The sequence below is a fragment of the Actinokineospora sp. NBRC 105648 genome (genome assembly GCF_030269645.1).
Taxonomy (GTDB): Bacteria; Actinomycetota; Actinomycetes; order Mycobacteriales; family Pseudonocardiaceae; genus Actinokineospora.
This window is the reverse complement of the sequence record NZ_BSTR01000007.1, coordinates 193,188-241,413: the sequence shown is the minus strand read 5'-3', so window position 1 is coordinate 241,413 and position 48,226 is coordinate 193,188. Positions and strand designations below refer to the sequence as shown.

General features: G+C 69.2%; 49 protein-coding genes and 1 pseudogene (1 of these 50 running past the window's edge). 24 read left to right on the top strand and 26 right to left on the bottom strand.

Translation table 11 applies throughout. The features are described 5' to 3' along the window. Nucleotides 1-263 precede the first annotated feature (263 nt). From QSK30_RS09950 to QSK30_RS09910, 9 genes are all read right to left on the bottom strand, one after another. The gene (locus tag QSK30_RS09950) at nt 264-1,454 is read right to left on the bottom strand and encodes a homogentisate 1,2-dioxygenase (RefSeq protein WP_285501592.1); all 1,191 of its coding nucleotides are present in this window, start codon (nt 1,452-1,454) and stop codon (nt 264-266) included. 12 nt (nt 1,455-1,466) lie between these two features. After that, the gene (locus QSK30_RS09945) at nt 1,467-2,423 is read right to left on the bottom strand and encodes an MBL fold metallo-hydrolase (RefSeq protein WP_285501590.1); all 957 of its coding nucleotides are present in this window, start codon (nt 2,421-2,423) and stop codon (nt 1,467-1,469) included. Between the two features lie 2 nt (nt 2,424-2,425). Beyond that, nucleotides 2,426-3,517 carry a mandelate racemase/muconate lactonizing enzyme family protein gene (locus tag QSK30_RS09940; RefSeq protein ID WP_285501588.1) on the bottom strand — a complete coding sequence of 364 codons (1,092 nt, stop codon included), beginning with the start codon at nt 3,515-3,517 and terminating at the stop codon, nt 2,426-2,428. Beyond that, the gene (locus QSK30_RS09935) at nt 3,514-4,179 is read right to left on the bottom strand and encodes a peroxiredoxin-like family protein (RefSeq protein WP_285501587.1); all 666 of its coding nucleotides are present in this window, start codon (nt 4,177-4,179) and stop codon (nt 3,514-3,516) included. The genes QSK30_RS09940 and QSK30_RS09935 overlap by 4 nt, the downstream gene beginning before the upstream one ends. A gap of 135 nt (nt 4,180-4,314) precedes the next feature. Continuing rightward, nucleotides 4,315-4,620, bottom strand: coding sequence for a DUF1416 domain-containing protein (locus tag QSK30_RS09930; RefSeq protein WP_285501585.1), 306 nt, complete (start codon nt 4,618-4,620; stop codon nt 4,315-4,317). 60 nt (nt 4,621-4,680) lie between these two features. Further along, the gene (locus tag QSK30_RS09925; RefSeq protein WP_285501583.1) at nt 4,681-5,520 is read right to left on the bottom strand and encodes a sulfurtransferase; all 840 of its coding nucleotides are present in this window, start codon (nt 5,518-5,520) and stop codon (nt 4,681-4,683) included. Further along, on the bottom strand, nt 5,517-5,999 hold the full coding sequence (locus QSK30_RS09920) for a DUF4395 domain-containing protein (protein ID WP_285501582.1): 483 nt from the start codon (nt 5,997-5,999) through the stop codon (nt 5,517-5,519). Before QSK30_RS09920 ends, QSK30_RS09925 begins: the two co-directional genes overlap by 4 nt. A 256-nt stretch (nt 6,000-6,255) precedes the next feature. Further along, nucleotides 6,256-6,687, bottom strand: coding sequence for a TlpA family protein disulfide reductase (locus tag QSK30_RS09915; RefSeq protein ID WP_285501581.1), 432 nt, complete (start codon nt 6,685-6,687; stop codon nt 6,256-6,258). Further along, complete coding sequence (locus QSK30_RS09910; RefSeq protein WP_285501579.1) at nt 6,687-7,559, bottom strand: LmeA family phospholipid-binding protein; 873 nt, start codon at nt 7,557-7,559, stop codon at nt 6,687-6,689. The genes QSK30_RS09915 and QSK30_RS09910 overlap by 1 nt, the downstream gene beginning before the upstream one ends. Nucleotides 7,560-8,006: 447 nt before the next feature. Here QSK30_RS09910 and QSK30_RS09905 point away from each other — a divergent pair, with 447 nt between their 5' ends. The 10 genes from QSK30_RS09905 to QSK30_RS09860 all read left to right on the top strand — a co-directional run bounded on the left by QSK30_RS09905 (nt 8,007) and on the right by QSK30_RS09860 (nt 17,511). Further along, entirely contained in the window at nt 8,007-8,744 is a 738-nt protein-coding gene (locus QSK30_RS09905; protein WP_285501578.1) for a winged helix-turn-helix transcriptional regulator, read from the top strand. Between the two features lie 14 nt (nt 8,745-8,758). Beyond that, nucleotides 8,759-9,649, top strand: coding sequence for a mycothiol synthase (mshD, locus tag QSK30_RS09900; protein ID WP_285501577.1), 891 nt, complete (start codon nt 8,759-8,761; stop codon nt 9,647-9,649). A gap of 206 nt (nt 9,650-9,855) precedes the next feature. Further along, nucleotides 9,856-10,980, top strand: coding sequence for a phosphate ABC transporter substrate-binding protein PstS (pstS, locus tag QSK30_RS09895; RefSeq protein WP_285501574.1), 1,125 nt, complete (start codon nt 9,856-9,858; stop codon nt 10,978-10,980). 37 nt (nt 10,981-11,017) lie between these two features. Then, nucleotides 11,018-12,097: a phosphate ABC transporter permease subunit PstC gene (gene pstC / locus QSK30_RS09890; RefSeq protein WP_285501573.1), complete on the top strand. Its 1,080-nt coding sequence runs from the start codon at nt 11,018-11,020 to the stop codon at nt 12,095-12,097. After that, nucleotides 12,094-13,005 (top strand): phosphate ABC transporter permease PstA, encoded by a 912-nt coding sequence (gene pstA, locus QSK30_RS09885; RefSeq protein ID WP_285501572.1) that lies wholly within the window; start codon nt 12,094-12,096, stop codon nt 13,003-13,005. Before pstC ends, pstA begins: the two co-directional genes overlap by 4 nt. Nucleotides 13,006-13,015: 10 nt before the next feature. Beyond that, a complete protein-coding gene (gene pstB, locus QSK30_RS09880; protein WP_285501571.1) occupies nt 13,016-13,792 on the top strand; it encodes a phosphate ABC transporter ATP-binding protein PstB in 777 nt (258 codons plus the stop codon). Nucleotides 13,793-14,050: 258 nt separating this feature from the next. After that, a complete protein-coding gene (locus QSK30_RS09875; RefSeq protein WP_285501570.1) occupies nt 14,051-14,434 on the top strand; it encodes a hypothetical protein in 384 nt (127 codons plus the stop codon). Nucleotides 14,435-14,441: 7 nt separating this feature from the next. Further along, complete coding sequence (locus QSK30_RS09870) at nt 14,442-15,014, top strand: DUF3558 domain-containing protein (protein ID WP_285501568.1); 573 nt, start codon at nt 14,442-14,444, stop codon at nt 15,012-15,014. Between the two features lie 25 nt (nt 15,015-15,039). Next, a complete protein-coding gene (locus QSK30_RS09865; protein WP_285501566.1) occupies nt 15,040-16,734 on the top strand; it encodes a hypothetical protein in 1,695 nt (564 codons plus the stop codon). Nucleotides 16,735-16,740: 6 nt separating this feature from the next. Beyond that, entirely contained in the window at nt 16,741-17,511 is a 771-nt protein-coding gene (locus tag QSK30_RS09860) for an ESX secretion-associated protein EspG (protein ID WP_285501564.1), read from the top strand. Between the two features lie 6 nt (nt 17,512-17,517). On the opposite strand, the gene phoU is transcribed toward QSK30_RS09860, so the two are convergent. The 5 genes from phoU to dusB all read right to left on the bottom strand — a co-directional run bounded on the left by phoU (nt 17,518) and on the right by dusB (nt 26,014). Beyond that, nucleotides 17,518-18,183 carry a phosphate signaling complex protein PhoU gene (gene phoU, locus QSK30_RS09855; RefSeq protein WP_285501562.1) on the bottom strand — a complete coding sequence of 222 codons (666 nt, stop codon included), beginning with the start codon at nt 18,181-18,183 and terminating at the stop codon, nt 17,518-17,520. Nucleotides 18,184-18,255: 72 nt separating this feature from the next. Then, the gene (locus tag QSK30_RS09850) at nt 18,256-23,100 is read right to left on the bottom strand and encodes an LCP family glycopolymer transferase (protein WP_285501561.1); all 4,845 of its coding nucleotides are present in this window, start codon (nt 23,098-23,100) and stop codon (nt 18,256-18,258) included. A 219-nt stretch (nt 23,101-23,319) separates the two neighbouring features. Then, complete coding sequence (locus tag QSK30_RS09845) at nt 23,320-24,252, bottom strand: GGDEF domain-containing protein (protein WP_502871812.1); 933 nt, start codon at nt 24,250-24,252, stop codon at nt 23,320-23,322. Between the two features lie 164 nt (nt 24,253-24,416). Next, the gene (locus QSK30_RS09840) at nt 24,417-24,875 is read right to left on the bottom strand and encodes a hypothetical protein (protein ID WP_285501559.1); all 459 of its coding nucleotides are present in this window, start codon (nt 24,873-24,875) and stop codon (nt 24,417-24,419) included. Further along, nucleotides 24,875-26,014, bottom strand: a complete 1,140-nt coding sequence (gene dusB / locus QSK30_RS09835; protein ID WP_502871811.1) for a tRNA dihydrouridine synthase DusB — start codon at nt 26,012-26,014, stop codon at nt 24,875-24,877. The genes QSK30_RS09840 and dusB overlap by 1 nt, the downstream gene beginning before the upstream one ends. Nucleotides 26,015-26,126: 112 nt before the next feature. Here dusB and QSK30_RS09830 point away from each other — a divergent pair, with 112 nt between their 5' ends. Continuing rightward, complete coding sequence (locus tag QSK30_RS09830; RefSeq protein WP_285501557.1) at nt 26,127-26,423, top strand: hypothetical protein; 297 nt, start codon at nt 26,127-26,129, stop codon at nt 26,421-26,423. Nucleotides 26,424-26,745: 322 nt separating this feature from the next. Here QSK30_RS09830 and QSK30_RS09825 read toward each other — a convergent pair whose 3' ends face one another. The 8 genes from QSK30_RS09825 to QSK30_RS09790 all read right to left on the bottom strand — a co-directional run bounded on the left by QSK30_RS09825 (nt 26,746) and on the right by QSK30_RS09790 (nt 34,027). Next, a complete protein-coding gene (locus tag QSK30_RS09825; protein WP_285501555.1) occupies nt 26,746-26,985 on the bottom strand; it encodes a tRNA-dihydrouridine synthase in 240 nt (79 codons plus the stop codon). Between the two features lie 17 nt (nt 26,986-27,002). Further along, the gene (locus tag QSK30_RS09820) at nt 27,003-27,965 is read right to left on the bottom strand and encodes a prolipoprotein diacylglyceryl transferase (protein WP_285501553.1); all 963 of its coding nucleotides are present in this window, start codon (nt 27,963-27,965) and stop codon (nt 27,003-27,005) included. Between the two features lie 88 nt (nt 27,966-28,053). Then, nucleotides 28,054-28,950, bottom strand: a complete 897-nt coding sequence (locus QSK30_RS09815; protein ID WP_285501552.1) for a phosphotransferase — start codon at nt 28,948-28,950, stop codon at nt 28,054-28,056. Between the two features lie 40 nt (nt 28,951-28,990). Continuing rightward, on the bottom strand, nt 28,991-30,115 hold the full coding sequence (locus QSK30_RS09810; protein WP_285501551.1) for a saccharopine dehydrogenase family protein: 1,125 nt from the start codon (nt 30,113-30,115) through the stop codon (nt 28,991-28,993). Next, complete coding sequence (locus tag QSK30_RS09805; protein ID WP_285501549.1) at nt 30,108-31,151, bottom strand: saccharopine dehydrogenase; 1,044 nt, start codon at nt 31,149-31,151, stop codon at nt 30,108-30,110. Before QSK30_RS09805 ends, QSK30_RS09810 begins: the two co-directional genes overlap by 8 nt. A gap of 14 nt (nt 31,152-31,165) precedes the next feature. Continuing rightward, nucleotides 31,166-32,233, bottom strand: a complete 1,068-nt coding sequence (locus tag QSK30_RS09800; protein WP_285501547.1) for a cytochrome P450 — start codon at nt 32,231-32,233, stop codon at nt 31,166-31,168. A gap of 5 nt (nt 32,234-32,238) precedes the next feature. Beyond that, nucleotides 32,239-33,078 (bottom strand): isocitrate lyase/PEP mutase family protein, encoded by an 840-nt coding sequence (locus QSK30_RS09795; RefSeq protein ID WP_285501545.1) that lies wholly within the window; start codon nt 33,076-33,078, stop codon nt 32,239-32,241. Nucleotides 33,079-33,127: 49 nt separating this feature from the next. Beyond that, nucleotides 33,128-34,027 carry a DMT family transporter gene (locus QSK30_RS09790; protein ID WP_285501543.1) on the bottom strand — a complete coding sequence of 300 codons (900 nt, stop codon included), beginning with the start codon at nt 34,025-34,027 and terminating at the stop codon, nt 33,128-33,130. Between the two features lie 187 nt (nt 34,028-34,214). Between QSK30_RS09790 and QSK30_RS09785 the strand changes: the two genes are divergently transcribed. The 3 genes from QSK30_RS09785 to QSK30_RS09775 all read left to right on the top strand — a co-directional run bounded on the left by QSK30_RS09785 (nt 34,215) and on the right by QSK30_RS09775 (nt 37,503). Then, a complete protein-coding gene (locus tag QSK30_RS09785; RefSeq protein WP_285501541.1) occupies nt 34,215-34,820 on the top strand; it encodes a nitroreductase family protein in 606 nt (201 codons plus the stop codon). An 825-nt stretch (nt 34,821-35,645) separates the two neighbouring features. Continuing rightward, nucleotides 35,646-36,905: a DUF262 domain-containing protein gene (locus QSK30_RS09780; protein WP_285501539.1), complete on the top strand. Its 1,260-nt coding sequence runs from the start codon at nt 35,646-35,648 to the stop codon at nt 36,903-36,905. Next, on the top strand, nt 36,895-37,503 hold the full coding sequence (locus QSK30_RS09775; RefSeq protein WP_285501537.1) for a HEPN domain-containing protein: 609 nt from the start codon (nt 36,895-36,897) through the stop codon (nt 37,501-37,503). The genes QSK30_RS09780 and QSK30_RS09775 overlap by 11 nt, the downstream gene beginning before the upstream one ends. Before the next feature lie 168 nt (nt 37,504-37,671). Here the strand turns inward: QSK30_RS09775 and QSK30_RS09770 are convergent, their stop codons facing one another. Then, a complete protein-coding gene (locus QSK30_RS09770) occupies nt 37,672-39,030 on the bottom strand; it encodes a helix-turn-helix domain-containing protein (RefSeq protein WP_285501535.1) in 1,359 nt (452 codons plus the stop codon). Nucleotides 39,031-39,736: 706 nt separating this feature from the next. Between QSK30_RS09770 and QSK30_RS09765 the strand changes: the two genes are divergently transcribed. Beyond that, nucleotides 39,737-40,090: a hypothetical protein gene (locus QSK30_RS09765; RefSeq protein WP_285501533.1), complete on the top strand. Its 354-nt coding sequence runs from the start codon at nt 39,737-39,739 to the stop codon at nt 40,088-40,090. Between the two features lie 11 nt (nt 40,091-40,101). On the opposite strand, the gene QSK30_RS09760 is transcribed toward QSK30_RS09765, so the two are convergent. Next, a complete protein-coding gene (locus QSK30_RS09760; RefSeq protein WP_285501530.1) occupies nt 40,102-40,578 on the bottom strand; it encodes an NUDIX hydrolase in 477 nt (158 codons plus the stop codon). Between the two features lie 11 nt (nt 40,579-40,589). Then, nucleotides 40,590-41,333: a DUF5919 domain-containing protein gene (locus tag QSK30_RS09755; RefSeq protein ID WP_285501528.1), complete on the bottom strand. Its 744-nt coding sequence runs from the start codon at nt 41,331-41,333 to the stop codon at nt 40,590-40,592. Nucleotides 41,334-41,481: 148 nt separating this feature from the next. Here QSK30_RS09755 and QSK30_RS09750 point away from each other — a divergent pair, with 148 nt between their 5' ends. The 9 genes and pseudogenes from QSK30_RS09750 (at nt 41,482) to QSK30_RS09715 (ending at nt 47,450) form a co-directional block, all read left to right on the top strand. Then, nucleotides 41,482-41,901: a plasmid replication, integration and excision activator gene (locus tag QSK30_RS09750; RefSeq protein ID WP_285501526.1), complete on the top strand. Its 420-nt coding sequence runs from the start codon at nt 41,482-41,484 to the stop codon at nt 41,899-41,901. Next, the gene (locus tag QSK30_RS09745) at nt 41,898-42,125 is read left to right on the top strand and encodes a hypothetical protein (RefSeq protein ID WP_285501525.1); all 228 of its coding nucleotides are present in this window, start codon (nt 41,898-41,900) and stop codon (nt 42,123-42,125) included. Before QSK30_RS09750 ends, QSK30_RS09745 begins: the two co-directional genes overlap by 4 nt. 9 nt (nt 42,126-42,134) lie before the next feature. Next, complete coding sequence (locus QSK30_RS09740) at nt 42,135-42,407, top strand: AMED_5909 family protein (RefSeq protein ID WP_285501618.1); 273 nt, start codon at nt 42,135-42,137, stop codon at nt 42,405-42,407. Nucleotides 42,408-42,628: 221 nt separating this feature from the next. Next, nucleotides 42,629-43,225: pseudogene (locus tag QSK30_RS37130) on the top strand (FtsK/SpoIIIE domain-containing protein); the annotation flags it as partial. A gap of 66 nt (nt 43,226-43,291) precedes the next feature. Next, a complete protein-coding gene (locus tag QSK30_RS09735; protein ID WP_285501523.1) occupies nt 43,292-44,080 on the top strand; it encodes an FtsK/SpoIIIE domain-containing protein in 789 nt (262 codons plus the stop codon). A 5-nt stretch (nt 44,081-44,085) separates the two neighbouring features. Next, the gene (locus QSK30_RS09730; protein WP_285501521.1) at nt 44,086-44,469 is read left to right on the top strand and encodes a hypothetical protein; all 384 of its coding nucleotides are present in this window, start codon (nt 44,086-44,088) and stop codon (nt 44,467-44,469) included. Continuing rightward, nucleotides 44,466-46,046, top strand: coding sequence for a replication initiator (locus QSK30_RS09725; protein WP_285501519.1), 1,581 nt, complete (start codon nt 44,466-44,468; stop codon nt 46,044-46,046). The genes QSK30_RS09730 and QSK30_RS09725 overlap by 4 nt, the downstream gene beginning before the upstream one ends. Before the next feature lie 13 nt (nt 46,047-46,059). Next, nucleotides 46,060-46,254, top strand: a complete 195-nt coding sequence (locus QSK30_RS09720; protein WP_285501518.1) for a helix-turn-helix transcriptional regulator — start codon at nt 46,060-46,062, stop codon at nt 46,252-46,254. A 104-nt stretch (nt 46,255-46,358) separates the two neighbouring features. Beyond that, on the top strand, nt 46,359-47,450 hold the full coding sequence (locus tag QSK30_RS09715; protein ID WP_285501515.1) for a site-specific integrase: 1,092 nt from the start codon (nt 46,359-46,361) through the stop codon (nt 47,448-47,450). Between the two features lies 1 nt (nt 47,451). On the opposite strand, the gene QSK30_RS09710 is transcribed toward QSK30_RS09715, so the two are convergent. Further along, nucleotides 47,452-48,226: the 3' portion of a hypothetical protein gene (locus tag QSK30_RS09710; protein ID WP_285501513.1), read on the bottom strand. It continues 56 nt past the right edge of the window; 775 of the gene's 831 nt are visible here — the last part of the coding sequence; its start codon lies off the right edge, out of view; it ends in the stop codon at nt 47,452-47,454.

Here is a 48,226-nt window from a genome sequence, read left to right as displayed (position 1 = left end):
GGGGAAAAAGCGTGGGGTGAAGGGCATCCCCACCACCAGGTCAAGGTTAGCGGCACTCCTCCCCCACACAAAGGGAGTCCGCCAGATCGAGCACATCCGTAACGGGTGTTGCGTTCCGTAGGGCTTGGGAATTAGTGATTGAGGGCAAGGGCAAGGGCAAGGGCAAGGGCAAGGGCAAGGGCAAGGGCAAGGGTGAGGAGGGCAAGGGTAAGAACATGGAGGCGAGGGACGGGATGGGGCTGGGGACGGGGGCTGGGGCTGGACTAGGGCTGCGTGGTTACTTCGATGCCTTCGCCGCGTGCCCAGCTCCAGGGGTAACTCTCGTCCTCAATGGACGATGCCGCCGCCCCCAAGCGCAGAGGCCGGAAGGTGTCCAGCATGACCGCGTACTCCTCGGTCCTCGTTGCCGTCAGGCTCTTCTCGGCGCTGCCGGGCTGTGGGCCGTGTACGTATCCCGCCGGGTGCAATGACAGCGATCCCTGTTCGATACCGCTACCTGCCCTGCTCATGAAATCTCCGCCGCAGTAGAACAGGACTTCATCCGAGTCGACGTTGGCGTGGTTGTAGGGGACCTTGACCGCGTCAGGGTGGTAGTCGAACATCCGTGGTACGAACGAGCACACCACGAACCCGGGGCCCTCGAAGGTGATGTAGGTCGGGGGCGGTAGGTGCAACGCCCCCGTCGACGGCATGTAGTCCTTAATGGACAGTGCGTAGGGGTAGTTGCAGCCATCCCAGCCCACCACGTCGAAAGGGTGGTGCGCATAGGTGTATCGCGTCATCCCGCCTCGGTGGCGGACGTAGACCTCGGCGGTTCCCGATAGGTCCGGTAGGGGCTCTGCCGGGGCCCGCAGGTCGCGCTCGTTGTACGGCGAGCCGTCCAGGAACTGGCCCACCGGGGACATGAAGCGGGACGGTGGACGGATGTGCCCGCCATCGGCGGCCGCCATCACCAGCAGTCGCAGTTCCGGCGACTCCAGCACCCAACGGTGTGTGGTCGAGGTCGGTACCAGCACGTAGTCGCCGTCGGTGACCGGCAGGCTGCCGTAGGCCGACTCGAGCACCGCGGAGCCGGACTCGATGAACACCAGCTCGTCGCCGACCGCGTTCCGGTACAGCTCGCTGTCGCGGTCGGCGCACACCGAGGACACGACCACCTGTCCGTTGCCCAGCAGCACTTGCCGGTCCAGGACCGGGTCGCCGCCTGCCTTCAGCTCGTGCGTGCGCAGGTGTCGAGGCAGCAGTGGTGTGTTGTCGACCAGGCTGTCGTCCGGCAGTTCCACCGTTACCGCGGCGGTGATCGCGGTGGGGGCCTCGCGGTGATAGAGGAACGACTGGGTCCAGCTGAAGCCCTCTTCGCCCTGCATCTCCTCGTGCAGCAGGGCGCCGTTGGGACCGCGGAACTTCGTGTGGCGTCTGCGCGGGATCTCACCCGCGCTGCGGTAGAAGACCATGTCCTGACTCCCTCAGCCCGTCAGCTCGTCCCAGACCAGGTGGTCCCGGTCGGTGGTCCAGATCGCGGGCGGCTCGCCTGCCAGTTCCTCCCACACCCGCTGGGTGTCGAAGACCATCGCGTGCTCGAACACCGGCATCCCGCCGTAGGTCGGCAGCAGTGCCTCGCGGGCCGCGCGGTAGGCGTCTCGGGGTGCGCCGCCCTGGTCGCGGACCTCGCCGACCGCGCGCAGCAGCGTGGTCAGGAAGTCGCGGGTGGTCTCGATGGCCTGGTCGCTCTCCGCCGCCGTGCGGGCGATCTCGCCGCGGCCGCCGACTAGGATCTCGGGGCGCAGGGCCTTGACCGCGTCGAGGGTGCCGGTGCTCCAGTCCTGGTGGTAGGCGTCGCCGGTGTACACCGCCGAGCCGTTCTCCACGAGGTCGCCGGTGAACAGGATCCGCTTCTCCGGCAGCCACGCGTAGATGTCACCGGAGGTGTGGCCGCGCCCGGCGAAGCCCAGCTCCAGGGTTCCCCGGTCGCCGCCGAGCTCGATCGAGAGGCTGTCGGCGAAGGTGAGCGTCGGCCAGGTGAGCCCGGGGATCTCCTCGTGGCCGTCGAACAGCCGGGGCATCCGGCCGAACTCGACCGCCCAGTCCTCGGCGCCGCGTTCGGCGATCAGCCGCTTGGTCTCGGCGCTGGTGACGATCACCTCGGCGTCGAAGCCGGCGGCGCCGAGCACCCGGACGGCGTGGTAGTGCGACAGCACCAGGTAGCGCACCGGTTTGTCGGTGTGCTCGCGAAGTCGGTCGAGCCAGCGCCGCGCCATCAGCGGGGTGGCGCGGGCTTCGAAGCAGACGAGGAAGTCCTCGCCCTCGACGGCGCCCACGTTCGGGTCACCGCCGGTGGTCAGGGCGTAGACGCCCTCGGCGAGCACCTCCAGGGTCTCGGTCTTCTCCGCCGTGTCGGCGGTCGAGGCGAAAGGCTTGGCCACGGTCACTCCTGGGGAAGGTCGGTGCGGAAGCGGTCGAGGGCATCGCGGTCCCAGCGGATGCCGTGCCCCGGGCGCTCGGGTGGGGTGGCGAAGCCGCCCGCGATCTCGACGGTCTCGGACAGCACGTCGTCGATCAGCGGGAAGTGCTCCACGGTGGGGCAGTTCGGCACGGCCGCGGCCAGGTGCACGTGCAGCTCGGGCAGGAAGTGCGGCGCCAGCACGGCGCCGAACGGCTCGGCGATCGCGCTGATCCGCAGCCACTCGGTGACCCCGCCGACCAGCGGGACGTCGGGCTGCAGCACCGAGGCCGCGCCCGCCCGCAGGTAGTTGGCGAACTCGAACCGGCCGTGCAGGTGCTCGCCGACCGCGATCGGCAGCCCGGCGCGCTCGGCGAGCTGGGCGTGCCCGGCGATGTCGTCGGAGCCCAACGGCTCCTCCATCCAGTACACGCCCAGGTCGGCCAGCTTGCGGCCGAGCCACAGCGCGGTCGGCAGGTCCAGCCGCTCGTTGCAGTCGACCATGATCCGCACGCCGTCGCCGAGGGCGGTGCGGACCGCGGCCACCCGCTCCAGGTCCTCCTCGGCCCGCCGGGCGCCGACCCGCAGCTTCACCGCGTCGTAGCCCTCGGCCAGGTACGACCGCGAGCCCTCGACCAGCTCGTCAACGCTCATCGCGTGCGTGGCCCGGCCGCTGCCGTAGATCGGCACCCGGTCGTGGTGCGCGCCGAGGAACCGGTACAGCGGTTCCCCCGCCCGGTTCGCCCGCAGGTCCCACACCGCGATGTCCACAGCGGACAGTGCGGGCAACGCGATTCCCTTGCCCAGCCGGTGAGTCCGCGCCCAGACGTCCTGCCAGGTCCGCGGCCAGTGGTCCAGCCGGGTGCCGGTGACGCGCTCCCGCACGATCCCGGCCGTGAGCGCGTGCACGCCCTCGATGCCGCCGGTGAGCGCGTAGGTGAAGCCGGTCCCGACCGCGCCCTCGTCGTCGGTCACGGTCGCCAGCAGCAGCGCCACCTCGGTCGCGCCGGACCCGCCGCGGCCCGCGCCCAGCGGGATCCGGGCCACCTGGGTCTGCAGCGACGCGATGGTGCTCATGCCGTGCCCCCGTTGATCTCGCGGACGACCCGCAGCGCCTCGGCGGGCTCCATCCGGGTGCGGTAGGCCATGCTCACGTGCCGGGCCCGCACGACGCCCTCGCGGTCGAGCACGAAGGTCGCCGGGACGGGCAGGCTCCAGTCGCCATCGGGCTGCTGCTTGGCCAGCGCCTTCGCGGTGGCGTCGAGCAGGTGCGGCACCGCCGCGGCTGGGAAGACGAACCGCACCCGGTACGCGGTCAGCACCTCCTGGCCGAGGTCGGAGAGCACGTCGAACTCCAGGTCGTGCTTGTCGCGCATCTCCAGCGAGTCGTCCGGCGCCTGCGGGCTGACCGCGATGACGTGCGCCCCCTCGGCCCGCAGCGCGGGCAGCGCCTCCTGGTAGGCGTTCAGCTCGATGTTGCAGTAGGGGCACCAGGTCCCCCGGTAGAAGGTCAGCACCACCGGGCCGGTGGCCAGCCGGTCGGCGAGCCGCACGGGGTCGCCCACCGCGTTGGGCAGGGTGAAGTCCGGCGCCGTCGCGCCCAGCGCCAGCCCCGGCGCGACGCCCTCCCGGGCCAGCTCGTCCAGCGCGTCGTTGATCGCGTTCTTGGCCTCCTCGGGCCGGTTCACTGACGCGGCCACCGCCAGCAGTCGCTCGTTCAGGGAAGGGAGATCCGCCATGTCCACCACCGATAATCGGTTAACGTGTTCGTCTAACGGTTACAGACTTCCCCGCCCGACCCCGGCTGTCAACCAGGTCCACCAACGACGAGAGGCCCGGGAGCAGATGCTCCCGGGCCTCTCGCTAGTACAGGTCTAGCCGACCGCGACCGCCACCTCGTGCAGCCCGGGGCCGTCCGCGCTGACCTTGGCCTCACCGTTGCCGGTGCGGTGCAGGGCGCGCACGGTCCACTCGCCGGGCGCGGCGAAGAAGCGGAAGTCGCCCGCCTCGGACGAGACGACCTCGGCGGTGAACTCGCCGGTCGAGTCGAGCAGGCGGACGAAAGCGCCGCCGACGGGCTCGCCGCCACTGGTGACCTTGCCGTTGAGCACGATCTCCTTGCCCGCGTCCACGTTCGCCGGGAGGGCGTTGCCCTGCTCCGGTGCTCCGCAGGAGCTCATGTCAGTCCACCTCTCAGTATCGATTCCAGCTGGTTCAGTGCCGTTGCCCGCGCGGTGGGCTCAGTGCTGGGCGCCGATCTCCACCGGCACGCCGACCAGGGAGCCGTACTCGGTCCACGAGCCGTCGTAGTTCTTGACGTCCTGGTAGCCGAGCAGCTCGCGCAGCGCGAACCAGGTGTGCGAGGACCGCTCGCCGATGCGGCAGTAGGCGATGGTGGCCTTGGACTCGTCGAGCCCGGCCTCCTTGTACAGCTCGCGCAGCTCGTCGTTGGACTTGAACGTGCCGTCCTCGTTGGCCGCCTTGCTCCACGGCACGTTCAGCGCGGTCGGGATGTGGCCCTTGACCTGCGCCTGCTCCTGCGGCAGGTGCGCCGGGGCTGCGAGCTTGCCGGAGAACTCGTCGGGCGAGCGCACGTCGACCAGGTTCTTGGTGTTGATCGCCGCGACCGCCTCGTCGCGGAACGCGCGCACCGAGAGGTCCTGCTCCTGGGCGGTGTAGGTCGTCTCGTCGCGGGTGACGGCCTCGGCGTCGAGCGGGCGGCCGTCGAGTTCCCACTTCTTGCGACCGCCGTCGAGCAGCTTCACCGACGAGTGGCCGTAGAGCTTGAAGTACCAGTACGCGTACGCGGCGAACCAGTTGTTGTTGCCGCCGTAGAGGATCACGGTGTCGTCGTTGCCGATGCCGCGCGCGGAGAGCAGCTTCTCGAAGCCCGCGCGGTCGACGAAGTCGCGGCGCACCGGGTCCTGCAGGTCCTGCTTCCAGTCGACCTTCACCGCACCCGGGATGTGGCCGGTGTCGTAGGCGCTGGCGTCCTCGTCGACCTCGACGAACACGACCCCGGGGGCGGTCAGGTTCTCCTCGGCCCAGGCTGCCGAAACAAGCACGTCTTCGCGGCTCATCGGGCGGTTCCCACTTTCCTTTGCTTGATGGACAGGCGGTTGATCAGCAGATAGGCCTCGCAGCCGAGGCAGAACCCGAACGCGGCGTTCAGGAAGGCGGCGGCCAGCGCGAACGCGGTGGCGACGACGCCCAGACCGGTGACACCGAGGGCGTAGCCCAGTGACCCGAGGACGGCGAAGCCGAAACCGACGCCCTGCGCGAACCGCACGGGGGCAGCGTCCTCGCGCTCGTCGGTGGGCGCGAGCCGAGGCGCGACGAGCGCCCGGAACAGGGCGGCGTACGGCGAGAACCGCAGGCCGGCGAACGCGCCGAGGGCGAACACCACCGCCTGCGCGGCCAGCAGCGGCCACCAGCCGGTGAACAGCACGACCAGCAGGACCGCGGTGGTCAGCCAGGCGGCGAACCGCGGTCCGCGCGGGTCGACCGACGGCCGGGCGGGTGTGGGCACGGCTTCTTCGGGGGTGGGTTGTTCGGACACGGCCTCTCCTGACCTGGACGCGATGGGGGTCCGGTGCGGGCGGGCTCGGGCGCGTGGCGCCGCTGGCTCAGCCCGGTCAGGAGGCCCGACACAGGCTGCTGTCCACGCGGCAGAAGTCCACCGCGCGTCGCCTGGTCAGGAAGCTGGACACGGCCGCGAGCGTACCCGCAGGCCCCTTCTTTGAGAGCCGCCGCCCATCTGGTGAGACAGGCGGCCGCGCACTTGCGCGACGGTGAAAGCGCAGGTCGGGAGCCGCTCAGCCGGGCAGGTGCGGCCGCAGCGCCGTGAGGAGATCTTCACGTTTCGGTACGCCGCCGACGCGGAGCAGTTCCACCCCGTGGGCGTCTACCGCGAGCGTCGTCGGGGTGCGCAGGACCGACAGCGCCTTGGCCAACTCCGGGCGGTCGGTGAGGTCGATGTCGGTGTGCGCCAGCCCGGCGGTGCGCCCGGCGAGGTCGGACAGCAGGACCCGGGTGTGCCTGCACGGCGTGCAGAACGTCGTGGACAGCTGCACCAGCGTGACCGCGGCCGCCGGGTCGAGGACCGCGCGCACGTCCTCCGGCACCAGTTCCACAGTGGTTCCCCGGCTTCCCCGGCCTTCCCGGACCCGCCCGTTGCGCGCCCGCAGCACCAGCCCCACCACCGCGCAGAGCAGCAGCGTGCCGACGGCCACGAGCGCGCCGGTCACTAGCGGCCCAGGACCAGGTTGCTGGCCTTGCCCTTGACCGAGAGCAGGCCGGGCTCGACGGTGACCGCGGTGGGCGTGACCTTGAACGGCAGCGCGCCCGGGTCGACCCGGTAGGCGAACAGGCCGAGCACCCGCTTCTGCAGCGCGGCGGGCAGCGCGACCTCGGAGCCCGAGTTGTGCACCTCCAGCCGGGCGGGGGCGATCTTGATGGCGCCGTTGTCCAGCGAGACGATCGAGAACACGCACAGCTCGGTGGGCGCGCCCGCGATGGCGACCGTGCCGCACAGCTTCACGCCCGCGGTGGTGCCCTCCTGGTCGGCGACCTCCTTGCCGTCGACCTCGGTCTCGGTGCCGTCGGTGGGGGCGGTCCGGACCGTCTTCTCGCTGACCGGGTCGATCGTCAGGTTGGTGACCGCCGAGACGGCCTCGTTGCTGTTGGTCTGCAGCGCGCGGTTGAGGTCGGAGGCCTTGACCTTCACCTGGCCCTCGACCTCGCGGATCGGGACCTCCTTGAGCGAGCCGCCGATCAGGTCGGACAGCGGGGCCTGCACCCCGCGCAGCTCGGCGTGCACGTCGACGTCGCGCAGGGTGTCCTTCACCGGCACGCCCTTGGCGTCGATGGTCACCCGGTCGTACTCGCCGGAGACCGCCTGGAGCAGGAAGGAGAAGCCGCCGACCTTCACCGACGGGTGGTCGCGGAGCCCGAACTGCTGCTGGGCCCGCTTGGACACCTCGTGCTCGAAGACCGCCGCCGCGCCGAAGTCGGCCGCGACCAGCAGCCCGACCAGCACGACCAGGGTGATGACGAGCCGCCGCACCGCCTTGGACCGGCCCCGCCTGGGGGCCGCCGTCGGCCTGTCCGAGTTCGCCATCGTCGTCATCCCGCCACCCGTTCGTGTCGACCTGTCGTTGCCCAACTACCCGCACCGGCGGGAGGTCACGCCCACCAATGATCCCGCAGCCGCCGCACGCCGTCCGCGCGCCCACCGACAGGGACGTCGCGGACCGCCGCCGCGTTGCCCCCGCCGACCGAATGCTGGGACGCCGGAGCGCGAAACACTCGATTCACACATCATTTCAACCGCCGCCGGATAAACCGATCGGGTGACGCGATCGGCAGGTGGACGCAGGATTTACCCGGTCGTAACACGACCCGTCTGAGCTGCGGATCATCGTCGGCGCCCGTGTGACCCCGACGTCACGTCCACGACATTCGCCCGACCGCCCGGCTATTGTTCTCGCAGCCGAAATAGCCACCCCAGCTGGGGCCGCACCCCAACGCCGCGGCGCGGATTCACGCACGAGAGAGGCGGACTCCGATGAGCCTCGACCTGCTGCTGCTGACCGCCGACCCGGAGCCCGCCGCGGTGCTGCCGTCGCTGATGCTCCTGCCGCACACCGTGCGCGCCCAGGCCCCCGAGGTCACCGCCCTGCTCGAGGCGGGGTCGCGGGACGCGGTGATCGTCGACGCGCGCACCGACCTGGCCGCGGCCAAGAGCCTGTGCAGGCTGCTGACCAGCGGTGGCGACAGCGCCCCGGTGCTCGCCGTGGTCAACGAGGGCGGCCTGATCGCCATCACCAGCGACTGGCGCATCGACGAGATCCTGCTGCCCACCGCGGGCCCGGCCGAGGTCGACGCCCGGCTCCGGCTGCTCACCTCGCGCGGCCCGGCCGGTGCCCCCGCCGACGGCGCGCTGCGCCTGGGCGAGCTGGTGATCGACGAGGCCACCTACACCGCGCGGCTGCGCGGGCGCCCGCTCGACCTCACCTACAAGGAGTTCGAGCTGCTCAAGTACCTCGCCCAGCACGCGGGCCGGGTGTTCACCCGGGCGCAGCTGCTGCAGGAGGTCTGGGGCTACGACTTCTTCGGCGGCACCCGCACCGTCGACGTGCACGTGCGGCGGCTGCGCGCCAAGCTCGGCCCCGAGCACGAGCAGATGATCGGCACCGTGCGCAACGTGGGCTACAAGTTCGTCCAGCCGCCCAAGCCGGGGGCCCGCCGCGAGGTCGAGCCGTCCCAGGGGGCGGACCGCGGCCACCGCGTCGAAGCCTGGTAGGTACGTTCGACCTCGTGACCGACCTGACGTGGCGCGCCGACTCCCCGGCCACCGCCGCCGAGATCCACCCGCTGCTGCTCGCCGTCGCGACCCGGGACGGTCGTCCCGAGGTCTCCGCCGACGGACCGCTGCCGCGCGAGTTCCGCGGTGGTGAGCACCTCGTGGCCACCGACGGCGCCGAGCTGGTCGGCTACGCCCACCTGGACACCGACGGCGACTCCTTCGGCAGGCAGGTCGCCGAGGTACTGGTGCACCCGGACGCGCGCCGCCGCGGGATCGGCACCGCCCTGGTCGACGCCGTCCTCGGGCACGCCGCCGCGGGCGTCCGGTTCTGGGCGCACGGCGACCACCCCGGTGCCGGGCGGATCGCCGCCCGGCACGGCCTCGAGCCGGTGCGGCAGCTGCTGACCATGCGCCTGGCGTTCGCCGACGACCTCGCCGCCCCGGTGTGGCGGCCGGGGGTGCTGGTGCGGACCTTCGAACCGGGCCGCGACGAGGCCGCGCTGGTCGAGGTGAACAAGCGGGCCTTCGACTGGCACCCCGAGCAGGGCGCGCTGACGGTGGCCGACGTCGAGGCCGCCGAGGCCGAGCCGTGGTTCGACCCGGCGGGCCTGTTCCTGGCCGTCGAGGGCGATCGGGTGGTCGGCTTCCACTGGACCAAGGTTCACCCGGACGGGGTGGGCGAGGTGTACGTCGTCGGGGTGGACCCGACCGCGCAGGGCGGTGGCCTCGGCAAGGCGCTGACCCTGGCCGGGCTGGCGCACCTGCGGTCGCTGGGGCTGGCCGAGGTCATCCTGTACGTCGAATCGGACAACGCACCCGCGGTGGCGGTGTACACCCGGTTGGGGTTCACCCGTTCGGCCGTCGACGTGCAATATGCACGTGCAGACGCAGACGGCAGATAGTCGGTTACGCAGCGCGAACGTACAGGTCACGGACAGGCCACGACCAGGCGTCGGGCATATCGCAACGGTCACAAAGATGGGCTTGTTCACCCTTCGTTAACCCCGTCAAGGGCAGCCGTCCACTACCGCTGCCTAGCGTCGCCGGCTAGGCGACGGACGCAGGGTCACGTCGCTACCTGAGAAGACTCCTGCCTGGAGGAATCACTGTGATCAGCAAGCGGCCGGCGTCCGTGCTCGGCATCATCGCGGCCGGCGCCCTCGCGCTCTCGGCGTGTGGCAGCGACAACAACACACCCGCGTCGTCGAACACGGCCGCGCCCGCGCCCACCGGCACGGCGGCGGTGGAGTGCGTCGGCAAGAAGAGCCTGACCGCCGAGGGCTCCAGCGCCCAGAAGGGCGCCATGGAGGCCTTCGCGGCCGCCTACGGCCAGAAGTGCGCGGGCCAGCAGATCTCCTACAACCCCACCGGTTCGGGCGCGGGTGTGAAGCAGTTCAACGCGGGCCAGGTCGACATCGGCGCCTCGGACTCGGCGCTGAACAAGGACAAGGGCGAGGTCGAGGCGGCCAACAAGCGCTGCCAGGGCAACGACGCCTGGAACCTCCCGCTGGTGTTCGGCCCGGTCGGCCTGGCCTACAAGGTCGACGGCGTGACCGACCTGACGCTGACCCCCGAGGTCACCGCCAAGATCTTCAGCGGTGCCGTGACCAAGTGGAACGCCCCCGAGATCGCCGCCGTCGCCAAGGGCGCGACCCTCCCGGACAAGGCCATCACCGTCGTCTACCGCGGTGAGGAGTCGGGTACCACCGACAACTTCCAGAAGTACCTCAAGGCCGCGGGCAAGGGCGCCTGGACCAAGGACACGGGCAAGAAGTTCAACGGTGGCGTCGGCCAGGGCGCACAGGGCTCCGCGGGCGTGGCCGAGGCCATCGCCGCCGGTGACGGCACCATCGGCTACATCGAGTGGTCCTACATCCAGGACAAGAACCTGACCGCCGCCAAGATCGACAGCGGCTCGGGCGCGGTCGCGCTCGGCGCCGAGGGCGCGGCGACCGCGATCAAGTCCGCCAAGGTCAAGGGCACCGGCAACGACCTGGTCCTCGACCTCGACGCGCTCTACGCCAGCAACACCCCCGGTGCCTACCCGCTGGTGCTCGCGACCTACGAGATCGTCTGCTCGAAGGGCTACGACGCGGACACCGCCAAGGCTGTCAAGGCGTTCCTGACGGTGGCCGCCACCGACGGCCAGGGCGCGCTGGCGGACGCGGGCTACGTCCCGCTGCCCAACGAGTTCCAGGAGAAGCTGCTGACCGCCGTCAAGGCGATCGCCTAGTTTTCCCACTGGCGAACAAGCGAGCCGAGACGACGAGATGAGCGAATCCGACACGGTCGGACGTCCCGCGGCCCCCGGTGCGAGCACCGGCGGGCCGCGGGACGGCGCGGCGTCCAACACCGCACCGGAGGCCCCGATTACTTCCACTGCACAGGGCGGCAGCGGTGGTGACCCCACCACTCCCCCCAAGGTGGTCACCCGACCGGGTGACAAGATCTTCAAGGCGTTGACTGTCGGTTCCGGCGTCTTCGTCGTCGTCATGATCGCCCTGATCGGCATCTTCCTGCTGATCCAGGCGATCCCCTCGCTGGCCGAGAACAACGTCAACTTCCTGTTCAGCCGGGAGTGGAAGCCGGAGCCGGGCAACCTGGCCTTCGGCGTGCTCGACCTGCTGCTGGTCACCATCTTCAGCGCGGTCTTCGCGCTGATCATCGCGATGCCGGTCTCGCTGGGCATCGCGCTGTTCCTCACCCAGTACGCCCCGCGCAGGCTGGCCAAGCCGTTCGCCTACCTCGTCGACCTGCTGGCCGCGGTCCCCTCGATCATCTACGGCCTGTGGGGCGCCTACGTGCTGGCGCCCGCGCTCTCGCCGATCAGCGTCTGGCTCAACGAGAACCTGGGCTGGCTGCCGATCTTCGCCACCGGCAGCTCCAACCTGGTGATCGGCCAGACCATCTTCACCGCGGGCATCGTGCTCGCGGTGATGCTGCTGCCGATCATCACCGCGATCAGCCGCGAGGTCTTCGACCGCACCCCGCCGATGCAGATCGAGGGCGCGCTCGCGCTGGGCGCCACCAAGTGGGAGGTCGTGCGCACGACCGTGCTGCCCTTCGGCCGCGCGGGCTACGTCAGCGCCTCCATGCTCGGCCTGGGCCGCGCGCTCGGCGAGACCATCGCCGTGCTGATCATCCTCAGCTCGACCAACCAGCCCTTCAGCTTCACGCTGTTCGACGGCGGCGACACCATCGCCTCCAAGATTGCCCGGGCGGCGCAGGAGTTCAACGACCCGCGCGGCGCGGGGGCCTACATCGCGGCCGGTCTCGTGCTGTTCGTGCTCACCTTCGTGGTCAACGCGTTCGCCCGATCGATCATCTCCGGTCACAAGGAGTACGAATGAGCACCGCGACCGACCTCGACCGGCCCGCGACCCCACCCGCCTTCCAGGAGATCAACTCCTCCCGGCGGTTCAAGAACAAGCTGGCCACCGTCCTGGTGGGGGGCGCCTTCGTCGTCGCCCTGGCCCCGCTGGTGTGGCTGCTGATCACGGTCCTGGCCAAGGGCTTCCAGTACGTCCTCTCCGCCGACTGGTGGCAGAAGTCGCTCGCGGGCCTGACCTCCCGCCAGTTCGGCGGCGGTGTCTTCCACGCGATCATCGGCACCCTGCTGCAGGGCCTGATCTGCGCGGTCATCGCGGTGCCGATCGCGGTCATGGTGGCGGTCTACCTGGTCGAGTACGGCAAGCGCTCGCGGCTGGCCAAGGCCGTGACGTTCACCGTCGACATCCTCTCCGGTGTCCCCTCGATCGTGGCCGCCCTGTTCATCTACGCGCTCTGGGTCACCACCCTGGGCCTGCCCCGCAGCGCCTTCGCCGTCTCGCTGGCCCTGGTGCTGCTGATGATCCCGGTGGTGGTGCGCACCACCGAGGAGCTGCTCAAGATCGTCCCGGACGAGCTGCGCGAGGCCGCCTACGCGCTCGGCGTGCCGAAGTGGAAGACGATCGTCAAGATCGTCGTGCCGACCGCGCTCTCGGGCATCATCACCGGCATCTCGCTGGCCATCGCCCGCGTGATGGGCGAGACCGCGCCGGTGCTGGTCCTGGTCGGCTACACCACCTTCATCAACTACGACCCGTTCCAGGGCAACATGGCGTCGCTGCCGCTGCTGATGACCTCCGAGCGGCTCACCACCAACGCGGTCGGCGAGTCCCGGGTCTGGGGCGCGGCGGTCACGCTGATCATCATCATCACCGTGTTCAACCTGCTGGGATCGTTGATCTCGCGGTTTACCTCCCTGAAGACGAAGTAAGCGAGCGATCATGGCCAAGCGAATTGATGTGAAGGACCTCAACCTGTACTACGGCAAGTTCCACGCCGTCGACCAGGTCTCGCTGGCGGTGCCGCCGCGCAACGTCACCGCGTTCATCGGCCCCTCGGGCTGCGGCAAGTCGACCGTCCTGCGGTCGCTCAACCGCATGCACGAGGTCATCCCGGGCGCCCGCGCCGAGGGCAACGTCCTGCTCGACGGCGAGAACATCTACGCCTCCACCGTCGACCCGGTGTCGGTCCGGCGCACCATCGGCATGGTGTTCCAGCGCCCCAACCCGTTCCCGACCATGTCGATCCGCGACAACGTCGTCGCGGGCCTCAAGCTCGCGGGCGAGCGCGACCGCAAGAAGCTCGACCAGATCGCCGAGCAGGCCCTGCGCGGCGCCAACCTGTGGGCCGAGGTCAAGGACCGCCTCAACCGCCCCGGCGGCGGCCTCTCCGGCGGCCAGCAGCAGCGGCTCTGCATCGCCCGGGCCATCGCCGTGCAGCCCGACGTCCTGCTCATGGACGAGCCGTGCTCGGCGCTGGACCCCATCTCCACCCTGGCGATCGAGGACCTGATCCAAGAGCTGAAGAAGGACTACACGATCGTCATCGTCACCCACAACATGCAGCAGGCGGCCCGGGTGAGCGACCAGACGGCGTTCTTCAACCTCGCGGGCGTCGGCCAGCCCGGCAGGCTGGTGGAGATCGACGACACCGAGCGCATCTTCTCCAACCCCACCCAGAAGGCCACCGAGGACTACATCTCCGGCCGCTTCGGCTGATCCGCGGCTCCACCGCTCCACCGCTCGTCGTCGCTCGGCCAGCCGGTTGACGAAGCTGCTGATGTTCCCGCTCCACCGCTCGTCGGTCGCCCGCGTCGGATCGACTGCTTCGCTCTTCCGAGGTCCCCCGCACCCCGTGCGGGGGACCTCGGGCGTTCCGCGGAACCCCGCCCGCCCCACTTGCGTCACACCCGGGACGAGGGCACACCCCTGTTGGTACCGTGCCCGTGGAGTCTTTGACCGGGATCGGGGGCGACCATGTACATCGACGAGGGCGCGAACGCCCCGCTGAGCGCCATCGGCAAGGCCATGGACGACTTCGCGGGCAGCGCCGCCGCAGGCCGCTTCGCCGTGAACGAGGAAGGCGGCGCCGCCCTCCTCACCGCCATCCGGAACATGGCCGCCTGGGTCGACGACGAGCGGTCGACGCTGTCGGTGCTGTCGCAGAGCCCCATGCTCGGAAGTTCCAACAACGCCGAGGTCATGAAGCCGTACATGGCGCAGGTGGCGTCGGACGCCCAGGGATTCCTGACCCAGCTCCTGCACTTCCGCGAATCGCTGGTCAAGGCCGAAGAGGGCATCAAGAAGGCGATGGCGAACTACCAGGAGACCGATCAGCAGATCGCTGGCACCCTTGTCTGAGCTGATCATGGGATACGGGGGATTCGTGCGCAGGTCGGCCTGGGTCGGTGCGGTTTCGGTCTTGCTCCTGGGACTCGCCGCGTGTTCCGACTCGACAGCGGGTAGCCCCGTGGCCAGCGGTGGTACAACGACGGGCACCACCACGAAGCCCAACACGCCGTCGACGACCGGGTCGTCCGGGCCGTCGCTCAAGTCGCTGGACCCGTGTGAGCTGATCTCCAGCAGTGCGGCCAAGTCGATCGGGATCACCGGTGCCCCGAGACCCAAGACCACTGGCAAATCGCGCACGTGCACCTGGCGGGTCGACAAGGGCAGCATCGCGGACAGCTACACGATCACCCTGGTCCTGTTCGAGGATGCCGGGATCAAGGACGTAGTCGCCGACGGTGAGATCAAGGAGGTCTCGGTCGGGTCGCACAGCGGTGTCCAGGCACTTCGCCCGAACGACGGCGGGTGTGCGGTGGCCATCGGTGTCACCGACAAGTCGCGCGTCGACCTCCAGCTCGTTGGTGGGGACTCGGCGAAGTTGTGCGCGCCCGCGTTGGATGCTGCGAAGCTTGTGGAACCTGAGTTGCCGTGATGCGCCTGTCGTGGGAGGTCGAGTCATGCCTGGGCCGATGAGGACCGCCTACACCCCGCCCAAGGGGGATCCGCGGGCGACGGACGTCTCCGACCCGTCGAGTCCGAACTACGACCCGCGGGATCCCGGGTATGACCCGACCTACGACCCGCGCAGTCCGTACTACATCGACCGCAAGGGCACCTCCGACACCAGTGCCGATGTCCAGGGGCAGGCTGAGCAGCAGGTCGACCAGGACATCGACAACTCGCACTGGTGGGAGATCTGGAAGCGGTTCAGCCGCAACAGCGACGTGCGGGAGCAGTACAACCAGGAGATGTCGGCGCAGGCCCAGCAGCTCGCGCACGGGGTCGAGCTGCGGCAGGCACCGGGGATGCGGAGTACGAACTACCAGAGCTACGAGCACTCGGCGCTCAAGCCGATGGTGACCCAGGACGTCGATCCGGACCAGGTCGGCGAGATGGGTGACCTGTACCTGGGCGCGGGCAACGCGATGACCCGGTTCCAGACCGAGGTGGCGAGCGCGATCAACGACAGCCGGGCCGACTGGCAGGGCGAGGCCGGGGACTCGGCGCGCACGTTCATGGCCGACGTCGGCAACTGGGTGGGCAAGGCCGGGCAGAGCGCGCAGTTGGCGGGCACCCAGGCCGGGATCCAGTCGAGCGCGCTGGCCGAGGCGAAGAACTCGATGCCCGACGAGGTGCCCTTCGACGCCGCGGCGGCGAACCGGGACCTGATGACCACGACGAACCCGCTCGACCTGGTGCGCAAGGGCGCGCAGTACATGGCCGAGTACCGGGAGAGCCAGTCCGCGCACGCCGAGGCCGCGCGGGTCGTGGGGACCTACGACGGCAGCCTGGGCAGCTCGTCGACCATGCCCGCCTTCGCCACGCCGCCGACCATGAGCGGCGGGGGCGACGAAGGCAAGGGCGAGAAGGAAGGCGTCGACAAGGTCGAGAAGCCCAAGACGGGCACCGTCGACGTCGGTGGGGACGACGGCGGGGGGCGACCGAGCACGTTCAGCGGCGGTGACGGCTCCGACGGTGGTACGCACCAGGTGAAGCCGCCCGGCGGTGGGGGCGACACCGGCGGCGGGAACGGGACCGGCGGCGGGACCGGCAGGCCACCTGGCACGCCCGGGATCCCGACCTTCCCCGGTGACAACGGCACCAACCCCGGCAACTGGCCGGGTCCCGGCACCCAGCCGGGCACCCCCGGCTACCCCGGCAACATCCCCGCGGGCAACAACGCGGGCCCCGGCAACAACCAGGGCGGGCTGCCGGGTGGGTTCGCGCCCATCGGCGGCGGTGGGCCCTTCACCGGTGGCGAGGACTCGCTGCGTGGCGGACGGGGCGGCGGCGGTGCGGGCGGAGGTCGCGGCTTCGGCGGCGGCGCGGGTGGCGGTGCTGGCGGGGGCGGCATGGCTGGTGGTGCTGAGGGCGTGCGCGGCGGCGTCGGCAAGCCCGGCGGTATCGGTGCGGGTGGCGCGTCCGGGGTCGGCGCGTTGGCGGCCGAGCACGCGGCGGCGGGCGGTCGCGGTGGTGCCGCGGCGGCCGGTGGTCGGGGTGCTCCGGGCGCGGGCGGTATGGGTGCCGGGGGCGGACGCGGCCAGGGTGGTGAGGACGAGGAGCACCAGCGGCCCTCGTACCTGGTCGAGGCCGACCCGGACGAGGTGTTCGGCACCGACGAGATGACCGCGCCACCCGTGATCGGCGGCTAGGCCTCGATGCCACCACGCTCGTTCTCGCTGTCGCTCGCCGCGGTCGACACGCTCGCCCAGGTGTTGCGGGTCAACGTCCGGCTGTTCCCGTTCGAGGTCCCGAGTTTCGGTCAGTTCGAAGAGGACCGTGACCGCATCGCGCGGGCGGTTTTCACCGACCTGACCAACCGCGGGCTGATCCACCGCAACCAGATCGCCCCGGATGTCGAGGCGGCGCTTGGTGTCTGCGCCGACCACGACGTCGCGGTCGCCGCGATGGGGACTGTCGACAAAGACCGTCCGATCCGGGCACGGGCTGCGGCGGCTGGGAACACCGGGGTGCTGGCTGTCCAAGAAGGACAGTCGATCCGGTTCGAGCTGATCAGCCCGTCGGGGTTGGCCCGCGCGCTGGTCGACCTGCTGCCCAGGGCCGGTGCGGGCCCGGGGCAGTCGGTGTTGGTCACCGAGCCCGCGCCGCGACCGGAGCAGAGTGGCGGGTTCGTCCAGCAGGTCCGCGCGCCGAGGTCCACTTCGGACACCCAACTGCGGCTCGCGGCCACCATGCTGGAGCGCCCGCGCACCGGCTACGGGTTCTTCGCCGTCACCGGGCGCGGCAGGCACGGCCGGGAGGTCGAGGTCGGCAGCGTCGGCTGGATCGACACCGACGCGGGCCGCTACCTGTCGGTGAGCAGGCCGCAGCCCGACGGCGCGCTGCGCGCGACGTACTCACCCGCGGACAGCGGACGGCTCACCCAGCAGCTGGGTGAGCTCGTCACGTCCGCCGTGCCGAGGCGCTGAGAGCGCCTACAGGTCCTCGTCGTTGGTGGTGCCCGGCAGCCTGCCGGTGACCACGAACACGACCCGCTTGGCCACCGACACCGCGTGGTCGGCGTAGCGCTCGTAGAACCGGCCGAGCAGGGTCACGTCGACCGCCGAGGCGACGCCGTGGTCCCAGTCCTTGTTCATGATCAGCGTGAACAGGTGCCGGTGCAGGTCGTCCATCTCGTCGTCGGCGTCCTCGAGGGCGCGCGCCGCGGCCACGTCCTGGCTGCGGATGACGTCCTCGGCCTTGCGCGCGAGCTGCACCGCGACGCGGCCCATCTCGGCGAAGTAGCCGTTGACCGGGTCCGGGAGCACGTGCGCCGGGTGCCTGCGCCGCGCGGCCTTGGCCACGTGCAGGGCCAGGTCGCCCATCCGCTCCAGGCTCTCCGCGGCGTGGATCGCCGCGAGCACGGTCCGCAGGTCGGTCGCCACCGGCGCCTGCAGCGCCAGCAGGGCGTACGCCTGCTCCTCGCACGCCGAGCGCGCGTCGTCGATCTTCTCGTCGCCGCTGATCACCTGCTCGGCGATGCTCAGGTTCGCCTCGAGGAGAGCGCGCGTGGCGAGCTCCATCGCCTCGGCGACCTGGGAGCACATGCCCGCCAGCTTGTCGGCGAGCTGTCCTAGTTCGAGATGGTAAGCCTCACGCATGCCGCACAGCCTAGAGCGCCGACAACAGGCGTCGTGCCATCGCGGGGTAAACCGAAGATGAACGGGGTGCGACTAGGCGCAGTTCACATCTCCGCCGTTGACGGTGGAGAGGTCCTGCGGCAGCGGCGCGGGCGCCGGTGCGGGGGTCGGGCCGCTGCCTGGGGCGTTGACCTGGCCGTTGAAGTCGGGGCCGAGCACCAGGATCAGCGCGGCACCCATGCCGGGGTCCTCCTGGAGCAGCGCCCCGGGGATCGATGAGGCCAGTGTCTGCGCGGCGCCCTCGTGGCCCTTGCCGTAGCGCACCACGGACTTGGGCACCGACGGACCCGGGTTGACCTGCACGACGGTGTAACCGAAGGCCGCGAGCTTGTCGGCCGTGCGGCGCGCGATGTTGGCGGTGGGGTTGCCGCCGTTGAGCACCTGGATCTTCAGCGTCTTCGGGTCGGCGGGCTGCGGCTCTTGGCGCAGCGGCGCGGCCTGCTGGGTGCTGCCACCCTTGGGCGCGCCCGCGCGCTCACCCGGCAGCGGCTGGTCGTTGATGATCGCCTTGAACAGCGCGCTCGTGTCGTCCTTGCGCAGCACCTCGTTGCCGCGCGAGTTCGCCTCGCCGACGGTGGGCACGGTGATGAAGGTGACCCGGCCCGGCTCCAGGTCCTGCAGCGACTGGCCGAGCTGCATCAGCGACTCGACCCCGATGTTGTCGCCGAAGGTCGACTTGGACACCTCGTCGGTGAACTTGGTCAGCTTGCCCGGGTCGAGCAGCACCTGACCGGACATGGCCTTGCGCAGCAACGAGGACAGGAACCGCTGCTGGCGCTTGATCCGGCCGTAGTCCGAGGTCGGGTCGCCGCGCACGTGCCGGGCGCGCACGAAGTCCAGCGCCTGCTCGCCCTTGAGCGCGACCTCGGTGCCCGCCTCCTGCACGATCCACTTGTTCAGCTTGGTGTCGAACATCGGCTTCTCGACGCACACGTTCACCCCGTCGACCGCGTCGACCATGCCGCGGAAGCCGGTGAAGTCGATGCCGAGGAACCGGGTGATCTGCAGGCCGGAGATCTCCTGCACCACCTTGGTCACGCAGAGCGGGCCGCCCACCTGGTAGGCGGTGTTCATCTTGGCGGTCTTCTGCGCCACGACCTGCTCGCCGGTGTACTTGGCCGCCTTCGAGTCGAACCGCTCGCAGCCCGGCCGGTTGATCTCCAGGTCGCGCGGGAACGACACGACGACCACGCGCTTCCGGTCGGCCGGGATGTGCGCCACCATCACGGTGTCCGAGCGCGCGCCGGGGACCTTGCTGGTGTCGCCGACCCCCTCCTCGGCCTCGGCGCCCTCCCGGCTGTCGGAGCCGACCAGCAGGAAGTTCTCGTCGCCGCGCTGACCCTCGGCGTTCTGGATCGCGTCGGAGTTCGGGTCCAGCGCGCGGACCTGCTCGAACGCGTTGTCGGTGTACTCCTTGAAACCCCAGCCGATCCCGGTCGCGATGAACACCAAGATCGCGGTGGACCCGGAGAACACCTTCGCGATCAGCGACCACCGGCGCTTGGGCTTCTCGTCGTCCTTGGTGTCCCCACCATCCCCGCCGTTCCGGTCCCGGTCCTGGTTCCGGTCGACCGGGGCGACGACCACGGTCGGCTCGGCGGGCACCTGGCCGAGCTCGTCGAGCTTCTCGTCGAGCGCGGCGTCCTCGGCGGCCCACGGGGAGAGCTTGATGCGCTTGGACTTCTTGGCCTTCTCCTCGGCCTTCATCTCGTCGTGCACCTTGGAGAACCGGGCCAGGGTCTGGTCGACGCGCCTGCGCTTCTGCACGGCCTCGCCGATGGGCTCCATCTCGGTGGTCAGCCCCATGACGTCCTGGCTGGACGTGCCCGGCGGCGGGGTGAGCGGCACCCGCTCGGGCGCGGCCGCCTGGTCGGCGTCCGGGTGCGGCGGCATGGACGACTGGCCGGGCGGGATCTGGCGCGGGATGCCCGGCTTGCCGTTCGGGTCGCGGTGGCCCTGCTCCGCCGAGTCGCCGGGGATCGGCCGCTGACCGGTCCGCTGCGCGGGATCGCCGGGAACGGGGCGTTCACCGGTGTGGCCGCGCTGCCCGGGGAACGCGGGGCGCTGACCGGCGGGGCCGGGATCGGCTTGGCCCGCGAACTGCTCGCCGGGAACGGGTCGCTGCCCGGTGAAGTCCGGCCGCTGGGACTGCTCGCCCGGGATCGGTCGCTGTCCGGTGAAGTCCGGGCGTTGCGACTGCTCACCGGGGACGGGGCGTTGACCGGGGTGATCCGGGCGGTGGGACTGCTCACCGGGGACCGGGCGCTGACCCGTGAAGTCCGGGCGCTGGGACTGCTCGCCCGGGATCGGTCGCTGTCCGGTGAAGTCCGGGCGTTGCGACTGCTCGCCCGGAATGGGGCGCTGGCCGGTGAAGCCCTCTGCCGGGCCGGGTGCCTGCTCGCGCGGGAGCGGGCGTTGGCCGGTGAAGTCGGTCGGGTCGACTGCCGCGGGGCGTTCGCCCGGGGTCGGGTACTGGCCGGTGAGGCCCGGGGGCCTGCCGTTGCGCTGGCCAGGACCGTCCGGGGGCGGCACGGGGCGTTCACCGGACTGGCGCCCGGACCCCTGGTCCGCACGGTGCGGTTGCCTGCCGTGCACTGGGAACTGGCCGGAAGACTGCCCGCCTTGCCGCTCGTCCACGGGGGGCATCGGCGGGCGGCCCTGGGGGCGTTGGCCGGGGTGGGGCGCGCGACCCGAGGGTTGCGGGTGTTCCCCGAAGGGAGGTTCGTCAGGTGCCGGGGGGCGCTGGCCCGGGTGCGGCGCGCGACCGGAGGGCTGCGGGTGTTGCCCGAAAGGGAGTTCGTCGGGCAGCGGACCGCGGCCGGGAGGGCGTTGGCCTCGACCGGAAGGCACGAACGGGGGTTCGTCGTCGGTGAGCGGGCGGGGCCGCTGACCCGGGTGCGGCTGGCGACCGGAGGGTTGCGGCTGCTCGCCGAACGCGGACTCGTCGTCGCGGGGCAGTGGACCCCGCGGCCGTGGGCCGGGCTGGGGTGCCCGGCCTGCGGGCGGCTGTCCGAAGGGCGCCTCGTCGTTGGGCTGCGGTCCTCGAGGGCGCTGGCCGGGGTGCGGCGCGCGCCCGGATGGCTGCGGGTGTTCGCCGAACGGGGGCTCGTCGGGCTGGGCCGCGCGGGGCCGTTGGACCGCGGGTCCGCCGAAGGCGTCGTCGTTGGGGAACGGGGTGCGGCCGCGAGGGTGATCGGCGGACTGCTCATCGGCGAACGGGGCGGGCAGCGCGAACGGGGCGTTGTTCGACGGCTGGGGGCGCCTGTTCGGGAGCACAGGACCGCGGCCGGGCGCCTGGGGGCGCTCCTCGCCGGCCGGCGGGCGGAGGGGGGCGGGAGCGCCCTCGCCGTACGGGAACTCCGGGGTGCCCGGCGGGTGCAGCGGGCCCGCGGGCGGCTCGTCGGCGGTGAGGTGCCGGGCGGGCGGCGGCGTCGGGTTGCCGGGGAGCGAGCGCTGGGCGTCGGCCCGGCCGCGGGCGGCGGACTCGGCGAACGTCTCCTTCTTGGCCCGCTTGCCCACCGGGGCGTTGCCGAGCAAGTCGGCCACCGACTTCGGCAGGGCGTCCTCGGCGACTGCTGGCGCGGGTCGCTCCGCGGGCTGGCCCGTGGAGCGCGCCAGGATGTCGGCGGGCACCGAGTGCGTGGACGTCCGCGTCCGGCGTGACTCCGGCGGGCTGACCGGCGGTGTCTGGACCGGCGCGACTGGCTGGGGCGGAGCGGGCGGGGGCTGGACGGGCTCGCTGTCCGCACCCGCGCCGCGGCGCGCACCGAACGCGGCGCCGAGCGACGTCGGTGCCGGGCGGCTGGGAACCTGCTCTGCCTGCGGGGCTTGGCCGCGGCTGTCGTCGAGAGCCCGGCGGGGGCCCGGTTGCGGCCGGTCACCGAACGTGTCCAGCGGGTTCGCCGGTGGGCTGACGTCGGCGCGGGAACGCCTGGCGTGGCCTGAGGGGGCGTCGTTGATGGCTGGAGCAGTGTCGACGGGCGGTTCCGGTGCCCGGCGACGACCGGTGGGTACCCGGCGGCCCGCGAGTTCGGCGGCGTCGCCGACCGGCTGGCCGATGGGCGCGGCGGCGTTGTCGACGCGCGGGAGGTTCGCGGGGATGCCCGCGTTTCCGGCGCGGTAGTCACCGGCGGGCTCGGGGGTCCGGGCGCGCCTGCCGCTTGTCGGCTCAGGGCTGTTTCCGCTGCGCCTGCCCGCTGCCGGTCGGTCGAAGTCTCCAGGGCGGGGACCGACGGGCGGGTCCCCGGCGCGGTATCCACCAACGGGCTCGGGGCCACTTCCGGCGTAGGGACCGTCCGCCTGCTCGATCGGGTCCGCGGCGCGATGCCCACCTGCGGGGCGGCTCTGGGGCTCGGGGTCCGGGGCGGCTCGGCGACCGCTGGGTTCTGGCGCGGCGCGGCGGGAGCGGGGCTCGTCCGGGGCGGCTCGGCGGCCAGTGGGTTCGGGGCGACCAGGGAGTTCTGCCTGATCAGGGAGTTCTGCGTGGCCAGGCGCCCCCGAGCGACCGGGGACCTCAGTGCGACCAGGGGAATCCGTGCGGCCAGGAGAATCTGGGGCGGCGCGGCGAGCCCGGGGCTGCGAGCCTGCGTCGTCGTGTCGGGGTGGGCCTGTCTCCGGCGCCGCGCGCCTGCCGGTGGGGGCTGGGGCCTGGTGTCCGCCGGGGGCCTGGTGTCTCGGTATCTCTTCCGGCTCGGGGACCGGCTGCACCGGGGTGAGGTTCGTCTTCGACCCGGTGTGCCGCTCGACGAGGTCCGAGACGCTGACCCCGCCCGCCCCCTCCATCGAGCGGCGTCGGCGGCGCGGCTGCTCGGTGGGGTCCGGGGCGCGGCGCTTGCCGCCTGAGGGGGAGCCCGGTTCGCGGTCGTAGTCGTCGGGCACCCGTGCTCCTTCCGCGGTACTGCGCGAACCGTTGTCAGTTGGTTATCAACACGTTGCTGTGCCGCGCTCGGTTGCTTACCCGATCGTGTCACGCTGCGGGTGCGATAGTACGGATGGCTGTCCCCCGTGACGACGGCAGTCCGAAGTTTGTTCACTATCAGTACGAAATTCTTCCGATAGCTCTAGCCCAACTGGGCTATCGCTGCCCGGATGATCTCGTTACCGCGCTGACGCCCGCGGTGCGCTCACCGCGCGTCGACCGGCGGCGGCCCCGGCCAGGTGAGCCTTGCCGTCGAGCAGGTATGCGACAGCGTTGCGACCGGACTGCTTCGCCGTGTAGAGCAAGGCGTCCGCCTCGCGCAGCTGACGCTCCGGAGCAGCCGGTGTGTTGTCCGCCACTCGGATGGCGGGTTCGTGGGCCAGGCCGATGCTGACCGTCACGCGCAGCCCGAGCACCAGACTCGACCACGCGAATCCCTCCACGCGCGCGCGTGCCGCCTCGGCGAGCGCGACGGCGGCGGAGCGGTCGACCCCGGGGAACACGAGCACGAACTCCTCGCCGCCGTAGCGAGCGCAGAAGCCGTTCTCGGGCAGGCCCTGCTGCAGCAGCTCGACCACGCGCTGCAGCACGCGGTCGCCGACCAGGTGGCCGAAGGTGTCGTTGACCTGCTTGAACCAGTCCAGGTCGACCAGCGCCACGGCCAGCCCGTCGGCCCGGCCCTGCTCGGCGACCAGGTCGACCAGCCGCTGGTCGAGGTAGCGGCGGTTGTAGCTGGCGGTCAGGCTGTCCCGGATGCTCTGCTCGTGGGCCTCGGCGTGCTCGCGGCGCAGCCGGTCGACCTCGCGGCGGAACTGCTCGGGGATCTGCGGCGGCTCGCTGAGCTCGGACATCAGGTCGAGCGCGCTGCGCAGGTGCTGGTAGGCCTGCCGGTACTGACCGCGCGAGGCGAGCAGGGCGGCGATGGACTCGTGCAGGCTGACCAGGTTCGCCGCGTCGGCGGGGGGTTCGTCGGGGTTCTCGGCGCGCTCGGCGATCGCGGGGTGGCGCAGCGGAATGGTGGGTTCGCTGACCCGGTGGTCCCGCCACGGGCTATCCCGCTGGTCGGGCTCGGGCTTGGCGACACCTCGTCCCAGAACGGCCACCGCGGTCACCTCCCTACGTACGTGTGTGTCGTCCGGAATGACGTGACCCTTGAGCGACCGGGACGCATGGACGCAGGAATTCCCCCTACTGGTGGACCCCACACTGCTCCATACCGGTGATGGATCCGCAGGCCAGTAGCCCTCCGCGCTCGTTTGGGCTCACCCGTTCGGCGTCAGCTGGTCGGGCACGGGGTGAAGCCGTAGGCCTTGCCGTCGAGCACCACGACCCGCTGCGAGCCGATCTGCTCGGCCAGCGTCGCGGTGTCCCGCCGGATGCGGATGGACACCCCGACCACGAACACGTCCCCGCGCGGGGGCTTGCTCGCGTTCTCCGGCGTCCACTTCGTGTCGGGGCGGAGGGTGGACAGCGCGGGCTCGATGCGCAGGGTGAGGTCGCCGAGGTTGCAGAGCCGGTCAGTGAAGTCCGGGTGCTGGGTGCGCCGCAGGAACTCGCGCTGGGCCGTGGGGCCCTCGCCGCCCGCCTCGTTCAGGTCGGAGAAGTAACGGCTGACCACGGAACGCTCCTGGTCAGGGGTGCCGCCCTCGTCCCGCGGCACGGCGCTGCCGGTGATCGTCGTCGAGCAGCCCGACGCGGCCAGGACCGCGAGCAGGACCGCCGGTGCGCGGCGCATCAGCCCCCCGAGTGCATGAGTTCGGCGCCCTCCGGGACGGCCGCGTCCTCCGGGTCGTCCAGCCAGCCCTCGGGAAGCACGACCCGGCCGGGCGACCCCTGCCGCCCGCGCGGCCCCTCGGCGTCGGGCGGGTAGGGGGCGTCGTGGTCGAGCCGGGCGATCAGGTCCTCGATCTCGGTCAGCGTGCTGACCATGGCGAACGACCGGCGGATGTCGGCCCCGATCGGGAAGCCGCGCAGGTACCAGGCCATGTGCTTGCGCAGGTCGCGGACACCCTTGTCCTCGCCGATGTGCGCGGTGAGCAGGGTGGCGTGCCGGTGCAGGATGGCGGCGACCTCGCCGAGCGAGGGCCCCGCGGGGATCTCCTGGCCGGTGAACGCGGCGTGCAGCTCGCGGAACAGCCACGGCCTGCCCAGGCAGCCGCGCCCGACGACGACACCGTCGCAGCCGGTCTGCTCCACCATCTTGATGGCGTCGGTGGCGTCGAAGATGTCACCGTTGCCCAGGACGGGAACGGTGGTGACAGCTTCCTTGAGCCGCGCGATGTGCGACCAGTCCGCCTGCCCGGAGTACCGCTGCGCGGCCGTCCGCGCGTGCAGGGCGACCGCCACGGCCCCCTCGGACTCCGCGATCCGCCCGGCGTCGAGGTAGGTGTGATTGTCCTCGTCGATGCCGATGCGGAACTTGACGGTGACCGGGATGCCCGCGGGCTCGGCGGCCCGGACAGCGGCCCGCACGATCTCGGCGAAGAGCCTGCGCTTGTACGGCAGCGCCGCGCCGCCGCCCTTGCGGGTGACCTTGGGGACGGGGCAGCCGAAGTTCATGTCCAGGTGGTCGGCGAGCCCCTCGGCGGCGATGATCGTGACCGCGTCGGTGACGTTCTTGGGGTCGACGCTGTAGAGCTGGAGCGACCGGGGGGACTCGTCGTCGCCGAAGGTCATCATCTCGAGGGTCTTGGAGTCCCGTTCGACGATGGCGCGGGCGGTGACCATCTCGCAGACGTAGAGCGAAGTGGGGCTGCCGAACTCCCGGCAGAGCTGTCGGAAGGCCACGTTGGTGATCCCGGCCATCGGCGCGAGCACGACGGGCGGGTTGACCGGGTACGGCCCGATCTTGAAGGAGGAGACAGCGGACGACACGGGCTCCAGGCTAGCCGGACAGGTCGGCGCCACAGTCCGATTCCCGTGTGGGTATGTGGGTATTGCCCAACTTGGCGCTCCGGGGTAGTTTGGAGCGTGAAGGGGGTGTGCCATGACGATGCTCGATGATTTCAGGCCGGTTGCCGAGGTGACGGCCGACGAGCGCGGCCGGGTCGCCATTGGCAAGGCAGGTGCACACAAAGACGATCGCTACGCCGTCTCGATGAATGCTGACGGAGCCATCCTGTTGACGCCGTTGGCGAGTATCCCGAAGCGGGAACTCCTCGTCTGGGAGGACGACGAACTGCGAGCTTCGTTGTTTCGCGGTCTTGCCGACGCGGCTGAAGGCAACGTGCGCCCCCTGTCCTGGGTGACCTCAGAAGACGACGAGGACGAAGACGACGCGTGAGTGCTCCACCCTTCGAGCTCGTCTACGCAGCTGAGGCGGCCAAGGTCCTCAACGATCTGCGAGCCAAACAGCAATATGCTTCGAAGTTGAAGAAGGTGCGCAAGGCTCTTCGACTGCTCGAACAGGTCGGGCCGAGACACCCCGGGCTGCACTCACACAACTACCAATCAGTCCCCGGTCCGGGGGGTGCTCCGTTGTGGGAGTCCTACGTCGAGAACAAGACCCCGTCAGCGTGGCGCATTTGGTGGATCTACGGACCTCGCGACGGCCAGTTGACGATCGTGACGGTCGGCCCGCACCCGTAGCGCCGACTGTGAGGTTGTCAGGGTGTTGACGTCGGGCAGCCGAAGTTCATGTCCAGGTGGTCGGGGAGGCCGCCGGCGGCGGTGATCGTGACGGCGTCGGTGACGTTCTTGGGGTCGACGCTGTAGAGCTGGAGCGACCGGGGGACTCGTTGTCCACGCCGTGTGGTCGCGGATCTTCGCGAACGTGATCGCCTGACCGGTACTCGGCGTCCCGGTACTCGGCACTCCGGGAACCAGCCGGTGCCATGGTCGCCCATGGCACGGGCTGGTCGGGTCAGCAGGTGGGGGTGCCGCCGTGGTCCAGGTCGGAGTACCACTCGGACAGGGCGGGGTCGGCGGGCTCCTCGGGGGTGAGGTTGTCGAACACGTCCCCGTTGTCGTGGTCGTCGTGGCCCCCGTGGTGATCCCCGTGGCCGCTGTCGTGGTCGCCGAAGGGGTCCTCCTCGGTGGGGATCTCCATCGGGACGTCGTCCACCGGGGAGCCGTCGTGCCCGGTGGTGTCCTCGGTCGACCCGGTGTCCTCGTCGGTGGTCGGGGTGTCCTCGTACTCGGAGTCGGGGGACTCGTCAGTGGTGGAGGTGTCCTCGAAGTCGGAGTCCTTGGGGTCGCTCGGGTCGTGCGCGCCGGTGTCCTCGGTGCCGGACTCGTGGGTGCCGGTCTCGGTGGTCTCGGTGCCGGAGTCCTTGCCCTCGGTGCCCGTGTCCTCGGTCCCCGTGCTGGTGTCCTCGGTACCGGCGGTGCTCGTGTCCTCGGTGCCGGGACTGGTGTCCTCGGTACCCGAGTCCTTGCCTTCGGTGCCGGTGGTGTCGGCGTCCTTGCCCTCGGTGGGGGGCTCGTCCGTGGTGGCCTTGTCGTCGACGGGCTGGTTCTCGAAGCCGCCGTCCTCGGGTGCGTTGGCGGGGACGTCCTGGGTGTGGTCGGTGTTCTCGTCGGTGGTCGGGTGCGCGGGCGGCAGCGAGTCGGCGCCGCCCTGGCCGTGCTCGTTCCAGGTGCCCTCGCCGCTGGGGTCGCGGTAGGCGGACTCGGCGACGCCGTCGTCGTTGTAGTCCAGCAGCGCGGTGTCGGCGACGCCGTCGCCGTCGGAGTCCCACATCCGGTCGTCGTAGCGGCCGTCGCCGTCGAAGTCGACGGCGATCGCGTCGTTGGTGCCGTCACCGTCGACGTCCACGTTGGCCGCGCCGTGGTGCACGTTCGGGTCGGCCTCGCCGGTGCCGAACCGGTACTCGATGTCCGCCATGTCTGCCCCCTACTGGGTCGAAGTCGTCGGGTAGACGTGCGTACCCCCGACCCGGTTCCGCAGCGCCGCGGCGGAGGATATCCGGTGTTCAGTCGGTAAAGGACGGTTTCGCCAAGGCAACCAGGGTGGCCAGTGGCGCGTCCGCGAAGTCGCTCGGCGCCGCGGCCACCGCCCGGTGCCACACCAGGGCCCGGGCGATCTTCCCCACGCGGCAGGCCAGTTCGAGGTCATCGCGCAGCTCGGCGCGGGTGCCGAGGTCGGTGAACGGTTCCAGGTAGGCGTCGACCGCACCTGCCCTGGCGGCCTCGGGGAGCATGCTCAGCGGCACCAGCAGGGAGGCGAACGGGTGGGCCACGACGCTGTCGCCCCAGTCGTAGAAACGGCCGTCCGGTAAGACATTCCCCGCATGTAGGTCGTTGTGGTCGATGCTCGCCGGGACCGCGGACGCGGCCAGTCGGGCGCACCAGTCGGCCACCTCGGGGGCCAGCGCGGCGATGGACTCGGGCACGCCGTCGATGAGCCGTAGGGCCTCGGCGAAGCGGGCGGGCAGGATCGCCGGGCGCATGTCGGCGACGCCCGCGGCGAGCAGCGCGTCGACGTGCGGGGCGAGGTCGCGCTGCAGTTGTCCGTACCTGGCAAGGAAATCCGGGAGCGCGGCCCCGTCGGGCAGGGTCGGGCCACCGTCGGGCAGCACGATCCAGCCGCGCTCGCGGTCGGTGGCGATCGGGGTCAGCACGCGGTCGGGGACCACCGGGTGCAGCACCTCGTAGAGCCCGGCCTCGAACGCCGTGTCCGGTCCCATCGCCTTGAACCACACGCGTCCGGCCGTGGTCGGGGCGGCGAACACCGTCGACCACGGCCGCACCCGCGGCTCCTCGATCTGCCCGACCCGCCGGGCACCCGCCGCGGCGAGCCGCTCGTCGAGCCAGCCCACCGCCTGGTCGCGCCAGCCCTGGGTCCGCCACACCGCCACTCCGGATTCCACCGGCCCACTGTGGTCCATCCGGTGGCGGGCCGCAGGTCGATTACCGCTGGGTAGTGGTGATCCCGTGCTGGGCCAGGCCGTCGAGCCACCGGCGGGCGGACTCGGGGCCCTCGGCGGCGCGGTGCAACCCGGCGGGCGTCCGGTCGGAAAGGACCTCACCGATCCCGACCGCGAGTGGGGTGGACACCAGCCGGGCCATCGCGCTGTCGGTGTCGTCGCCGACCAGGTCGAGCACGTGCTCGCCCGACCAGGAGCCGTCCGGACCCGTCGCGGCCAGTCGCACGGCGAGCACGACGCGGTCGCGGTCGGCGTCGGTGGTCGGGTAGCGGGCGGCCAGTTCCGTTGCCAGCGCGGTGATCCGGTCCGGGTCCGGGTCGCGCAGCTCGGCGAACACCGGTGCCCACGCGTCGCGCCAGCCCTGCAAGCGCAAAGTGCCGCGCACGAAGGTGTTCAGCGTCCAAGACGCCGGAATCCCGTACTGCGCGATGAAGGGGAGGCTGTCGCGGTTGGGGTAGACCTCGAACGTCTCGCCGCCGAGCACGTGGTCGGTCACGGCTTCCCACGGGCGTTCGGCGACCTGCTCGGCGCCGTCGCCGAGGTAGCGGGCCGGGGAGAGCAGCGCGGTCAGCACGCCGCGCGGTGCCCAGCTGAACCGGTAACGGAACTCGTTGGCGACCGCGGGGATCCCGCCGCAGTACGAGGTGAACTCGACCGTCAACGGTTGTGCGCCAAGGGTTTCCTCGGCGCGGGCGACGAGGTCGTGCGCGAGCAGGTGGTCGATGCCGGGGTCCAAGCCCGCCTCGGTGAGCAGCACGATGCCCGCATCCGTTGCCGCCTGGGCGTATTCCGCGATCTCCGGGGAGACGTAGCTGGTGTTGGCGTAGTGCGCGCCGGTGGCCAGGCAGAGCTCGAGCAGCCGCACGTGCTCGCTCGCCGGCAGCATGGACACGACGACGTCGCCCCGGCTCGGCGCCAGTTCGTCCAGAGCTCGCGCGGCTACCCGGCCGGTGAGCCCGAGCCGCTCGACGCACGCGCCAGCCTTCTCGACTGTTCGTCCATAAAGGACAACGGTCGCCGTCTCCGCGAGCACCCGGACGCCGCTTCCGGTGGACAGACCGGTACCGACCCAGTGCACGGTCCCGCTCGCCGGTACCCGCTCAGCCATGACCGTTCTCCTTGACCGCCGCGTGGAAGTGCCCGAGTGCCCGCGCCCACGGGCCGCTGTCGTCGGCGCCGACCTGGCCGAGCTTGAGCAGGTGCGCCAACAGGTCCGCGGAGAACGCGGTGCTGGCCTCGCGCGGCAGCAGCGAGGGCAGGTTGTCGATGGCGATGATGTCGACCGGGTTGTCCGCGCGCAGCGCGCGGGCGGGCTCGTCCCAGTCGGTGATCCGGTCGTAGACCGGCAGGACGTTGCAGTCGGAGGTGACGTCGCAGGTGACGTCGGAGATCACCCGCAGCCGCCTGGCCGGGTCGTCGAGGTCGGCGTCGGTGAGGAACGGCGGCACCGGCTCGACCGTCAGCACGCCGTTGACCAGGATGTCGTGCGCGATGAGCGCGGCCTTGTCCAACACCCGGGTCTCGGCCAGGTCCCAGGCGGTCGGCTCGATGCCCGCCACCGCGAGGGCGTCGCGGGCACCCCGGCCGCTGCGCCCGAGAGCGCCGGTGACCAGGGCCTTCGTGTCGTCGCCATGGCCCGCGATGGCGGCGTCGAGCTCCGCGCGGGTCTGCGGGCGCAACGGCGTGCGCAGGGTGCCGCGCAGCTGTAGGACGGCCAACGCGGCGCCGACGTAGCCCGCCCAGTAGCCGAACGCGGCCAGCCTGCGGCCGGTGGCCTCGGTGAGGTACTCCAGGTCCAGCAGGGCGCCGCCGCCGTCGGTGAAGCGCTGGAGCAGCTCGCCCGCGCCGTCCTGGCCCTTGTAGGCGTGTCCGAAGTAGATATGCCGGTGGCGCAGCCGGGCGGGCTCGTCGGGCAGCTCCTTGAGGCCGACCACGATCACGTCGTCCGCCGCGTCGACCCAGCTCCCGGCCGCGACGACGGCACAGCCCGCCGCAGCGTAGTCCCCGATCGGGAACACCCGCTGCGGCGAGTCCTCCACGGTGACCGGGACACCCGCCTCGACCAGGGTCTTCGCGTCCCCGGGCACGATCGGCGCGCGGCGCTCGGTGGTGCGCACCTCGTGCCGCATCCACAGGACAGTCATGGGGCTCGGTCCTCTCACCCGGTGCGCAAGACCGGGATTCGGGCGTTCGCGGACGGACGGTAAGTCTCCAGCACGGCGGTGGCCCCGCGCTCGCGGACAGCGCGCACGACGCCGACGGCGATGGCGGTCGCGAGCACCTGTCCAGGACAGCGGTGCGCCCCCAGGCCGAAGGTGTAGATCTTGGTCCGCTCGCGGCCGGGGCGGAACACGTGCGGGTCGGGGTTCGCCGCCGGATCGCGGTTGGCCGCGGCGAGCAGGACCAGGACGGCCGAGCCCGCGGGCAGGTGGTGGCCCAAGACGTCGGTGTCCTCGGCGGTGAACCGGCGGGTGTTCTGGATCGGCGCGTCGTGCCGGGCGACCTCGGTGACGAACGCGGTCAGGTCGTCCGGCTCGGGCTCGCGGGCCAGGGCCAGCAGGGTGTTGCCGATCAGGCCCGCGGTGGCGTCAAACGTTTGCGACAGCAGGCCGACGGCGTTGGCGGGCAGCAGCGGGGACTCCGCCGCGCCCGCGGCCCGGACCAGCGCTCCGAGCAGGCTGTCGCTGTCGTCGCGCAGGTGCGGGCCCAGTAGGCCGAGCAGCTTCTCGGCCGCCGCGGCCGCGGCGGTGTTGTCCTGGGTCGTCGCGGTGGCGGGGATGCAGCGGACGAAGTCGCCGATCAGGGCTGCGGCCTCGGCGGACTGGCCCGCGTCGAGCCCGAGGAGCGTGGCCACGACCCGGGCCGGGACGTCGAACTGCAGCTCATCGGCGGTGCGCGCCGCATGGGCCGCGGTGTGCGCGAGGGCTTCGACCCGGGCGGCGTCCACCGTTCCCAGGGCCTTGAGCAGGGCCGACTTCAGCCGGGCTTGCGGCGCGCCGTCGGTCATCCGCGCCAAACCGCCGAAGACCGCACCGGCGGGCGTCCCGACGATGCCGCGGGGCACCGGCTCGGCTGCTGGGCGCACCCGACCTGCGGGGGCGGTGAGGACGGCCTCGACGGCCGCGGCACTTGCCGCGATCCACAAGCCGGTGTCGTCGAGGCCGAACGGTCGCTCGGCGACCAGGCGCGCGTAGGCCGGGTACGGGTCGGGCTCGTCAGCGCGCACGGCCGCTACGGTGCCATCAGCCCGTGGACCTGGGCGGTGGTCAGCGCGCCGGTGGTCAGGGTGAAGGTGCCGGACTCGGCGATCTCCTGGGCGGCGAGCACGGCGGCGGTCAGCGCGGCGCGCGGCAGGGCGGAGCCGAGGCTGACCCGGCGGGCACCGAGCTCGCCCAGCTTGGTCACCGAGCACTTGGCGGCGGCGCCGGTGGCCAGCACGTTGACCGGTTTGTCCACCGCCGCGCACACCGCGCGGATCGTCTCGACGTCGGGCAGGCCGGGGGCGTAGAGCACGTCGGCGCCTGCCTGCTCGTAGGCGCGCAGCCTGCGCAGGGTGTCGTCGAGGTCGGGCCTGCCGTGCAGGAAGTTCTCGGCCCTCGCGGTGAGGGTGAAGGGGAACGGCATCGCCCGCGCCGCCTCGACCGCGGCGGCGACCCGCTCGACAGCGAGGTCCAGGTCGTAGACCGGGTCGTCCGGCCTGCCGGTGGCGTCCTCGATCGACCCGCCGACCAGGCCCGCCTCGGCGGCCAGCCGGATGGTCTCGGCGACGTCCTCCGGCCGGTCGCCGAAGCCGTTCTCCAGGTCGGCGGCCACCGGCAGGTGGGTGGCCGCGACGATGGCGCGCGCGTTGGCCAGCGTGTCGTCCCGGGTGACCAGGTTGGCCCCGTCCGGGCGGCCGAGGCTGAAGGCCAGTCCGCCGCTGGTGGTGGCCAGGGCGCGGAAGCCGAGGCCGGTGAGCACCCGGGCGGTGCCCGCGTCCCACGGGTTGGCGATCACGAAGGCGCTCGGGCCCTGGTGGAGCTCGGCGAACGCGCGCGCCCGCTGGGCCTGGTCGGCCGCGTCGAGGTGCATGGGGTTCCTCCCTGGGGTGCGTCAGGCCCCAAGCTAGATCACCACACCGTCATCGCGCGCCCTGTGAACGCGCGAGCTCGCGCTCCCGCTTGCGGCTGCGCGACACGGCGACACCGGTGAGGCAGATCGCGCCGCCGAGCAGGGCAAGGGCGCTGGGCACCTCGTCGAGGAAGATCCAGGACAGCAGGACGACCAGGGCCGGGACGGCGTAGGTGCTGGCGCCGAGCTTGCCCGCCGTGGTGCGGGAGAGGGCGTAGGCCCACGTGTAGAACGCCAGCGCGGTGGGGAACAGGCCCAGGTAGACCATGCCGAGGGTGGCGCTGAGCGGGGCGGTCTGCAGGTCGTCGACCAGCTGGCCGGAGAACGGCAGGCAGGCGATGGCCCCGATGGTGCAGCCGAACGTGGTGACCTGCAGCGCCGAGGCGTGCCGCAGGGCGGGTTTCTGCAGCACCACGCCGCAGGCGTAGCTGATCGCGGCGACCAGGCAGATGCCGACACCGAGGAGGCTGGTCTTGCCGTCGCCACCGCTCGCGATGCCCACCACGACGGCACCCGCGAACGACACGGCCATCCCGACCATCAGCCGGGGCGGGAAGCCCTCCTTGAGCAGCCAACCGCCGAGCAGGCCGATCAGCAGCGGACCGATGTTGACCACCAGGGCGGCGGTGCCCGCGTCGACCTGGCGCTCGCCCCAGTTGAGGGCGACCATGTAGAAGCCGAACCACAGCACCCCGGACAACGCGATCCCCGGCCAAGCCCGCCGGGACGGGAGGCCCTCGCGGCGCAGACCGAGGACGAGCAGCAACGCGATGGCCCCGGAGAGCAACCGCCCCAACGCCAACGCCCCCGGCGCGAAGTGCGGCGTGGCGTGCCGGATGACCACGAACGCCGACGCCCACAACACGACCGTGACCACGACAGCGGCCAGCGCCTTGCGATTCCGCCCCATCGACTTCTCCCCCTCCACAGTGGATCCGGTGTGGAGAACACCGGGCCCCCGGGCAGGGTTGCACGGCGGCGCCGTCGGCGTGCGGAACTTTGCTGCCATTCTGCGGACACTTCCTGCCAGGGGCTTTCTGTCCACAGTGGACATCGATGGGTTGTCGGCCCTGGTCGCCGCCCGGTACCGTCGAACCATGGAGTTCGCCGAGGTGATCCGCAGGCGCCGGATGGTGCGCCACTACACCGACCAGCCGCTCACCCAGGAGGTCATCGACCGGGTCCTGGCCAGCGCACTGCGCGCGCCGTCGGCGGGGTTCTCGCAGGGCTGGGCGTTCCTGGTGCTCACCGAGCCCGCCGACCGGGCCCGGTTCTGGCCCCTCATCCCCACCCGGGTCGAGCAGACACCGGCGATGCAGGACGCGCCACTGGTCGTGGTCCCGTTGGCGCACAAGCAGGCCTACCTCGACCGCTACGCCGAACCGGACAAGGGCTGGGAAGACCGCGCGGAGGCGCGCTGGCCCGCGCCGTACTGGTACATCGACACCGGAATGGCCGCCCTGATGATGCTCCTGACAGCCGTGGACGAGGGCTTGGGGGCGTGTTTCTTCGGCATCGCCCCGGAAAACCTCGCCGGCTTCCACGCGGAGTTCGCTGTGCCCGCGGAATACGCCCCCATCGGCGCGATCACCGTGGGCTACCGAGCCCCGGACCTCCCACCCCAACCAGACCGCGTCGCCCAACGCCGCCGCCCCGCAACCGACGTCTTCCACCACGGCCAGTGGGACGGGGCGCGCTCGTAGGAACGAGTCCAGCCGAAAACCGTCCGTAAACCGTCTCCCGGACCGTGGATGATCACCCGCATGACGAAGCCCCAGGTCGCTGACCTGGGGCTTTGTGGGCCGCCTGGGGCTCGAACCCAGAACCTACGGTTCGCCGCTCTGTCCTTTGTGATGCCTGCCGTGGACTGTTGCTAGCTGCTCTCACCTGTCTGAACGGCGGCGGAGGTCCGTCGATCTCAAGCGTCGATGATGGTCGTTTGTCGACCTTTTCGCGGGGTTAGTGCGGGGGATGATCATGCTCTTTCAGCCGTTGTGCCTGGTCGGCGCCACGCACCCGCTGCCCGTCGCAACGCTCCCGTAGTGCGATCCGCGCGGCATACATGAGCACCAGCGGTCGTGTGCGCGGATCGTACTGCGGGCTCCCGGGGTCCAGGGGCGGGCGCCCCTGGTACCACTCACCGTCAGTCCAGGTACTTGCTAGCGGCGCGCCCGGCTCGAAACCGTCGGCCCGTCAGCCTGCGACAGTCTGAGCTTGACGTCGTCCACCAGTCCGCGCGGTGACGAGCCCGCCAAGCCCCTCAATCCGGTGATGGTCCGCTTGGCTGGCTTCTTAAGGCTGTTGCCGTGCCGCCTGCGCGGCGTGGCGCGTCCCGAGGGGCGCCGGACCCGTGCCGCGCGCCAGCGCGGGCGAAGCGAAGCGGCAGCCCGCGCCTTGGCGCGATGGACCCGGGCCATACGCACACCCGCCAGGCACAACAGCGCCGCGCCGCGCAGGCGGCGCGGCCTTGATCCCCTAGAGTCATCTTCAGCAACAAGCGGATGCTCGAGGGCCAAGTGGGAGGCGATATGACCGACACCGACGATGAATTGATTGCAGACGATCTCGAAAACTCCGACCTCGCACTGTTCTCGGTTGAGCCGGAGAATTCCGGTACCGAGTCAGAGTCGGACATTGCGGAGATCAAAGATATGGATTTCCGCAATGTTGTTCTTGCGCCGTCAGATTGGACCGTCCAAACAATAATTTCCCAACTTGGATCCAAGTCGTTTGACCTAAATCCAGATTTTCAAAGGCGGAATGCATGGACGGACAGTCGAAAGAGCAAGTTCATCGAGTCCCTCATCTTGGGCCTGCCCATTCCACAGATTACGTTTGCCGAACATGAGATCGATGACGACGGATTCACCAGGTACATCGTCATAGATGGAAAGCAGCGGCTCCTTGCATTGGAATCGTTCTATTCGGAACACAGTCCTTTGCAGCTCAACGGGTTGACCGTGCTCCCGCAGCTTAATGGGTTGACGCGAGCAGACATACTCAGCGACGCGGCGATCAGTCGATACGCGAACAGGCTAACCAATAGGACCATCCGAACTGTTGTAATAAAACAATGGCCCAGTAAAGAGTTTCTGCACCTAGTGTTTCATCGGATCAATCATCAAACACTACCCCTTTCTGCGCAAGAGCTCCGGCAGGCTCTTTCGCCAGGTCCCTTTACCCGATTTGCAGATGACTTCGCTGGACGAAGCCGTGAACTCCATCGAATTCTGGGCGTTTCCCAGATGCCCGACTTTCGTATGCGTGACGTCGAACTTCTCGTAAGGTTTCTGGCTTTTCGTTTCAATATCGAAGCTTACCGAGGGAATCTCAAAAAGTTTCTTGACGAAACCTGTGATGAACTAAACAGAAACTGGCGTACGACAGAATCCGCTGTGCTAGACGAGTCGCGTAAATGTAATGAAGCAATTCGGGCCACAGAAGAAATATTTGGTGATCACGCATTTCATCGAGTAGCTGAAACAGGACAGTGGGAGACCCGATTCAACCGGACCGTATTTGACATCATGCTATATTACTTTTCCGATCCGCGAATTGTCGACCTAGCTTTGGTTGACAAAGACGCAGTCGTGAGCGCATTCTATGAGTTGAATACTAGCGACAGGATCTTCTCTTTGGCTTTGACGACCACAACTAAAACAGTTGGTGCAACTTCTCGAAGGCTAAGTGCTTGGGGTGACAGACTGTCGGAAGTTCTGAATGTATCCCTTAAAGTCCCCCGGCTAACTGAAGGTGGGAGAAGAATAGAAATCGACGATGTGGACTGAATATCGCGAACTCTTGTCGCGCATCCGCAAATTGTCGAAAGAGTTCCTGCCGAAAATTAGTCCCACAGCGAGCTACCGGGATGACCAAGTTCGACAAATGTTCGCATTCAGACTTTCTGCGCACGCTGAAATGGAGGGATTTCTAGAATTATGCGCTCAGGAGCTTGCAACTGAATTGGCTATGAAGAACTCGAAAGGAATTTTATCGAAGACTGTCGCGGAGTTAATCGTCGAACACAAGGAAAAGTGTGATTTCCCCCCCATGTCGGTGACTAAGAGGCCTAAGGATATTCAGGACAGGGTGAACAAGGCGTTAAACAAGGTCCAGGGTGAAATCTCACAGAACAACGGTGTGTCAGAAAAGGACGTACTGAAGCTGTTCGTTCCGCTGGGCATTGATATAGACGGCAGTTGGCATCCATGGCTGAACTCAATGAATGATGTAAGCCAGGCGCGAGGGCGCGTGGCTCACCGAAGCTGGGTGGTGGGAGGAAGTCAGATCCCTACTCCGCAGGCAGAACGAGCCCGCCTAGTTGGCCCCCTCTTTGGCATGCGACGCCTAATCGAAGAAATCGAAGTAATCCGCGCAGTTTCCTGACTTTACGATTTTTGCGGTGGCGATACTGGCGGTCTTGGCCAGTAGGCCGATGAACTAGCGTGGATCCCTCATGCTGCTTCCGTGGACGAGCATTGATGATCGCCATCCGGGCTGAGGTCGCATCGCCGCAGGCAAGGGCATGAGCTCGCAGGATGATTGGCTGGGGAATCAGTCGGCAGCGAATGCGTCTGTGCGATGAGCTAGGCCTACGGCCTCAGGGTTCGTGGCGTGGTGACGGGCGGCTGCCGCGAGGGTGCCAACCTGCTCAGCCAGCATGCGTGATGCGATGCTTGCGCTGATGTCTAGGACTTCGTGTCCGAGCTGTACTCCGAGTGCAATGTCTCCGCCGCGTAGGTGGCAGGTGGCTAGGTTGGCCAGGCTGAAGGCTTGGCGTTTGGTTTTGCCGGGGTCGGTTGTGGCTGTGTAGGCGGTGAGGGCGTCGATTGCTGCGGGGCAGTGTGTGCGGTCTCGGTCGGCCAGGGCGGCGAGGGTCTTGCCGGACTCGGCTGCGAGGGTGGCGGTGGTGTAGTCGCAGGGCAGGCGTGGTGCGTCGTGCTCGGCTGGGATCTTGGCCAGGGCGTCTGCGGCGAGGCTGAGTGCGTCGTGGGCTTGGGGCTTCTTGCCTGCGGTGGCGTAGGCGCGGGCCTTGGTGGACATGAGCCATGCGGTGGTGGCGTGGGATTGGGCGCGTTCTGCGGGGATGGCGCCGACTCCGACGATCTGTAGGGCTTCGTCGATGTGGCCGTGGCGTAGGTAGACGCGGGCGGTGCAGTCCAGGGTCAACGCCGATCGCATGGGGTCATCTGCGGTTTCTGCGGCTATGACAGCCTGGCCCAGGTAGCGGACGGCTGCGCCCGGTAGGCGCATGTCGTAGCTTGCCCATCCGGCCAGGCGGAGCAGGTCGGATAGGACGACGTGTAGGTCCTTCTCGACCTGGTCGGTGTGGGCGGCTCGCATGAGCGTTTGTGCCCATGCCACTTGGGCGATCACTGCGTCTCGGACGGCGCCTCCGCCCAGTGCTTTCTCCTGGGTCCACAGGGCGGCGGTGACCTGCGCGAGCTGGTGCACCTCGGTGGCTCCCACTCGGGCGGGAGTCGGGGTGGGAGTGGTCGGGGATGCCAGGATGGCCAGGTCGGCCGCGGTGAGTCCTGCGCCCATGGCGACCTTGGCGAGCAGCCCTAGGAAGTCTCGTCGGTCGGGCATGGTGTCTTCTTCGCGCGGCTGGTCGCCTGCTGACGGAGTGGTGTCGTTGCTGGCCAGGCCCATGAGGCCGCGGGGGATGCCCAAGCCGTCGGCGATGCGCGCCAATACTTGGTAGGACTGAACCTGGCGGCCGGCGATGACCTTGGATACCTCGGGCTGGGAGTGCCCGGTCAGCGCGGCGATGCGTCGCTGTGAGACGCCGATCCGGCCGAGCTGGCGATACACCTGCCCAATGTCGTGGGCTGCGAGAGCAGACCGCATCACCGGGTCGTTCCACACCGCCGGTTCGATCGGGGCTCTGGGGTGGTCGCCGTTGGTGTTCATTGCTGCCTCCGGGTGCTGCCTGCCTGCTCATCTCACGGTAGCTGACTAAGCGCGCAGCGTGAGCCTGTCAAGGGTGATTGGCCCTGACAGCCTGGGCTGATGTCGCAAGGTGATGCCTCGCGCATATCACCGGCCCCGGCGGCCCGATCACCGCGCGACATCCTCAACGTGATGGTGCGGGCAAAGGGCGCAAACGGATCGGTCGCTGCATTCTCGAACCTGGCACCCGGCGCGGGTTGTGCGCTCTTCCATGCCCCGGTTGACGTGCACCAGCCCCCGCGCTGGGTGCCAACCAGCAAACCCGAGGAAGGAACACTTCAGGGCTGCGGAGAGGATGGATCTAGTGGCCGCGAAACTCCTGCCAGTCGCACACGACCTCGACGTCTGCGTCCACGCGTTACGTGCACGACGTTGGCACATCGTTGACGGTCCGCCACTGCCAGGCGCGATTGGTGCCATTCTGAGATGGCCGGGCGTTCTCGATGTGATCATCCTGCGGGCCGACCGGACAGTTGCGTACCGAACTCCTAGGCATGCCAAGGCCGACCCATTCCGGCCCGCATACGTCACAGACCATTACACCGGTCCTGCGCTGTGGGTTGTCCGATGGCTGCTCACCCTCGAACCGCCTGGCAGCGCTCTGCGCGCCCTGCGCTGCCCACCTGTGAATCTTGTAACTCCGGAGTGACGACCAACGGTGTCAGGAATGAAAACCATGCGACGTATCGCGACTCTTGCGCTTGTTTTGTGCTCGCTTTTCATCTCTTACGCCCTGGGCCGGCGGCAGCGCGCAAGTCCCACAACACAGGAGCGTTCGAATGGTGGCGTCGTCGACGGGGAGGGGGCCACGGAATGGCCGTCAACCCTGCCATTCCTGAGCGTGAGCCTGAAGGATGTGACGCGCGCAATCAAGGTGCTCACGAAGGCCCTCGATGACCAGTATCTACACGCCGCCGACGTGGATATCGCTTTGCATGATCTGGAATGCAATGCGGAGGGCATCGTGGAGTGCGTGCGGTGGATGCGAACTAATCCTTCGCCTTGGCCTTCTGATGAATAGCTTGGCGACCGTCAGGTGTAAAAAGGGCATTCCGCAGGGTTGCGGGCATGCTGGAGACGTAGGCGGATGGAGGGATGGATTGACTCGGCGAGTTGATCCGTCTCGCTCTCGGTGATCCACAGGGCTTCCTTGCTCTCGCTGCTGGTCTCCAGTGCGCCTCCTGTTGCTTCGCCGCGGAAGCAGATGGAGAACTCCTGTCGGACTTCGCCGTCGGTGTACTCCACCACGTGGGCGGGGTTGCTGTAGATGCCGATGAGGCCGGTGACAGCGATGTCGATGCCGGTCTCTTCCTTCACCTCGCGGATGACGGTCTCGGTCATGGTCTCGCCGAGTTCGTGGGTGCCACCGGGGATGGAATACAAGTCGTTGTCGGTCCGGCGGATCATGAGGACTCGGCCCTGGTCGTCTTCGACATAGGCGCTGCACGCGATGGCGATGCTGTTCGCCTCGGGCGCGTTGGGGTCGTTGAGGTAGTCCTTGCGGGCCATGCGGTGGGCTCCTAGAAGGTGGCGGGCTTGGACAAATTCCAGACGGCTTCGAAGCTCTCGGAGTAGGTCTCGAAGAGGTCGCCTGCGGAGAGTCGGCGCAGGTGCAGGCTCGGGGCGTGGGCTCCTTGGAAGCCGTACACGTGCGTGTTGATGATCATTTCGTCGTCGAAGCGGAAGATGCTGTTGTAAAGGGTCGTGCGGTGGAACCGCATCTCCACGCCGTGTACCCCGATCAGCGGGCGGTAAGACACCAGGGCGTTGCGGATCCGGGCTGACAGGACGCCCTCCCCTAGCTCTTCCTCGGCGCTGCGGGTAGCTACCTCTGGGCTGTCGGGGTCGCCGAACAGCAGCCGGATGCGGGCACCTTCGGCGGCCTTGGCGGCGAGTTGCTTGACGAACCTTGGGCGCTCTACCAGGAACAACGCCGAGTGCATGAGCAGTTCGACGTGTTCGGTCGCGTCGCCGATGAGGCGGTCCCACAGCTCGGCGGGGATGGAGTTGCGGTGGGGGTAGACCTTGACCAGCTCGGAGCTGGCGATCTCGGCTTTGCGCTCCGGAGCGACCGCGTCGGGCCACAGGTAGTTCTCGGACTCGCGGACCATGGCTGAGATGGTGTGCCGGTGCTTCGGGTACGGCACCCGACCCAGGGTGATCCAGCGCTCGACGGTCTTGGGGTCCACGCCGGTGGCCTTGGCGACTTTCTCCAGGTCAAGGCCATTGCGGAGCAGCGAGTCCCGCAGACGTTCGTTCGGCACGGCAGCTCCTTGGACGTGTAGGGACGTCTTCACCGTACGCCAGGACGTCCGCACACGTCCCGCTATGCGGTGCTCCCGTCCTCTCTTGTGGACGAAAGTTGGACATGCCCGGGAACTGCCCGGTGCGTCTGACCAGGAGGAACGACATATGCCTGTCATCCCTACGCGGTTCATGGTCGAGTTCGGGACGGTGTTCCCGCTGGGTGCGTTCGTGCTCGGTGTGGAGCCGTCGATGGCGTTCTCGGACAACCCGGCCGCGCCGAAGGTGCAGGAGCGGGACAAGGAGACGGGGCAGCTCGTCTGGACGGTGCGGGCGTTGGACGCGAACGAGGAGGCGGCGCGGTTCGGCGCGGAGTTCAAGGTGAAGGTCACTGCTGATCACCAGCCTGTTCCGCCGGCGAAGGCAAATGGGTTCCCGTTCGCGGCGGTGGAGTTCGAGGGGATGACGATCACCCCGTATGCGAACAACAAGGGGCGGATCGCGCACAGCTTCCGCGCGACGGGTATGCGAGCACCGGTGGTGGGGCGGGCGAACAAGCCTGCGGGTGAGCAGAAGACGGCCGCGTGACCTCCGACGCCAGCGACATGCGCGACATGGTGCAGATCAACGTCACGGCGAACCTGCCGATCCAGGTCAAGGCCCTGCCGTTCGCTGACCGGCTGGAGATCCGGTTCGGCAAGGCGTTCCCGGTCGCCCTGATCGTCGATGCGGCAGCTCTGAGGAACCTCGCCGACGCGCTCGCGGCGGGATGTGAGCAATTGACGACGGCGATCCGTGAGCTGGAGGACTGAGCGGTGGCCATGTCGATCCCGCGTTGGTGGTCGGGTGGTCCGGTTCCCGTGACACTGGCCCGCGCACGCGAGTTCGTGCGGCCTGGGCCTGAGGTATCGGCGTCGCGGGATGAGTGGATCTCCTATTACGAGTACTGCGCGCGGGTCTTCAGCGCGGTCTCGCGGATTGACGTGAAACACAAGTTCGAGGCGACGGCGGAAGCCGGTATCGCCCAAGACTGGGCAGAGAAACTCAGGGACAACCGCGAGCAGGTGGAGCCTGTCGCCTACTACATTCCCTGACTATCCATATTGGACTTGACACGTGTTCGGCACGTGGCGATGACGCACGTCCTCGTTGTGATGCAACGGGATGAAGGCACAGGAGCGGATGAAGGTTGGTCGCCGTTTCCGCTCCTGTGCTGTCCACACCAGACATCGGAGTAGACAATGAACACGCTAGAGCACGGCGCTTTGCAAGCGCCAGCAAGGTCCACCTTCCGGAGTACCGGGGGTGGCGCGTGATGGGGAAGCGGGAGAGTTCGCGGTGGGTTGATCCGGCGCCGTTGGAGGTGTCTCGGCCTCGGTTGCCGTGGTGGACGTTGTTGCCGTTGGGGGCGAAGGTGGCGTTGTTGCCGTTCGCGACGGTGTGGGTGTGCCTGTGGTTGGCGTGGCAGGTCGGGCGGGTGGTGCGGCGGTATCCGTTGACGGTGGGCCTGGTGCTCGTTGTCGGTTGGGGGCTGTCGGTGCTGGGTCGGTGGTGGGTTGCCGGTATCGGTGGTGGGTTGAGTGTGGGGTTGTCGGCGTGGTGGTTCTGGGCGCCGGATTCGTTCTCGCGGTGGGTGGCTCCCTGGCCGCGTACTGAGGCGCGGCGGTTCTGGCTGTACGCCTGCCAGTGGCGCAGTGTGATGCGGTTGTCCGATCTGGTGAAGGACAGGCGGGGGCGTGAGTACCGGCCTCGGTTGGGCAGGGTTCGGGCGCAGGGGTGGCGGGATTGTGTGCGGGTGCGGATGGTGAAGGGCCAGGCACCCGAGCAGTGGGAGTTGCACGCATCCGGGTTGGCGCACTCGTTTGGTGCCCGATCGTGTCGGGTGCGGGTGGTCAGGCCGGGGACGATCGAGCTGGATTTGATCCACTCCGATCCGTTGGCGGTCCCGCTCTCGGCGCCGGATTTGGGTGTTGGCAGCGTGGATTTGCGGCGGCTGGTGGTGGGGCGCACTGAGACGGGCAGGCCGTTGCGGTTGCGGCTGCTCGGGACTCACGTGCTGGTGGTCGGGGTGTCCGGGGCGGGCAAGGGTTCCCTGCTCTGGTCGGTGATCCGGGCGGTGGCGCCTGCGGTCAAGGCTGGGACGGTGCGGCTCTACGGGATCGATCCGAAGGGCGGGATGGAACTCGGGCAGGCGCCGGAGGTGTTCGCGCGGGTGGTGTTCGACAACGGCGAGTCCGCGGTGGCGCTGCTCGAAGACTTGGCGGTGGAGGTCAAGCGACGGGCCTCGACTTACCGGGGTGTGCGGCGGTCGTGGACGGCGGAGTCCGGTGACCCGTTCCTGATCCTGGTGGTCGACGAGCTGGCGGACGTGATCGCCTACCAGACCGACAAAGCGTTGCGAGACAGGGCTTCGAGGGCAGTGCAGGCGATCACGTCGCAGGGGCGGGCGCCTGGGGTGTGCGTGCTCGGCTTGTTGCAGGACCCGCGCAAGGAGGTCATCGCGTTCCGGCACTTGTTCTCCACGCGGGTGGCGATGCGGCTGGATGAGCCTGCGCAGGTGGACATGGTGCTGGGTGATGGTGTGCGGCAGCGTGGGGCGGCGGCGCATGAGATCAGCGAGCACACCCCCGGGGTGGCGTGGGTGAAGGAGGACGGGCGGCGGGAACCTGTGCGGGCTCGGGCGTTCCATGTCACCGATGCCGACCTGGTGCAGCTCGTCGGCTACGTCACCGGTCAGCCGGTGCTGGTCGGCGGGGGTGCGCGATGAGGCGCGTGAACACTGTGTTGGCGGCGGTGCTGGACCACTTGGACGTGCATCCGGAGTTGGACGCGGTCACGGTGACTGTGCACGGGTACGGCGATCTGGACGTGGTGATCCAGTGCGACGGCGGCAGCGTGGCCTGGGTGGCTCGGGTGCTGTTGGCCTGGGCGGCGACGTTGGAAGGGGTCTCTGCGATCGCGTGGCGTCCCCCGCATGGCGAGTCGGTGCACCTGGACGTGACCGGGGTCCTGCCGAGCGGGGCGAGTGTCCGGGTCTACACCGGGGTCCGGTTCGACCCGACCCGGTTCCCTGACCTCGAGCCACGCGGGCGACAGAGCCTCGGCCTGACGGTGTTGCGGGCTTGGGCTGTCGATGAGCAGGCGGTGGCGGCATGAGCACCCGCGCCCAACGGATGGCCCAGCCCCTCGCCGTCGACGTCGTGACCGCCACGGCCGAGAAGTACGGGGTGTGTGTTCGGCCGTTCACCATGGAAGTGGGTGACCTCGACACCGGGGAACTCCAGTTCGTCCCTATGCCGTGCGGGTCGACTGTGGAGTCGGTGTGCGGGCCGTGTGCCCGGAAGGCTCGGGCGTTGCGGATGGTCCAGTGCCGGGAAGGCTGGCACCTCATCGACGAACCAGTCTTCGACAAGGCCGCGCCGTCACGTGAGCACACCGAGTTGATGGAGTTCCGCGCCGATCTGGTGACCGCCTTTCGAGGCGCGGTGGGTGAGGGCCAGGCGGGCGAGGCGGACGACCTTCGTGAGGAGATCCGTACGGTCGATGACGAGCTGCGCGAGCTGGGTGTCCGGGGACGGCTGCCCTCACCGGACGCACCGGGCAAGCGGGCACCGAAGCGCTCGACCAGGCGGCGGCAGGACGCTCCGAACCTGCCTCGACGCAGGGTGGAGCGGCGGACGGTGGGGCGGGAGTACGCGGGTGGGTTCCGGCCCTCAATGTTCGTCACGCTGACTTGTGACAGCTACGGGCCGGTGCGTGCGGACGGGACACCGGTCGATCCGGGGCGGTATGACTATCGTCGCGCGGCTCGGGACGCGGTGCACTTCGCCTCCCTGCTTGACCGCTGGTGGCAGAACCTCCGCCGGGTCGTGGGCTGGGACGTGCAGTACTTCGCCACTGTGGAGCCACAGCGGCGTGCGGCTCCACACCTGCACACCGCGATCCGGGGGAGCATCCCGCACGAGGTGTTGCGGCAGGTCACCGCGGCTACCTACCTCCAGGTCTGGTGGCCACCACACGACGAACTCGTCTACCTCGACCGGCTGCCGGTGTGGGACGGCGAACGGTTCGTCGACCCCGACACCCGGCAAGCCCTCACACCATGGGCGGACGCGGTCGATGAGGTCCAGGCCCCCGCGCATGTGTCGACCTTCGGGACGCAGGTGCACTCCAAGGGGATCTTGGGCGGCTCTGAGCAGGCCGGACGGCACATCGGCTACCTGACCAAATACCTCACCAAGTCCACCGGCGAAGTGATCGAGGCCACCAGCGACCGACAACGGGCACACCACGACCGACTCCACGAGGAACTGTCGGTGACACCGTGCTCGACCCGGTGCGCGGTCTGGCTGCTCTACGGAATCCAACCCCTCGGGTGCACCAGCAAGACCACCCCCGGGCACTGCAAAGGCCGTGCGCATCGGCGAACCACCCTCGGCCTACCGGGTCGGCGGGTGCTCGTGTCGCGCAAGTGGTCGGGCAAGACGCTGGCTGATCACCGAGCGGACCGCAAGGCGTTCGTGGTCCAGGCCCTCGCCGAAGTCGGCATCAGCAAACCCGAACCAGACCGGTCGCGACAGGTCTGGCACAAGATCCAGCCCGGTGACCCGAACGTTCCGCCCCGGGCGCACCTGCTCATGCACGCGATCAGCGAACGCATCCGATGGAGAGCCGAATACGACTCCGCGATCTTGGCAGCCGAAGTTTCAGCAACACCACCACTAGCCGCCTGAACTGGGGAAACACATGAAAAGTCAACTGACGAGGGTCGGGCTGTGGGGCATTCCGGAGGTCGCGGATTACCTGGGCGTGCCTGAACAGACCGTCTACCAGTGGCGGCACAAGGGCTATGGACCACGCGGCCGGCGCATCGGCAAGTACGTCAAGTTCCGGCCCGAGGACGTCGTCTCGTGGGTTGATGAGCAACCAGAGGCGGCCTGATGGGGCGGCCGCCGTTGTCGGTCGGGACCTACGGGAAGGTACTCACCAAGAAGTACGGAAGTCAGTACCGCGCTCGGTGTCGCTATCGGCACTATGACGGCAAGGTGTACGAGGTCGAGCGGTACGCGCCATCGGAAGCGAAAGCGGAGGATCGGTTGAAGACAGCGATCCGTGACTTTATGGCTCCTGCGGCGGGGGACGAGTTCAACGGCAACACGAAGTTCGCAGTCCTGGCGGCGGCGTGGATGGCGGAGTTGGAACGGCTCGCGGATCGGGGAGTGGGGTCGTGGGGCACGATCGACACCTACCGGAGTCGGTTGCAGACTGCTGTCCAGCCGTCGCTCGGTGAACTGCGGGCCAGGGAGTTGACCGCGATGGCGTTAGACCGGGTGGTCCAGGATGTCCGAGACAAGTCGAGTGCGAGTTCGGCAAAGACTGTGCGCGCGATCATCTCCGGAGTCTGCGCGTTCGCGGTCCGGCATGGCGCGTTGGAACGGAACATCTCGCGGGATATCGGTCGGATTGATTCAAGGCAGGCCAGGAATAAGCCCTCGCAATCTCGGTCGCTGGAGTCGACTGAAGTGTTCACGCTGCTCGACAAGCTTGATGTGGACGAACAAGCGGTAGCGGATGATCTTCCGGACCTGGTCAGGTTCTTTCTCGCCACCGGGGAACGCACGGGTGAGGCGCTGGCCGCGCACTGGGAACACTTCGACCCGGCCAAGAAAATGATCAACATGCAGGGCAACGTCATCCGGGCCAGGGGTCGGGGCAAGATCCTGAACGAGGGGAAGACGGCCAACTCGGTGCGACCGATTCCGCTGCCGGAGTGGTGTGTGGTCATGCTGATTGACCGGCAGGCTCTCCTCGGTGCGACCGCGGGGCCGATCTTCGCCAGCTCGACCGGCACCATCCGTGAGGCGAGCAATGTGCGGAACCGGGCTTGGAAGCCGTTCCTCAAACGGGCAGGGTTCGAGTGGGTCACCTTCCGGACGTTCCGCAAGACAGTCGCGACGCTGCTGGACGAGGCCGGTTTGACCGCTCGACAGATTGCCGACCTGCTCGGCCACGCGCGGCCGTCGATGACACAGGACGTGTACATGGGGCGAGGAACGGTCAGTCGAGGGACTGCGGATGCCCTAGATCGAGTGCTCTCGTCAGCCCCTCCCGTGACATCAAGCGGCAAGACTACCTGAACTACCACATTTCGTTGTCGTAGGGAAATGCTTGCTCCCACAATTTTCCGGAACTCAGCAGGACCCGTTTCGAGAAGTCTGCGGCGAGCCACAAGTGGGTAATCCCTTCTGGTCGCCATGCGGGGATCGTCGGCGGACTATTTCCGTACATGATTCCGTCGACAACCCCGAAATCGAGGTCGGTGATGTTAAGAATTACAAATAGGTGATGTTCGTCGGCTGGAGTGTCTGCGACCTTTCGGACGTGTCTTCGCAGGCTGGCGGATGCAGTGAAGGCACTCTTAAGTGCGTCGTTGAGTCCAGTCAGGTTCTCATCAACCATCCCACCGACTCCATCTGGCACAACTGCGGCTTTCCGTCTCCGGGTCCCATCAAGCGCGGAAAGATTTGGATACCCTTGAAGTCTGGAACTGGAGTCGAGTGTAAGCCAATCAACGTCTTCGTCTGGATCTAGCCCAACTGCGGGCACAAGAAGTTCCGGCTTTGACACTCCCGCCTCTTCGCATATCAAGACAATCTTGCGGAAGCACATTTCCAGCCTGCGGAGATCGCGGACGTCGCCAACGATTACATCCCAGTACCACTGCCCAGGCAGGTCCCACCCGTGCCCGATCCGGCCTAGAAGGTGATCCAGTTGAATTGCCGATTGGTTCATTGCGGCCCGAGTCACTTCGAATGCCGCCAAGCGGCCATCTGGGTAGTCCAGGAACGCATCGACAACGCCTTGCCGCCCGGCCTTGTCCCAGGCGCGGGCTGTGGCACCCGTGACGCGCTCA

Bases quoted from the DNA above. Each gene is read 5' to 3' on its own strand.
- QSK30_RS09950 (WP_285501592.1), bottom strand. From the start codon at position 1,454: ATGGTCTTCTACCGCAGCGCGGGTGAGATCCCGCGCAGACGCCACACG.
- QSK30_RS09940 (WP_285501588.1), bottom strand. From the start codon at position 3,517: ATGAGCACCATCGCGTCGCTGCAGACCCAGGTGGCCCGGATCCCGCTG.
- QSK30_RS09935 (WP_285501587.1), bottom strand. From the start codon at position 4,179: ATGGCGGATCTCCCTTCCCTGAACGAGCGACTGCTGGCGGTGGCCGCG.
- QSK30_RS09930 (WP_285501585.1), bottom strand. From the start codon at position 4,620: ATGAGCTCCTGCGGAGCACCGGAGCAGGGCAACGCCCTCCCGGCGAAC.
- QSK30_RS09925 (WP_285501583.1), bottom strand. From the start codon at position 5,520: ATGAGCCGCGAAGACGTGCTTGTTTCGGCAGCCTGGGCCGAGGAGAAC.
- QSK30_RS09910 (WP_285501579.1), bottom strand. From the start codon at position 7,559: ATGGCGAACTCGGACAGGCCGACGGCGGCCCCCAGGCGGGGCCGGTCC.
- QSK30_RS09905 (WP_285501578.1), top strand. From the start codon at position 8,007: ATGAGCCTCGACCTGCTGCTGCTGACCGCCGACCCGGAGCCCGCCGCG.
- pstC (WP_285501573.1), top strand. From the start codon at position 11,018: ATGAGCGAATCCGACACGGTCGGACGTCCCGCGGCCCCCGGTGCGAGC.
- pstA (WP_285501572.1), top strand. From the start codon at position 12,094: ATGAGCACCGCGACCGACCTCGACCGGCCCGCGACCCCACCCGCCTTC.
- pstB (WP_285501571.1), top strand. From the start codon at position 13,016: ATGGCCAAGCGAATTGATGTGAAGGACCTCAACCTGTACTACGGCAAG.
- QSK30_RS09875 (WP_285501570.1), top strand. From the start codon at position 14,051: ATGTACATCGACGAGGGCGCGAACGCCCCGCTGAGCGCCATCGGCAAG.
- QSK30_RS09870 (WP_285501568.1), top strand. From the start codon at position 14,442: ATGGGATACGGGGGATTCGTGCGCAGGTCGGCCTGGGTCGGTGCGGTT.
- QSK30_RS09865 (WP_285501566.1), top strand. From the start codon at position 15,040: ATGCCTGGGCCGATGAGGACCGCCTACACCCCGCCCAAGGGGGATCCG.
- QSK30_RS09860 (WP_285501564.1), top strand. From the start codon at position 16,741: ATGCCACCACGCTCGTTCTCGCTGTCGCTCGCCGCGGTCGACACGCTC.
- phoU (WP_285501562.1), bottom strand. From the start codon at position 18,183: ATGCGTGAGGCTTACCATCTCGAACTAGGACAGCTCGCCGACAAGCTG.
- QSK30_RS09840 (WP_285501559.1), bottom strand. From the start codon at position 24,875: ATGCGCCGCGCACCGGCGGTCCTGCTCGCGGTCCTGGCCGCGTCGGGC.
- QSK30_RS09830 (WP_285501557.1), top strand. From the start codon at position 26,127: ATGACGATGCTCGATGATTTCAGGCCGGTTGCCGAGGTGACGGCCGAC.
- QSK30_RS09825 (WP_285501555.1), bottom strand. From the start codon at position 26,985: ATGGGCGACCATGGCACCGGCTGGTTCCCGGAGTGCCGAGTACCGGGA.
- QSK30_RS09820 (WP_285501553.1), bottom strand. From the start codon at position 27,965: ATGGCGGACATCGAGTACCGGTTCGGCACCGGCGAGGCCGACCCGAAC.
- QSK30_RS09810 (WP_285501551.1), bottom strand. From the start codon at position 30,115: ATGGCTGAGCGGGTACCGGCGAGCGGGACCGTGCACTGGGTCGGTACC.
- QSK30_RS09805 (WP_285501549.1), bottom strand. From the start codon at position 31,151: ATGACTGTCCTGTGGATGCGGCACGAGGTGCGCACCACCGAGCGCCGC.
- QSK30_RS09795 (WP_285501545.1), bottom strand. From the start codon at position 33,078: ATGCACCTCGACGCGGCCGACCAGGCCCAGCGGGCGCGCGCGTTCGCC.
- QSK30_RS09790 (WP_285501543.1), bottom strand. From the start codon at position 34,027: ATGGGGCGGAATCGCAAGGCGCTGGCCGCTGTCGTGGTCACGGTCGTG.
- QSK30_RS09785 (WP_285501541.1), top strand. From the start codon at position 34,215: ATGGAGTTCGCCGAGGTGATCCGCAGGCGCCGGATGGTGCGCCACTAC.
- QSK30_RS09780 (WP_285501539.1), top strand. From the start codon at position 35,646: ATGACCGACACCGACGATGAATTGATTGCAGACGATCTCGAAAACTCC.
- QSK30_RS09775 (WP_285501537.1), top strand. From the start codon at position 36,895: ATGTGGACTGAATATCGCGAACTCTTGTCGCGCATCCGCAAATTGTCG.
- QSK30_RS09770 (WP_285501535.1), bottom strand. From the start codon at position 39,030: ATGAACACCAACGGCGACCACCCCAGAGCCCCGATCGAACCGGCGGTG.
- QSK30_RS09765 (WP_285501533.1), top strand. From the start codon at position 39,737: ATGAAAACCATGCGACGTATCGCGACTCTTGCGCTTGTTTTGTGCTCG.
- QSK30_RS09760 (WP_285501530.1), bottom strand. From the start codon at position 40,578: ATGGCCCGCAAGGACTACCTCAACGACCCCAACGCGCCCGAGGCGAAC.
- QSK30_RS09750 (WP_285501526.1), top strand. From the start codon at position 41,482: ATGCCTGTCATCCCTACGCGGTTCATGGTCGAGTTCGGGACGGTGTTC.
- QSK30_RS09740 (WP_285501618.1), top strand. From the start codon at position 42,135: ATGTCGATCCCGCGTTGGTGGTCGGGTGGTCCGGTTCCCGTGACACTG.
- QSK30_RS09725 (WP_285501519.1), top strand. From the start codon at position 44,466: ATGAGCACCCGCGCCCAACGGATGGCCCAGCCCCTCGCCGTCGACGTC.
- QSK30_RS09720 (WP_285501518.1), top strand. From the start codon at position 46,060: ATGAAAAGTCAACTGACGAGGGTCGGGCTGTGGGGCATTCCGGAGGTC.